The 55,712-nt window shown below is 64.9% G+C and carries 56 protein-coding genes (2 of these 56 running past the window's edge); 25 read left to right on the top strand and 31 right to left on the bottom strand.

Annotated elements, in window-relative coordinates:
* The 10 genes from rnr to radA all read right to left on the bottom strand — a co-directional run.
* On the bottom strand, nt 1–1,585 hold the 5' portion of the coding sequence (rnr, locus tag AC1VV3_RS02410; protein WP_431568602.1) for a ribonuclease R. The gene continues 668 nt to the left of window position 1, outside the view; only the first 1,585 of its 2,253 coding nucleotides appear in the window; the start codon lies at nt 1,583–1,585; its stop codon lies beyond the left edge, outside the window.
* 88 nt (nt 1,586–1,673) lie between these two features.
* Nucleotides 1,674–2,549, bottom strand: coding sequence for a sulfite exporter TauE/SafE family protein (locus tag AC1VV3_RS02405; RefSeq protein WP_431568603.1), 876 nt, complete (start codon nt 2,547–2,549; stop codon nt 1,674–1,676).
* 232 nt (nt 2,550–2,781) lie between these two features.
* Nucleotides 2,782–4,134 (bottom strand): M20/M25/M40 family metallo-hydrolase, encoded by a 1,353-nt coding sequence (locus AC1VV3_RS02400; RefSeq protein ID WP_431568604.1) that lies wholly within the window; start codon nt 4,132–4,134, stop codon nt 2,782–2,784.
* Between the two features lie 41 nt (nt 4,135–4,175).
* Complete coding sequence (locus AC1VV3_RS02395; protein WP_132262755.1) at nt 4,176–4,760, bottom strand: DUF805 domain-containing protein; 585 nt, start codon at nt 4,758–4,760, stop codon at nt 4,176–4,178.
* 18 nt (nt 4,761–4,778) lie between these two features.
* A complete protein-coding gene (proS, locus tag AC1VV3_RS02390) occupies nt 4,779–6,317 on the bottom strand; it encodes a proline--tRNA ligase (RefSeq protein WP_482961945.1) in 1,539 nt (512 codons plus the stop codon).
* Between the two features lie 101 nt (nt 6,318–6,418).
* Nucleotides 6,419–6,976, bottom strand: coding sequence for a polyhydroxyalkanoate synthesis repressor PhaR (gene phaR, locus AC1VV3_RS02385; protein WP_132264093.1), 558 nt, complete (start codon nt 6,974–6,976; stop codon nt 6,419–6,421).
* A gap of 175 nt (nt 6,977–7,151) precedes the next feature.
* On the bottom strand, nt 7,152–8,195 hold the full coding sequence (gene alr, locus AC1VV3_RS02380; protein WP_482962070.1) for an alanine racemase: 1,044 nt from the start codon (nt 8,193–8,195) through the stop codon (nt 7,152–7,154).
* Between the two features lie 157 nt (nt 8,196–8,352).
* Nucleotides 8,353–8,775: an iron-sulfur cluster assembly scaffold protein gene (locus tag AC1VV3_RS02375; RefSeq protein ID WP_431568606.1), complete on the bottom strand. Its 423-nt coding sequence runs from the start codon at nt 8,773–8,775 to the stop codon at nt 8,353–8,355.
* Nucleotides 8,775–9,296, bottom strand: a complete 522-nt coding sequence (locus tag AC1VV3_RS02370) for a CvpA family protein (RefSeq protein WP_132262749.1) — start codon at nt 9,294–9,296, stop codon at nt 8,775–8,777. Before AC1VV3_RS02370 ends, AC1VV3_RS02375 begins: the two co-directional genes overlap by 1 nt.
* Nucleotides 9,297–9,307: 11 nt before the next feature.
* Nucleotides 9,308–10,684: a DNA repair protein RadA gene (gene radA / locus AC1VV3_RS02365; RefSeq protein WP_132262747.1), complete on the bottom strand. Its 1,377-nt coding sequence runs from the start codon at nt 10,682–10,684 to the stop codon at nt 9,308–9,310.
* Nucleotides 10,685–10,754: 70 nt separating this feature from the next.
* Here radA and AC1VV3_RS02360 point away from each other — a divergent pair, with 70 nt between their 5' ends.
* Nucleotides 10,755–13,061, top strand: a complete 2,307-nt coding sequence (locus tag AC1VV3_RS02360; protein WP_431568607.1) for a patatin-like protein — start codon at nt 10,755–10,757, stop codon at nt 13,059–13,061.
* A gap of 105 nt (nt 13,062–13,166) precedes the next feature.
* On the opposite strand, the gene dnaJ is transcribed toward AC1VV3_RS02360, so the two are convergent.
* Nucleotides 13,167–14,297 carry a molecular chaperone DnaJ gene (gene dnaJ / locus AC1VV3_RS02355; RefSeq protein WP_431568608.1) on the bottom strand — a complete coding sequence of 377 codons (1,131 nt, stop codon included), beginning with the start codon at nt 14,295–14,297 and terminating at the stop codon, nt 13,167–13,169.
* An 81-nt stretch (nt 14,298–14,378) separates the two neighbouring features.
* Complete coding sequence (dnaK, locus tag AC1VV3_RS02350) at nt 14,379–16,292, bottom strand: molecular chaperone DnaK (RefSeq protein ID WP_132262741.1); 1,914 nt, start codon at nt 16,290–16,292, stop codon at nt 14,379–14,381.
* A gap of 219 nt (nt 16,293–16,511) precedes the next feature.
* Between dnaK and AC1VV3_RS02345 the strand changes: the two genes are divergently transcribed.
* Both AC1VV3_RS02345 and AC1VV3_RS02340 read left to right on the top strand, forming a co-directional pair.
* Nucleotides 16,512–17,036: a copper chaperone PCu(A)C gene (locus tag AC1VV3_RS02345; protein ID WP_243840831.1), complete on the top strand. Its 525-nt coding sequence runs from the start codon at nt 16,512–16,514 to the stop codon at nt 17,034–17,036.
* A gap of 23 nt (nt 17,037–17,059) precedes the next feature.
* Nucleotides 17,060–17,566 carry a vgr related protein gene (locus tag AC1VV3_RS02340; protein WP_431568609.1) on the top strand — a complete coding sequence of 169 codons (507 nt, stop codon included), beginning with the start codon at nt 17,060–17,062 and terminating at the stop codon, nt 17,564–17,566.
* An 81-nt stretch (nt 17,567–17,647) separates the two neighbouring features.
* Here the strand turns inward: AC1VV3_RS02340 and AC1VV3_RS02335 are convergent, their stop codons facing one another.
* The 3 genes from AC1VV3_RS02335 to hrcA form a co-directional block, all read right to left on the bottom strand.
* Nucleotides 17,648–17,896: a YgdI/YgdR family lipoprotein gene (locus tag AC1VV3_RS02335; RefSeq protein WP_243654057.1), complete on the bottom strand. Its 249-nt coding sequence runs from the start codon at nt 17,894–17,896 to the stop codon at nt 17,648–17,650.
* 179 nt (nt 17,897–18,075) lie between these two features.
* Nucleotides 18,076–18,651, bottom strand: coding sequence for a nucleotide exchange factor GrpE (grpE, locus tag AC1VV3_RS02330; protein ID WP_431568610.1), 576 nt, complete (start codon nt 18,649–18,651; stop codon nt 18,076–18,078).
* A 16-nt stretch (nt 18,652–18,667) separates the two neighbouring features.
* Nucleotides 18,668–19,711 (bottom strand): heat-inducible transcriptional repressor HrcA, encoded by a 1,044-nt coding sequence (gene hrcA, locus AC1VV3_RS02325; protein WP_132262733.1) that lies wholly within the window; start codon nt 19,709–19,711, stop codon nt 18,668–18,670.
* Between the two features lie 180 nt (nt 19,712–19,891).
* Between hrcA and rph the strand changes: the two genes are divergently transcribed.
* The 4 genes from rph to AC1VV3_RS02305 are packed head-to-tail and all read left to right on the top strand — an operon-like array spanning nt 19,892 to nt 23,324.
* Nucleotides 19,892–20,608, top strand: coding sequence for a ribonuclease PH (gene rph / locus AC1VV3_RS02320; protein WP_132262731.1), 717 nt, complete (start codon nt 19,892–19,894; stop codon nt 20,606–20,608).
* On the top strand, nt 20,605–21,252 hold the full coding sequence (gene rdgB / locus AC1VV3_RS02315; RefSeq protein WP_132262729.1) for an RdgB/HAM1 family non-canonical purine NTP pyrophosphatase: 648 nt from the start codon (nt 20,605–20,607) through the stop codon (nt 21,250–21,252). Before rph ends, rdgB begins: the two co-directional genes overlap by 4 nt.
* Nucleotides 21,253–21,261: 9 nt before the next feature.
* Nucleotides 21,262–22,413 carry a radical SAM family heme chaperone HemW gene (hemW, locus tag AC1VV3_RS02310; RefSeq protein WP_431568611.1) on the top strand — a complete coding sequence of 384 codons (1,152 nt, stop codon included), beginning with the start codon at nt 21,262–21,264 and terminating at the stop codon, nt 22,411–22,413.
* Nucleotides 22,410–23,324 carry a tyrosine recombinase XerC gene (locus AC1VV3_RS02305; RefSeq protein ID WP_431568612.1) on the top strand — a complete coding sequence of 305 codons (915 nt, stop codon included), beginning with the start codon at nt 22,410–22,412 and terminating at the stop codon, nt 23,322–23,324. The genes hemW and AC1VV3_RS02305 overlap by 4 nt, the downstream gene beginning before the upstream one ends.
* Nucleotides 23,325–23,398: 74 nt before the next feature.
* Here AC1VV3_RS02305 and aqpZ read toward each other — a convergent pair whose 3' ends face one another.
* The 5 genes from aqpZ to rsmI all read right to left on the bottom strand — a co-directional run bounded on the left by aqpZ (nt 23,399) and on the right by rsmI (nt 27,176).
* Nucleotides 23,399–24,097: an aquaporin Z gene (gene aqpZ / locus AC1VV3_RS02300; protein ID WP_132262723.1), complete on the bottom strand. Its 699-nt coding sequence runs from the start codon at nt 24,095–24,097 to the stop codon at nt 23,399–23,401.
* A 99-nt stretch (nt 24,098–24,196) separates the two neighbouring features.
* Nucleotides 24,197–24,811, bottom strand: a complete 615-nt coding sequence (locus tag AC1VV3_RS02295; protein WP_431568613.1) for a DedA family protein — start codon at nt 24,809–24,811, stop codon at nt 24,197–24,199.
* 43 nt (nt 24,812–24,854) lie between these two features.
* A complete protein-coding gene (gene gshB / locus AC1VV3_RS02290; protein WP_431568614.1) occupies nt 24,855–25,841 on the bottom strand; it encodes a glutathione synthase in 987 nt (328 codons plus the stop codon).
* 136 nt (nt 25,842–25,977) lie between these two features.
* Nucleotides 25,978–26,352 (bottom strand): YraN family protein, encoded by a 375-nt coding sequence (locus tag AC1VV3_RS02285; protein ID WP_431568615.1) that lies wholly within the window; start codon nt 26,350–26,352, stop codon nt 25,978–25,980.
* A complete protein-coding gene (gene rsmI, locus AC1VV3_RS02280) occupies nt 26,349–27,176 on the bottom strand; it encodes a 16S rRNA (cytidine(1402)-2'-O)-methyltransferase (protein WP_134092881.1) in 828 nt (275 codons plus the stop codon). Before rsmI ends, AC1VV3_RS02285 begins: the two co-directional genes overlap by 4 nt.
* A gap of 41 nt (nt 27,177–27,217) precedes the next feature.
* Here rsmI and AC1VV3_RS02275 point away from each other — a divergent pair, with 41 nt between their 5' ends.
* Both AC1VV3_RS02275 and parE read left to right on the top strand, forming a co-directional pair.
* Nucleotides 27,218–28,375, top strand: a complete 1,158-nt coding sequence (locus AC1VV3_RS02275; RefSeq protein WP_431568616.1) for a penicillin-binding protein activator — start codon at nt 27,218–27,220, stop codon at nt 28,373–28,375.
* Between the two features lie 103 nt (nt 28,376–28,478).
* Entirely contained in the window at nt 28,479–30,476 is a 1,998-nt protein-coding gene (gene parE, locus AC1VV3_RS02270) for a DNA topoisomerase IV subunit B (protein ID WP_431568617.1), read from the top strand.
* 28 nt (nt 30,477–30,504) lie between these two features.
* On the opposite strand, the gene AC1VV3_RS02265 is transcribed toward parE, so the two are convergent.
* The 3 genes from AC1VV3_RS02265 to AC1VV3_RS02255 all read right to left on the bottom strand — a co-directional run bounded on the left by AC1VV3_RS02265 (nt 30,505) and on the right by AC1VV3_RS02255 (nt 33,161).
* On the bottom strand, nt 30,505–31,041 hold the full coding sequence (locus AC1VV3_RS02265; RefSeq protein WP_465128089.1) for a hypothetical protein: 537 nt from the start codon (nt 31,039–31,041) through the stop codon (nt 30,505–30,507).
* A 203-nt stretch (nt 31,042–31,244) separates the two neighbouring features.
* Entirely contained in the window at nt 31,245–31,961 is a 717-nt protein-coding gene (locus tag AC1VV3_RS02260; RefSeq protein WP_132262707.1) for an NYN domain-containing protein, read from the bottom strand.
* A 15-nt stretch (nt 31,962–31,976) separates the two neighbouring features.
* Nucleotides 31,977–33,161, bottom strand: a complete 1,185-nt coding sequence (locus tag AC1VV3_RS02255; RefSeq protein WP_431568619.1) for a glycosyltransferase family 87 protein — start codon at nt 33,159–33,161, stop codon at nt 31,977–31,979.
* 168 nt (nt 33,162–33,329) lie between these two features.
* Between AC1VV3_RS02255 and AC1VV3_RS02250 the strand changes: the two genes are divergently transcribed.
* From AC1VV3_RS02250 to AC1VV3_RS02235, 4 genes are read left to right on the top strand one after another with little or no spacing between them, the layout of a single operon-like run.
* Nucleotides 33,330–34,175 (top strand): AAA family ATPase, encoded by an 846-nt coding sequence (locus AC1VV3_RS02250; RefSeq protein ID WP_314465214.1) that lies wholly within the window; start codon nt 33,330–33,332, stop codon nt 34,173–34,175.
* 6 nt (nt 34,176–34,181) lie between these two features.
* Entirely contained in the window at nt 34,182–34,613 is a 432-nt protein-coding gene (locus AC1VV3_RS02245) for a GFA family protein (RefSeq protein ID WP_431568620.1), read from the top strand.
* Nucleotides 34,614–34,671: 58 nt separating this feature from the next.
* A complete protein-coding gene (locus AC1VV3_RS02240) occupies nt 34,672–35,853 on the top strand; it encodes a vWA domain-containing protein (RefSeq protein WP_314465210.1) in 1,182 nt (393 codons plus the stop codon).
* 6 nt (nt 35,854–35,859) lie between these two features.
* Nucleotides 35,860–36,267, top strand: a complete 408-nt coding sequence (locus AC1VV3_RS02235; RefSeq protein WP_431568621.1) for a hypothetical protein — start codon at nt 35,860–35,862, stop codon at nt 36,265–36,267.
* On the opposite strand, the gene AC1VV3_RS02230 is transcribed toward AC1VV3_RS02235, so the two are convergent.
* Entirely contained in the window at nt 36,261–37,457 is a 1,197-nt protein-coding gene (locus tag AC1VV3_RS02230; RefSeq protein ID WP_431568622.1) for an exo-beta-N-acetylmuramidase NamZ family protein, read from the bottom strand. The two genes, AC1VV3_RS02235 and AC1VV3_RS02230, sit on opposite strands and share 7 nt — an antisense overlap.
* Entirely contained in the window at nt 37,454–37,990 is a 537-nt protein-coding gene (locus AC1VV3_RS02225; protein ID WP_132262693.1) for a DOMON-like domain-containing protein, read from the bottom strand. Before AC1VV3_RS02225 ends, AC1VV3_RS02230 begins: the two co-directional genes overlap by 4 nt.
* A 148-nt stretch (nt 37,991–38,138) precedes the next feature.
* Between AC1VV3_RS02225 and tyrS the strand changes: the two genes are divergently transcribed.
* From tyrS to AC1VV3_RS02195, 6 genes are all read left to right on the top strand, one after another.
* Nucleotides 38,139–39,368 (top strand): tyrosine--tRNA ligase, encoded by a 1,230-nt coding sequence (gene tyrS / locus AC1VV3_RS02220; protein WP_431568623.1) that lies wholly within the window; start codon nt 38,139–38,141, stop codon nt 39,366–39,368.
* Nucleotides 39,369–39,547: 179 nt separating this feature from the next.
* Nucleotides 39,548–39,886, top strand: a complete 339-nt coding sequence (locus AC1VV3_RS02215) for a PilZ domain-containing protein (protein WP_132264087.1) — start codon at nt 39,548–39,550, stop codon at nt 39,884–39,886.
* A 121-nt stretch (nt 39,887–40,007) separates the two neighbouring features.
* Nucleotides 40,008–42,122, top strand: coding sequence for a TonB-dependent receptor (locus tag AC1VV3_RS02210; RefSeq protein ID WP_431568624.1), 2,115 nt, complete (start codon nt 40,008–40,010; stop codon nt 42,120–42,122).
* Nucleotides 42,123–42,185: 63 nt separating this feature from the next.
* A complete protein-coding gene (locus AC1VV3_RS02205) occupies nt 42,186–43,493 on the top strand; it encodes an MFS transporter (RefSeq protein ID WP_132262687.1) in 1,308 nt (435 codons plus the stop codon).
* Entirely contained in the window at nt 43,490–44,407 is a 918-nt protein-coding gene (gene cysK, locus AC1VV3_RS02200; RefSeq protein ID WP_132262685.1) for a cysteine synthase A, read from the top strand. The genes AC1VV3_RS02205 and cysK overlap by 4 nt, the downstream gene beginning before the upstream one ends.
* Nucleotides 44,408–44,409: 2 nt before the next feature.
* Nucleotides 44,410–45,111, top strand: coding sequence for a dienelactone hydrolase family protein (locus AC1VV3_RS02195; RefSeq protein WP_431568625.1), 702 nt, complete (start codon nt 44,410–44,412; stop codon nt 45,109–45,111).
* A 55-nt stretch (nt 45,112–45,166) separates the two neighbouring features.
* On the opposite strand, the gene AC1VV3_RS02190 is transcribed toward AC1VV3_RS02195, so the two are convergent.
* The 3 genes from AC1VV3_RS02190 to AC1VV3_RS02180 form a co-directional block, all read right to left on the bottom strand.
* Nucleotides 45,167–45,499, bottom strand: coding sequence for a hypothetical protein (locus AC1VV3_RS02190; RefSeq protein WP_166675157.1), 333 nt, complete (start codon nt 45,497–45,499; stop codon nt 45,167–45,169).
* A gap of 457 nt (nt 45,500–45,956) precedes the next feature.
* Nucleotides 45,957–46,334 (bottom strand): phosphoribosyl-AMP cyclohydrolase, encoded by a 378-nt coding sequence (gene hisI, locus AC1VV3_RS02185; protein ID WP_132262681.1) that lies wholly within the window; start codon nt 46,332–46,334, stop codon nt 45,957–45,959.
* A 373-nt stretch (nt 46,335–46,707) separates the two neighbouring features.
* Nucleotides 46,708–47,475 carry a ComF family protein gene (locus AC1VV3_RS02180; protein WP_431567977.1) on the bottom strand — a complete coding sequence of 256 codons (768 nt, stop codon included), beginning with the start codon at nt 47,473–47,475 and terminating at the stop codon, nt 46,708–46,710.
* Nucleotides 47,476–47,597: 122 nt separating this feature from the next.
* Here AC1VV3_RS02180 and AC1VV3_RS02175 point away from each other — a divergent pair, with 122 nt between their 5' ends.
* Nucleotides 47,598–48,356 (top strand): methyltransferase domain-containing protein, encoded by a 759-nt coding sequence (locus tag AC1VV3_RS02175; protein WP_431567976.1) that lies wholly within the window; start codon nt 47,598–47,600, stop codon nt 48,354–48,356.
* A gap of 74 nt (nt 48,357–48,430) precedes the next feature.
* Here AC1VV3_RS02175 and glyS read toward each other — a convergent pair whose 3' ends face one another.
* Both glyS and AC1VV3_RS02165 read right to left on the bottom strand, forming a co-directional pair.
* Complete coding sequence (gene glyS / locus AC1VV3_RS02170) at nt 48,431–50,548, bottom strand: glycine--tRNA ligase subunit beta (RefSeq protein WP_431567975.1); 2,118 nt, start codon at nt 50,546–50,548, stop codon at nt 48,431–48,433.
* A complete protein-coding gene (locus tag AC1VV3_RS02165; RefSeq protein WP_314465183.1) occupies nt 50,545–51,450 on the bottom strand; it encodes a glycine--tRNA ligase subunit alpha in 906 nt (301 codons plus the stop codon). Before AC1VV3_RS02165 ends, glyS begins: the two co-directional genes overlap by 4 nt.
* Before the next feature lie 181 nt (nt 51,451–51,631).
* Here AC1VV3_RS02165 and AC1VV3_RS02160 point away from each other — a divergent pair, with 181 nt between their 5' ends.
* From AC1VV3_RS02160 to AC1VV3_RS02140, 5 genes are all read left to right on the top strand, one after another.
* Nucleotides 51,632–52,561, top strand: coding sequence for a TraB/GumN family protein (locus AC1VV3_RS02160; RefSeq protein WP_431567974.1), 930 nt, complete (start codon nt 51,632–51,634; stop codon nt 52,559–52,561).
* 3 nt (nt 52,562–52,564) lie between these two features.
* Nucleotides 52,565–53,416: a TraB/GumN family protein gene (locus AC1VV3_RS02155; RefSeq protein ID WP_431567973.1), complete on the top strand. Its 852-nt coding sequence runs from the start codon at nt 52,565–52,567 to the stop codon at nt 53,414–53,416.
* A 191-nt stretch (nt 53,417–53,607) separates the two neighbouring features.
* Nucleotides 53,608–54,225, top strand: coding sequence for a 50S ribosomal protein L25/general stress protein Ctc (locus AC1VV3_RS02150; RefSeq protein WP_132262667.1), 618 nt, complete (start codon nt 53,608–53,610; stop codon nt 54,223–54,225).
* Nucleotides 54,226–54,356: 131 nt separating this feature from the next.
* Nucleotides 54,357–54,926 (top strand): aminoacyl-tRNA hydrolase, encoded by a 570-nt coding sequence (gene pth / locus AC1VV3_RS02145; protein WP_132262665.1) that lies wholly within the window; start codon nt 54,357–54,359, stop codon nt 54,924–54,926.
* 160 nt (nt 54,927–55,086) lie between these two features.
* Nucleotides 55,087–55,500, top strand: coding sequence for a PEP-CTERM sorting domain-containing protein (locus AC1VV3_RS02140; protein WP_314465176.1), 414 nt, complete (start codon nt 55,087–55,089; stop codon nt 55,498–55,500).
* Nucleotides 55,501–55,598: 98 nt separating this feature from the next.
* Here the strand turns inward: AC1VV3_RS02140 and AC1VV3_RS02135 are convergent, their stop codons facing one another.
* Nucleotides 55,599–55,712 carry the 3' portion of a tetratricopeptide repeat protein gene (locus AC1VV3_RS02135; RefSeq protein WP_431566631.1) on the bottom strand. It continues 1,422 nt past the right edge of the window, so only the last 114 of its 1,536 coding nucleotides appear in the window; the start codon falls outside the window, past its right edge — the gene reads right to left on this strand; it ends in the stop codon at nt 55,599–55,601.

Below are 55,712 nucleotides of genomic sequence, written 5' to 3'. Positions count from 1 at the left end.
CCTGGGTCTGGCTGCGCAGCACGGCTTCCATGATGAGCGCCTTTTCGCTCTCGTCCACGATGTCCTTGAGCATGCGGTTGAACAGGCCCGGCGTGATTACCTGCCCCAGCGAGAGATTGCGGCCGAAGGTTGCCAGATAGTCCTTGAGCGCGGTCAGCTTTTCGCGGCTCGGGGTCTCGTGGACGCGGTACACGACCGGGGCCACCTTGGCCTCCAGCGCCTTGGCCGCGGCCACGTTGGCGGCGATCATGAAGTCTTCGACAACGCGGTGGGCATCGAGCCGCTCGCGGATGGCGATTTCGGTGATGCGGCCCTGCTCGTCCAGCTTCACCCGGCGTTCAGGCAGTTCGAGTTCCAGCGGGTCGCGCGCCTGGCGGGCTTCGGCCAACAGCTTCCAGCAGGCCCAGAGGTCCTGGAGATGGTGCTCCGCCCTGCCCTCGTCGATGCGGGCCTGGGCTTCCTCATAGGCGATGACTTCGTCGATCCGCACCAGCGCGCGGGTAAAGCGCCATTCGGTGACTTTGCCCTGCCCGTCCACCTTGAGATGGCAGGCCATGGCCGCGCGGTCCTCGCCCGAGCGCAGCGAGCAGACGTCGGCACTGAGCACTTCGGGCAGCATCGGCACGACGCGGTCGGGGAAATAGACCGAGTTGCCGCGGCGCCGTGCCTCGCGGTCGATCTCGCCGCCCGGACGGACGTAGAAGGACACGTCCGCAATGGCGACGAGCGCGTCGAAACCGCCCTCCGCGTTAGGCTTGGCCCAGATCGCATCGTCATGATCGCGCGCGTCGGATGGGTCGATGGCGACGATGGGCAGGTGCCGCAAGTCTTCGCGCTGTTCATGGCTGAGCGGCATCTTGGCCGAAGCTTCGGCCTCGGCAATCGTCTCGCTCTCGAAATGGTTCGGAATGCCGTGCTTGTGAATGGCGATCAGGCTGAAGGCCTTGGGCGCCAATGGCTCGCCAAGCACTTCGGTGATCTTGACCGAGGGACGCGCGGAACGGCCGATCGGCTCGGCCAGCACCAGCTCGCCCTTTTCCGCACCGCCCAGGTCGGAAATCGGCGAGGAGTTACGGATGCGCTTGTCGACCGGAGCCAGCCAGGGCTTGCCCGCACCATCGATCTCGACAACGCCGAGAAGCTGCTCGGAACGCAGCATCAGCTTCTTCATCGGATAAGCACGCCATCCGGTCTGCGTTTCCTCCGTGCGCGCCAGCACCCGGTCGCCCTTCTTGAGCGCCGAACGGCCCTTCTCGATCAGGCGGATGCGCGGCGGGGGCGTGGCATCGTCGGGCGCCCAGGTGTCCGGCACGGCGATGGGCTCGCCCTCGCTCACGTCCACGACGCGCAGTACGGTGACCTTGGGCAACCCGCCCATGCGGTGAAACGCGGTCCGCTTGCCGTCGATCAGGCCTTCCTCGGCCATGTCCTTCAGCAGCGCCTTGAGCTGGATCTTTTCGTTACCCTTCAGCCCGAACGTGCGTGCGATCTCTCGCTTGCCGACGGGTTCGGCCGAGTTCTGGATGAAGTCGAGGATTTGCTCGCGCGTCGGGAGGCCAGGCTCGGGCCGGTTCTTGGGAGGCATGGTTTCCGCCATGCGCCGGAATGGCCTTCATTGCAATGGCGGCGGCATGCCGATGGGGCGATGCCGCCGCCCGGTACGCGAGAATGGTTCAGGGCTGCTTGGCCGCCGCCTCACCCGCGATCGTCACGGCCGGCGCGGTGACGGGCACGGCATGAGGCTTCTCGCCGGCATTGGCCTTGAGGAACAACTGCCAGGAAGAAACGGCCAGAACGCAGGCCAGCAAGGGCTGGAGAATTCGGTCCGAGGCGTGGGAAGACAAGTAGCTGCCGATCACGACACCCGGGATCGAGCCGATCAGCAACACCCCCAGAAGCGGGAAGTCCACGTCGCCGATCATCCAGTGACCGAAGCCGGCGATGAGGGCCAGCGGCACCGCATGGGCAATGTCGGAACCGACGATGCGGGCCACGGGGAGCTTGGGATAGAGTACCAGCAGCACGGTCATGCCGATGGCGCCAGCGCCGACCGAGGAAATCGAGACTGCAATGCCGATGGCGGCGCCCAGCAGCACGGTTCCCGTCAGCACCCGCGAACGGGGCTGGATCGGATCGATGTCATGGGCCAGCCTCAGCAGCCACTTGCGGCATATGACCGCAAGCGCCGTGACGCCCAGCAGCACGGCCAGCGAAACCATGATGAGGCGCTCGGTCGAATTGCCGACCTTGCCGAACCAGGAAAGCGTCGCGAGCGTCAGGATTGCTGCGGGAACGCTGCCGCAGGCCATGCGGCGCACGATGCGCCAGTCCACCGTCTCGCGCTTGCCGTGGACGGCAGAACCCGCGATCTTGGTCATGGCGGCAAAAAGAAGGTCGGTACCGACTGCCGTCTGCGGATTTACGCCGAACAGCAGCACGAGCAGCGGCGTCATCAGCGAACCGCCGCCCACGCCCGTCAGCCCCACGAGCACGCCGACGAGCATGCCCGCAATGACGTGCAGAAAATCGAAATGCTGCGTCAGTGCCATATGTGCCCACCGTTACCCGAAATCGCCCGTTCTCCAAACTGGTGGGCTTGTGCTTTTCCCGATTGGCGACTGTCACGCCAACCCGCTGCCCGACAACAAAGATTTACTTCGCCCCGTGCCAGCAAGCCTCGCGGCGATGGCCCTTGCCCGCAGAGCGGCAGTCTTCCGGATATCTGCAAAAAGATGTCCCCCATCCCTCTATCCCACCGGTAAAATTCAACCAAGGAAGGGATCAAGGCAATTGGGCAAGCGGAGTAAACCCTCCGCCCGGTACGGCTGCCGCGATCGGGCTGACGCTGCCATCGGCCGCGATGGAGCGAACGCCGAGAATCCAGTCGTCTCCGCGCAGGCCGTCCAGCTTGACGCTCGTCTCCGTGGTACGCGCCACCAGCGGCTGCGCTTCCCAGGAGGGGGCATCGGTGCGCCGCCGCCAGACGGAGTACGCCGCGGCGCCGGCAACCGGCTTCCAGGTGACGTCGGTCCAGGTCTTCACCGCCGCATCGGCCGTGGGGGCCGGCGGCATCGGCGCGGCGGCAAGCGCTGCCAGCGCGGCAATGTTGAGGCGCGTCACTTTGGCGAGATAGGCGAAGTCCATCTCGTCGATGGTATCGCCGTAGGTCACGCCGTTCTCGGTGCGCAGGTCCTGGTGCTGGTGGTCATAGTCCTCGATGGCCACCGAGAAGCGAACGGCCGGATTGCCCTGTTCAAGGAAGGGCAACTGGTCTCCGCCGCGGCCCAGGCGATCGGCGCGCCAGACCTGCCTCACCGCGAAGTCGTCCTGCACGTGGCCCGCCAGTTCGGCGATGAAGCGCGAGATATTGCGTCCCGGGCTGTCGTTTTCGCCGCCGAAGCGCCGGGCGTCCGCGCGGGTCTTGTCCGTGGCATCGGCGCGCGGGCCTTCGGAAAACAGCCTTACGTTCTTGTCGTCGACCAGCCCATCGGAGCCATGCGTGCCGCCGACGATGTCGTTGTTGAGCACGGCCTTGACCGTCCAGCCCTGCTTCTTAGCGTAGTCCGCCAGAAGCTTGCCGCCGTAGAGCCCCTGCTCCTCGCCGGAAAGTGCTGCGTAGACGATGGTGCCGGCGAATTTGCGTTTGGAAAGGACACGGGCGGCTTCAAGGACGAGCGCCGTGCCGGAACCGTCGTCATTGGCGCCTGGAGCATCGCTCTTGGCATCCATCACATCGGTTACGCGGCTGTCGATATGGGCCTCGACGATCACCACTTCGTTCGGCCGCTCGGTGCCGCGCTGGATGGCGACCACATCGACCATCTTGACCGGCGCCGGAATGCGCGTGCCGCTGACCATCGCTTCTGGAATGACCACTTCGAGGCAGCCGCCGCAGGCTTTCGACGTCTTGCGGAATTCATCCGCAGCCCAGCGGCGCGCGGCGCCGATGCCGCGCTTGGGATCGGTGTCCGACGACAGCGTGTGACGGGTGCCGAAGGAGACCAGCTTGGCGACATCCGTGCGCATGCGGGCTTCGGAGACGGATGCCGTGAGCCCAGTTTCGTCCGAAGCGCTTGCCGGAAGACTGGAAAGGATCGTGGCGGAAAGAGCTGCGGCGACCAGAATCTTGTTCATGCAGGCGCTTGTCACGCCGGATAGCCGGCTTGGCAAGAGGGTCAGAAGCGAACCGGTGCCTCGCCGTAGCGGTTCGGGCCGGGATTGGATGGCCAGACGCCGAAGATTATCACGATCAGGATGGCGAGATATCCCAGCAGACTCGCGGTGACCATCCGCGACTGCATGGCGAAGGCCGTCTCCAGATTGTCCGCGGAAACCTTCTCCATGGTGGAGACGATTTCATCCATTCTGGACCAGACTATCGCCTTGGACGTGACCGAAAGCAGGAACGTCAGGAGCGAGATCCAGGCAGGCTTGCCGGAATCGTGCAACCTGCGGGCGAACGAGGCGATCAGCAGCAGGCCTGCCGTGAGCGACACGATGGTCGAGACCGTCATCGACGTGCGCATGTAGCCCGCCATCTGGGTCATGACGCGGGCATTCATGTCGTCGCCGGAGACGCCCTGCTGGGCGGCGATGAAGGCGCCCTTCATGATCCCGCCCATCATGGGCATGGCGATCACCATGCCCACGGCGTACTGGATCACGACGAGGAAGAGAACGTAGAACCAGAAGGTCTGCCGGGCATCCCGGCCCTTGAAGTTCATCAGGTTCGTCAGGTTGTACTTGATCGATCCCAACACGTCCTCTTCCCCTTCCGATCAGTAGGACCTTGCGACGTAGATGCGCTCAAGTGCCGGACCGCCGGTGAACACACAATTGCCGGACACCGGCGCAGCATCGAGCGGGGTGTTGCGGATGGTGAGCTTCAGCGTTTTCAGCTTCTGGACGACGGCCTCAAGCGCTTCGCCGGTCGGGCGCGACCATTCGACTTCCACCCAGCCCGGGTAGCGGTTTTCTTCCGAGAAGAAGGCGGCAAGTTCGTCAAAGCTGTCCGCGCGCGAGATGTTCGCGTCCAGCTTGGCCTTGGCTTCGGTGAAGAGCGCGGTCTGGATATCCTCGACCTCGGCAGCGGCGCGCGAAACGAACGCATCCTTGGCCATGCCCACGAAGTTTGCCTTCGCAGCCTCGTTCCAGAGCTTGTCACGGCGCAGCATCGAGACTTGTCCGCCCGCGGCATCACGGCCGCCGATCTCGAGGATCAGCGGAACGCCCTTCTTGACCCAGGCCCAGCGCTTCTGCGTGGCCTTGCCGGGACGCTTGTCGAGCAGGACGCGCAGCGGTTCGCCCAGGGCGAACTGGGTGACCAGCGATTTGCGCAAGTCTTCGCAATAAGCGAGCAGCGCCTCGTCCTCGTCGTTGTCGCGCAGCATCGGCAGGATCACGATCTGCTGCGGCGCGATCATCGGCGGAACGCGCAGGCCGTCATCGTCGCCATGCGTCATGATGACGCCGCCGACCATGCGGGTGGAAGTGCCCCAGCTGGTCGTGTGGGCGTATTGCTGCGTGCCTTCCTTGTCCTGATATTGGATGCCGGCCGCTTCTGCGAAGCCCGTGCCGAGGTAGTGCGAAGTGCCCGCCTGGAGCGCCTTGCCGTCCTGCATCATGGCTTCGATCGAATAAGTCGCCACGGCGCCGGGGAAGCGTTCGTTCTCGGGCTTTTCGCCGGCGATCACCGGCATGGCCAGCTCGGTCTCGGCAAAGTCGCGGTACATTTCGAGCGCGCGCAGCGTCTCGGTCATGGCATCGTCGCGGTCGGCGTGAGCGGTGTGGCCCTCCTGCCAGAGGAACTCGCTGGTGCGCAGGAACATGCGAGTGCGCATTTCCCAGCGCACGACATTGGCCCACTGGTTGACCATGAGCGGCAGGTCGCGCCAGGACTGCACCCAGCGTGCCATGGCCGCGCCGATCGCCGTTTCCGAAGTCGGGCGGACGATCAGCGGTTCTTCGAGCTTCGCTTCGGGATCGGGAACGAGGCCGCCCTTGCCGTCGCCGACAAGGCGATGGTGCGTGACTACCGCCATTTCCTTGGCGAAGCCTTCGACGTGCTCGGCTTCCTTGGCGAAATAGGAAAGCGGAATGAACAGCGGGAAGTAGCAGTTGGTGACGCCAGCGGCCTTGATCCGGTCATCCATGAGGCGCTGGATGCGCTCCCAGATGCCATAGCCCCACGGCTTGATGACCATGCACCCGCGAACACCCGATTCCTCGGCCATTTCGGCTTCGGAAATGACTTCCTGGTACCACTGGGCGAAGTCGTCCTCGCGCTTGGTGGAGAGGGCGTGACGAATGGCGGACACGGGTGCTTCTTCCTGAACTGAGCGATGCGACGGACCATCCGTTGCATTCTGGGCAAGTCGCGGCGCCGATGACGCGCCGCGAAAGCACCCCGCGCAGACCCTTATTTGCCCAGCGCGTCAAGCCTCTTCTGGATTTCCGCCATCTGATCGCGCAGCGCGGAAAGGTCTCCGGTGTCTTCGGCAGCGGGTGCCTTGGGCTCCGGCTTTTCGGCACCGGGCATGAAGGCCGCGGCGGCAGCCTTGAACATGGCCATGTTCTGTTCGGCCAGCTTCGCCAGCGGATTATTGCCCAGGCTGTCTTCGAACGCCTTGTGCAGCTTCGACTGATTGGCCCGGAAATTGTCCATCGACGCTTCGAGATAATGCGGAACCAGCGACTGCATCGAATTGCCGTACATGCTGATGAGTTCGCGCAGGAAGTTGACCGGGAGCATCTGCTCACCGTTCGATTCTTCTTCCATGATGATCTGCGTCAGGATCGTATGCGTGATGTCCGTGCCGCTTTTGGCATCGAGCACTTTGTAATCGACCCCTTCGCGGGTCATCTTGGCAAGATGATCGAGCGTAATGTAGCTCGACGAGCGCGTATTGTAGAGACGACGGTTAGCGTATTTTTTTATGATTACCGTGTTGTCGTCCTGAGACGCCGTTTCAGCCATTTGCCAATCCCCAGTCTGCCTAATTCCCGGCCAGTATGACAAGAGGTTACCACCCACCCTTGTCGCAACGCAACACAAATTGCTGCGCAGCAAAACCGGACCGTGCCTTGCTTATTTTGCCCCAGGTGGGCTCTGCCGCCGACGAAAGGCCAGGGCCTTGTCGCGGCAGATCCGTTCAGCGCCCAAAACGCCGGCCCAGCAGGGTCAGCAATTCATATTGCGAAAGCCCAGATGCCGCCGCGGCTTGCGGAAGCGCGTAATCTGCCGTGATCCAGTCGCCCTCGCCTACGTCCGGCGCGTGAGTCAGGTCGACGACGGTGAGGTCCATGCTGACACGGCCGAGCACCGGCAATTCATGTCCCTTGGCGCGGAACAGGCCTTTGCCCGACCAGCAGCGCAGATAGCCGTCGGCATAGCCGAGCGCGATGGCGCCGACCCGCAAGGGCGCACTTGCGGTATATGTGGCGTTGTAGCCGATCGTCTCTCCGGCAAGCACGTCGCGAACCTGGAGGATCGCCGCCTCGGGACGGACGACCTGCTGCAAATCCTGCTCCATACCGGCCCGCGGAATGCCGCCATAGAGGGCGATGCCCGGTCGCGTCAGGTCGCCATGATAGTCGCTGCCCAGCGCAATGCCGGCGCTGTTGGCCAGACTGGCGCGAATGTGGGGCACTTGCTGTCGCGCTTCCTGCCACTGGGCGCACTGCGCGGCGTTGAGATCGGTTTCTTCCTCGGCCGAGGCCAGGTGCGAAAGCAACAGGTCGATATCGAGCGCGGCTATCGCTTCGTCACCCAGTTCTTCCATGCGAATGCCGAGACGGTTCATGCCGGTATCGACCATGAGATGGCAGCGGCCGCCGCCCGCCTCGGTCCAGCGCCTGGCCTGGGCGAGCGAATTGATCACCGGCGTAATACCGCTTTCGCGCGCAAACGCGGCATCCTGCGGTGTCAAGGGACCGTGCAGCACGGAAAGTGCCGAGGGGCTCACGCAATCGAGCAGGTCCAATGCCTCCCCCCAATGCGCGACGAAGAAGTCATGGCAGCCTGCCGCGTGCAGCACCGGCACCACCTGCTTTGCGCCAAGGCCATAGCCGTTGGCCTTGACCGCGGCACCCGCTCGCGCGGATCCGGACAGGCGGTCCAGCGCCAGCCAGTTGGAGCGCAAGGCATCACGGTCGAAAGCGAGACGGAGGGCGGAGGCAGGAAACTCGGAAAACATCTTCACCACATTGCGCGGACGGCCGTTTCGGAAGGAGACGGCGTTGCTAGCGCCCTCATGTAGACGGAATTGAAGCGAAGAAAACTGCCAAAGTACCCGGTAGCCTTGCAACGATTGCATCTTCATCATGCGGGAAAGCGGGGCGCCCCGCCGCCAGTCAGCCGTCTTTCGAGAATGCCTGAATGGCGGCGCGCCAGGGAAGCACGACGGCGCCGTGCCGACCGGGATAGTCCCGTGCGGCCGCAATCTTCGCCAGGCCGGGCCATTCGGGCATGGGGCCTTCGCCGGATAGCCAGCGCGCCATCGTTTCGCCCGTCACGCAGACTTCTTCGGGACCGCGACCGATGACGGCATCGGCGAAGATAGCCGCGGCGGCCTGGCCGATGGCGCAGGCCTGGCTGCGGATGCCGATGCTCTCCACGGTTCCCTGTTCGCCGAGCGACAGGCCAAGCGCGATCGTGCTGCCGCAGCTCTGGGACCGTGCCTCGCCCTGCAGCGGCAGCGCCTCGCTCCAGGGATAATGCGCCAGCCTGATGGTCAGGCCCAGGACTTCCGGGGTATAGAGAACGGTTGCCGACATCAGGTTCCCGCCGCCTCGGCCCGCAGCGCCTCCCGGCGGCGCTCGGAAATCATCTTCACCAGTGCCTCGCTGCTGGCGTTGACGAAGGGATAAGTCCGCGCTTCCTTCATCCAGGCCGGTCGGCCGCCGATGCCCCAGACCGTGTCATAGCCCAGCACCAGGACAGAGAATCCCAGGATCACGACGATAACGCCCTTCACCGCGCCAAAGCCAAACCCGAGCACACGATCGATCGGACCCAGTACCGAGGCGCGGCTTCGCTTGCCCGCCCAGCTCGCGATCAGCCTTACGACGATGAAAGGCACCAACAGCAGCACCGCAAAAGCGATCACCGGCGTGGCCGTTCCGTCGCCGCTATAAGGAACCAGCCAGGCCGACAGCGGCGTATGCAGCGCCCGGATGGCGAACACCGCGAAGATCCACGCTCCCAAAGCGAGAATCTCCTGCACGAAACCTCTCAGAAATCCGGTGGCGGCACCCACGCCCACAAACACCAGAACAGCAATATCGAAACCGGTCATAAGGCCCCGAACTAGGCATCCGTCAGGATACGGTCAACGAGATTGGGCAACATGGCCAGGCCGGTAAAGTCGATGCCCTTTGCCGTACCTTCGGCATTGGCCCCGCCTGCCGGCCCGATCGCGCGCCCAAAGCCGAGTTTCGCCGATTCCCGCTGACGGATCGATGAATGCGAAACCGGGCGGATCTCCCCTGCGAGCGAGACTTCCCCGAACCAGACCGCATTCTTCGGAAGCGGCCTGTCTCCCAGCGCCGAAATCAGCGCGGCGGCCACGGCAAGGTCCGCTGCCGGATCTGCCAGGCGGTAGCCGCCTGCGACGTTCAGGTAGACTTCCGCGCTGGAGAAATTGAGCCCGCAGCGTGCCTCGAGAACCGCCAGCAGCATGGCCATGCGCCCCGAATCCCAACCAACCACGGCACGGCGCGGCGTTGCCCCGCTCTGGAGCCGGACGATCAGCGCCTGGATTTCCACGAGCACGGGCCGGGTCCCCTCCATGGCGGCGAACACGGCGCTTCCGGCCATTTCCTGATCGCGGCCGGACAGGAACAGCATCGAGGGATTGCCGACTTCGGCCAATCCTGCCCCTTCCATGGCGAAGACGCCGATTTCGTCCACCGGCCCGAAGCGGTTCTTCAGGCTGCGCAGGATACGGTACTGGTGGCTGCGCTCGCCTTCGAACGCCATGACCACGTCGACCATATGTTCCAATACGCGCGGACCGGCGATCGTGCCGTCCTTGGTGACGTGGCCGACGAGCACGAGAGTGACATCGTTCTCCTTGGCATAGCGGATCAGCTCGAAGGCGCAGCCGCGGACCTGGCTGACCGTGCCCGGCGCACCCTCGATCGTGTCGGAATGCATGGTCTGGATCGAATCGATGACCAGCAGGGTCGGCGCGTCCATCATGCCAAGCGTGGTCAGGATGTCCCGCACGGATGTGGCGGAGGCCAGCAGGATCGGCGCCTTCGACAGCCCCAGTCGCTCCGCGCGCAGCCGCACTTGCCCGGCGGCTTCCTCGCCGCTGACATAGACCACGCTGCCGCCGGCCAGGGCGATATGCGCCGAAGCCTGAAGCAGGAGCGTCGATTTGCCGATGCCCGGATCGCCGCCCATCAGGATCGCGGAGCCGGGGACCAGTCCTCCGCCCAGCGCACGGTCGAACTCCGCAAATCCGCTCGCGCGCCGCTTCGGCAATTCGCCTGGCGCATCGAGAGGCGTGAACAGGATCGGCCGCCCCCCGGACGAGAGATCGTGCTTGGAGGAAAACACCGTCTGCGGCGCATCTTCCGCCAGCGTGTTCCACTCCCCGCAATCGGGACATTGACCTTGCCAGCGGGAGGAGACTCCTCCGCAGGCCTGACAGACATATCGACGCTTGGGCTTTGCCATGTCGCCCGATTATCGGGAACGGAATGAGAACGCAATTGCCTTTCCCGAACGATAGCGCCAACATGGAGCAATGCGGCAAAAGGAATTGCGGATCGCGCTGGTCTGCTACGGCGGCATCAGCCTTGCCGTTTACATGCACGGGGTCACCAAGGAACTCTGGAAGGCGCTTCAGGCCAGCCAGGCGTTCTGGGCGGAGGGCGATGCGGAACCGCCGCCGGGGACGGCGCGAGTCTATCACAAGCTGCTCAAGCGACTGGAGGCCGGCAGCAACCTGCGGCTGCGCATACTGACCGACATTGTCGCCGGTGCCAGCGCGGGCGGGATAAACAGCGTATTCCTCTCGCAGGCGATCCATTCGGGACACTCGCTGGAGCCGCTGACCGAGCTTTGGCTGGAAAACGCCGACGTCGACGTCCTGCTCGATCCGGAAGCAAGAGCGCGCAGCCAGGTCACCAAGTTCTGGGCCCGGCCGCTCGTCTCCTACCTGCTGCATCGGCCCGGCAATGCCGTGACGACCAGCGTGGCGCCGGAAACTCGCGAGGAAGTGCGGCAGAAACTCTCGCGGCTGATCCGCTCGCGCTGGTTCGAACCGCCTTTCAGCGGGGTCGGTCTCTCGCGCCTGCTGGCCGGAGCCTTCACGGCGATGGCCGAGACCGAGGCCGGGCCGCCGCTCCTTCCCCATGGCCATCCGATAAATCTCTTCGTGACGGCAACGGACTTCAAGGGACACCTTGAAACCTTGCGCCTGCATTCGCCGGAACTCGTACTGGAAAGCGAGCATCGCCTCAGCATCGGCTTCGAGTCGCGGTCCGGCACCCCTTCCCTTGCCGCCATGCCGGAACTCCTGCTGGCCGCCCGCGCCACGGCGAGTTTCCCGGGTGCCTTCCCGCCGCTCCAGATCGAGGAAATCGGCGGCGTGATTGCGGAACTAGGGCTCGCCTGGCCGGAGCGCGAGGCGTTCTTCCGCCGTGTCATGCCCGAGCACAGCCAGCGCGGAGACCTCGACAATGTTGCGCTCATCGACGGCTCGGTGCTCAACAACGCGCCCTTCGCCGATGCCATGGGCGTGCTGCGCGACCGGCCGGCGACGCGCGAAGTCGATCGCCGTTTCGTCTACATCGACCCCACGCCGGATCGTATCGGCGCCTCGATGCGCCAGGAACGCCGGGCGCCGGGCTTCTTTTCGACGATATTCGGCTCACTGTCCTCGATCCCGCGCGAGCAGCCGATTCGCGACAACCTGGAGGCGCTGGAGCGCGATTCGCAGGAAGTGGCGACGCTGCGGGCCATCGTGCTGGCATTGCGGCCGGAGATCGAGGAGACGGTGGACCGCCTGTTCGGCAATACCTTCTTCCTCGACCGACCAACCCCCAAGCGCCTCTCCGCCTGGCGCGACAAGGCACAGCGCGCGGCGCTGGAACAGGCGGGTTTCGCCTATCACGGATACGTCCAGGTCAAGTTTTCCGGGATCGTCGCCAAGCTGGCCCGGCTCATCTACGAAGGCGCGCCGGAGCTGGGCCTCTCCTCCAGCGAGCCGATCGCGCTGCGGCTTCACGATCATTTCGCCAGCGTCGGGCTGGACCGGATCAAGGGCCTGAAAGGCGACGGTTCGCCGGGGATGATCGGCTTTTTCCGCACGCATGACCTGGCGTTCCGAATTCGGCGGCTTCGCCTGCTGGCACGGCGCGTCACGCAGGAGTGGCAGCAGGAAGAAAGCGTCACGGAAGTAGAGCGGGACAAGGCACGGGAGGCGATCTACGCCGCGCTTGCGCTTTATCTCGACCGCGAGCCGGTCGCTGCGATGGGGGAGACTTTCGCCGCGCTCGCCGCAGCGGTGTTCACCGATCCTGGCGCGGTGATCGATCACATCGAAAAGGTTCGCGACCTGGTGGCGATCGATGCCCGGGTCGATGCCCTCCTGGCGGAAGCCCTGGCCGAAATGCCGCAGGCGCTGCGGCGCCGGGTGCTGCTCGCCTACCTCGGCTTCCCTTTCTACGACACGGTGACCCTGCCGCTGCTGCGCGGCGAGGGCCTGACGGAGTTCGATCCGATTCGCGTCGACCGCATTTCGCCTGAGGATTGCCACATGATCCGGCAAGGTCCGGTGCTTCGCGGCACCGAGTTCTTCAACTTCGGTGCCTTCTTCAGCCGCGCCTATCGCGAGAACGACTACCTCTGGGGCCGATTGCACGGCGCCGAGCGGATGATCGACCTGATTTCCTCAACCGCCGAGGGCGAACATGCCCTGCTGGAAGGCGAACTCTGGACCTTCAAGCGGGAGGCTTTCCTGGCCGTGCTCGAAGAGGAAAAGGATCGCCTCACGGCCGATCCCACTCTGGTGCGGAACGTGCGGGAAGAAGTGCTGAGAGGCGGCTGACGTTCGGCCAAAAAACGTCGGCCAAAAACGTCGGCCCAAAAAACAACGTCGCCCCGGATCAGGTCCGGGACGACGTTTTTGTTCGGTCATTCGGCCTAATGGGGGTTATTCCGTCAGGTCGTTCCAGGCTTCCTTGATGCGGTCGAAGAAGCCTTTGGACTGCGGGCATTCGTCGCCGGTTTCGGTCGACTGCAGCTCGCGCAGGATTTCCTTCTGGCGGGCGGAAAGCTTGGTCGGCGTTTCCACGCTGATCTCGATGACGAGATCGCCGCGGCCGCGCCCCTGCAGGACAGGCATGCCCGCGCCGCGCTTGCGCAGCTGCTTGCCCGACTGGATGCCCGCCGGAATGTCGACCGAAAGGCCCTCGCCATCCATGCCGGGAATCTCGATCGAGCCGCCCAGTGCCGCCGTGGTAAAAGTGATCGGAACGCGCGTGATCAGCGTCGTGCCGTCACGTTCGAACACCCGGTGCCGTTTGACATGCAGGAAGATATAGAGATCTCCCGGAGGCGCGCCGAAGGGACCGGCCTCGCCCTTGCCGGAAAGGCGGATGCGGGTGCCGGAATCGACGCCCGGCGGGATGTCCACCTGCAAGGTCTGGGGCTTGTCGACCCGGCCCTCGCCGCCGCAGGAGCGGCATGGCTTCTCGATCACTTCGCCCCGACCGTGGCAGGTGGGGCAAGTGCGTTCCACCACGAAGAAGCCCTGCTGCGCCCGGACCTTGCCATTGCCGCCGCACATGTTGCAGCCGCGCTTGCCGGTTCCCGGCTCGGCGCCCGAACCGCCGCAAGGCTCGCAGCCCTGCGAGACTTCGATGGTGATCTCGGTCTGCTTGCCGTGGAAGGCTTCGTCCAGACTGACTTCCATGTCGTAACGCAAGTCGGCACCGCGACGCGCCTGCTGACGCCCGCCTCCACCGAAGGCGCTGCCGAAGATGGATTCGAAGATGTCCCCGATATCGCCGAACTCGGCGCCGCCGGGATGACCGCCGCCGCCCATTCCCTGCTGGAATGCGGCATGGCCGTAACGATCGTAGGCCGCCCGCTTCTGGGGGTCCTTGAGGCAGTCGTAAGCCTCGCTGATCTGCTTGAAACGCGCTTCGGAATCGCCGCAGCCCGGGTTCTTGTCCGGATGATGCCGCATGGCGAGGCGGCGGTAGGACGACTTGATGGTCTTGTCGTCGGCGCTGCGCTCTACTTCCAGCAGTTCGTAATAATCGATTTCAGTCGCTGACACGTCTTATACTTCCCCGCGTACGACCCGGTCGCCACCGGCACGTCGTGCACCGGTGGCGATCGCGGTTTTCATGAGGACTCGTCAGCCCTTGTTGTTTTCGTCGACTTCCGAGAACTCGGCGTCGACGACATCGTCATCGGCACCGGCCGGAGCGGCTTCCGGCGAAGCGCCCGAGGCCTGTTCCTTCTCGTAGATGGCCTGGCCCATCTTCATCGCGACTTCGGTCAGCGCCTGCGACTTGGCGGTGATCTCGGCGGGTTCGCCGCCTTCGATCGCCGTCTTGGTCTCGGCAATGGCCGCTTCGACTTCGGACTTCAGCCCGGCGTCGATCTTGTCGCCATGTTCGGCGATCTGCTGCTCGGTCGCGTGGACGAGGCTGTCGGCGTTGTTCTTGGCCTCTGCGGCCTCACGACGCTTCTTGTCCTCTTCGGCGAACTTCTCGGCATCCTTGACCATCTGGTCGATGTCGTTGTCCGACAGACCGCCCGAAGCCTGGATGCGGATCTGCTGCTCCTTGCCGGTGCCCTTGTCCTTGGCGGAGACGTTGACGATGCCGTTGGCGTCGATGTCGAACGTGACTTCGATCTGCGGCACGCCCCGGCGCGCGGCCGGAATGCCGACCAGGTCGAACTGGCCGAGCATCTTGTTGTCCTGCGCCATCTCGCGCTCGCCCTGGAACACGCGGATGGTCACCGCCTGCTGGTTATCCTCGGCGGTCGAGTAGACCTGGCTCTTCTTGGTCGGGATCGTCGTATTGCGGTCGATCATCTTGGTCATGATGCCGCCCAGCGTCTCGATACCCAGCGACAGCGGGGTGACGTCGAGCAGGAGCACGTCCTTGACGTCGCCCTGAAGCACGCCGGCCTGGATCGCGGCGCCCATGGCAACCACTTCGTCAGGGTTCACGCCGGTGTGCGGGTCCTTGCCGAAGAAGTCCTTCACGACTTCGCGCACCTTGGGCATGCGGGTCATGCCGCCCACGAGCACGACGTCGTCGATGTCCTTGGCCGAAAGACCGGCATCGGCGATCGCCTTGCGGCAGGGTTCCAGCGTGCGCTGGATCAGGTCCGCAACCATCTTTTCGAGGTCGGCGCGGGTGACGGTTTCGACGAGGTGCAGCGGAGTGGTGGCGCCGCCTTCCATGCGTGCGGTGATGAAGGGCAGGTTGACCTCGGTCGTCGCGGTGGACGAGAGTTCGATCTTCGCCTTCTCGGCCGCTTCCTTCAGACGCTGCAGAGCGAGCTTGTCGCTGCGCAGGTCCATGCCTTCCTTGGCCTTGAACTTGTCGGCCAGCCATTCGACCAGCTTGGTGTCGAAGTCTTCACCGCCCAGGAACGTGTCGCCGTTGGTCGACTTCACTTCGAACACGCCGTCGCCGATTTCGAGGATCGAAACGTCGAAGGTGCCGCCGCCAAGGTCGTAGACGGCGATGGTCTTGCCGTCCTGCTTGTCGAGGCCATAGGCCAGTGCGGCCGCGGTCGGCTCGTTGATGATGCGCAGCACTTCAAGACCGGCGATCTGGCCGGCGTCCTTGGTCGCCTGGCGCTGCGCGTCGTTGAAGTAGGCGGGCACGGTGATGACGGCCTGCGTCACGGTCTCGCCGAGGTACGATTCGGCGGTTTCCTTCATCTTCTGCAGAGTGAAGGCCGAGATCTGCGAGGGGCTGTACTCTTCGCCGCCGGCCTGGACCCAAGCGTCGCCGTTCTTGCCCTTGACGATGTGGTACGGAACCAGCTCGGTGTCCTTCTTGGTCACCGGGTCGTCGAAGCGGCGGCCGATCAGGCGCTTCACCGCGAAAATCGTGTTGTCGCCGTTGGTCACGGCCTGGCGCTTTGCGGGCTGCCCGATCAGGCGTTCACCATCCTTGGTGAAAGCGACGATCGAGGGCGTGGTGCGCGCGCCTTCGGAGTTCTCGATAACCTTGGGCTTGCCGCCGTCCATCACGGCGACGCAGCTGTTGGTGGTGCCGAGGTCGATACCAATTACTTTTGCCATTATCCCCATTCCTCACGTCAGTGGATGACACCATGCGGATCGCCTCCCTCCATAAGGCAAGGCGGCTTGCACAGCTCGATGACGTTCAAAGTCGTCGGAGCCGCATATAGGTGTGGTTTCGCTTGGAACAAGTCTGTCGCGATGGCATTACGCGGGGGAAATTTTCAGCGCCCCGAAACTCTTCGCGATCAGGGGCCTGCCCGAGAGGATCCATCCGCCGTGAAGCCCTTTTCCCTGCTTGCCTTTACCAGTGCCTCCGCCCTGCTCGTCTCGCTTGCCGCCTGCAAGCAGAGCGAGGCGCCGGCGCCGCAGGAAAGCGCCTCGCTTGACGCCGGGCCAACCGCGAAGCCCGGCATCAGCGCCAGCGACGGCCACCTCATTCTTCCGGTCGTGGCCGGCCGCCCCGGCGCGGTCTACTTCACCGTGCGCAATGACGGTTCGGTGCCGGTGAAGCTCGTCGGCGTCCATGTCGGCGGCGCCGGTAGCGCCCAGATGCACAAGACGGAGGGCGGCAGCATGGCCGCCGTCGATTCGCTCGATCTCGCGCCCGGCGCCCAGGTCGATTTCAAGCAGGGCGGCATGCACGTCATGGTGTTCGACATCGGCGAGACGGTAAAGGCCAGCGAGACGGCTGAATTGACCCTGACCTTCTCCGACGGCGACAAGCTCTCGATGCCGCTTCGGGTCGAAACCATGGGCGGGGATATGGGCGGCGGCAGCGACATGCCCGGAATGGACCACTGACCACCCATTTGTCTGGGGAACCCTTGCCAGAAGCAATCGCGCCCCCGCCCTGCCTGCCGGGGGCCGAGCGCCCGCTGACACCGGGTGAGATCGCGCTGGTCCAATCGGTTTTCGGCGACGCGTTGGACTGCGCGCCCGTTCGCATCCGGCGGCGCAAATGGTTTCCCTTCCAGCCTGCCAATGTCGTCATGGCGCCTTGCGGGCACCTTCATTTCCACCGCGGCTCCGCGCTTTATCAGGACGATTTCGCCGGAGCGCCGATCGGGCTCCAGGGGTTGTTCATCCATGAAATGACGCATGTCTGGCAGACCCAGCGCAAAGGCCGCTGGTATCTTCCGCTCATGCGCCATCCGCTCTGCCGCTACGATTATGCCTTGCGGCCGGGATGGACGCTCGGTCGCTACGGGATCGAGCAGCAGGCCGAAATCGTGCGCCACGCGTTCCTGCTCGATCGGGGATGGCGAGTTCCAGGTGCACCGCCGCTCGCCAGCTATGACGGCATCCTGCCGTTCGGCCGGATTTCAGACTAGGCTCCCAGCGCATTAAGAAAGGGGCGCGAGTTTCCCCGCGCCCCTTTCTTATGTGTAAGCAGACCGGTCAGGCCGGCGCGATCAGCAGTCGCGGTCCCAGTAGCGGTCGCCGCGGCGATCGTAACGATAGCAGCCATTGTGCTTCTTCTGGGTCGAGCCGACAGCCGCACCGGCAGCAGCGCCGACGGCGGCACCGGCGCCGACGTCACCCGCCAGCGCGCCAACGCCCGCGCCCAGCGCGCCGCCGGCCAGGGCGCCTTCGCCGCCGTAGTTGCTTGCACAGCCAGCCACGCCCAGGGCGCCGGCGGCCAAGATAGGAAGAATGAGCATTCGCATGGGATCTCTCCGCTGAAAATCAGTTGCCTGACTGATCAACGGCCCCGATGCGGAGGGGTTCCATAAGGCCCTGCAAACGAACGACACCGTGCCCCCGTTCGTCTCTCAAGGCCTTGACGAACCTTGAAGACCAACAGCAGGCACGGCGGGTAACAGGGATCAGGAAAGCCGGATCAGTCCGGCTTCTTTGCCACGGCCACCATGGCAGGACGCAGCAGGCGGTCCTTGATCATATAACCGGCCTGGAGTTCCTGGACGACCGTGCCGGGCTCGACATCGGCCGAGGGAACCTCGATCATCGCCTGGTGCTGGTTCGGGTCGAGCGGCATGCCCATCGCGGCGATGCGGCTGATGCCGTGGTTGGTGAACACCTTCTCGATCTCGCGGCCAGTCGCCTCGATGCCGGCGACGATGCCCTTCAGCTTCTCGTCCTCGCGCAGTTCGCTCGGGATCGACGAAAGCGCGCGGGACAGGTTGTCCGCCACCGAGAGAATGTCGCGGGCAAAGCCGGTCGCGGCATAGGCGCGGGTGTCGGCCACGTCCTTTTCAAGGCGGCGGCGCACGTTCTGGGTCTCGGCACGGGCGTAAAGCACGTCCTGCTTGGCGATTTCCAGTTCCTCGCGGAGCTTGGCGATTTCACCGCCGTCCTTATCGCTGTCGATCATGTCTTCGGGCACGCCCTTCAGTTCTTCCGCGATGGCGGGATCTACAGTCTGACCCTCTGGCGGCTGGGTCTTGTCGTCAGTCATTATTGTAAGGTTCCAACTATCCGATGAGCTTGCCCAGGCTCTGGGCAGTGAAGTCCACCATGGGGACGACGCGCGCATAATTCAACCGAGTCGGGCCGATTACCCCCACTACGCCGACGACCCTGCCCTCGCGATCCCGATAGGGCGAAGCGATGACCGAGGAGCCGGAAAGCGCGAAAAGCCGGTTTTCCGATCCGATGAATATCCTGGTCGAATCCGCCTCGCGCGCCGTCTCCAGCAACTCGGCGACGGACTGCTTGTTTTCCAGGTCGTCAAGCAGCGAGCGGACGCGTTCGAGATCAGAAAGCGCCGATTCGTCGAGGAGATTGGCCTGCCCACGCACGATCAGCACCGGCCGTGCGGTCGCATCCTCGCTCCACACGGCAAGGCCGCGCTCCACGAGGTCGCGGCTGGCCGTATCGAGCGCCGACTTGCCGGTGGCGATGTCGGACCGCATCGCCCGGGCCGCCTCGCCCAGGGTGCGGCCGGCGAGATGGGCAGTGATGTAGTTCGAGGCTTCCTCCAGCGCGCCGGGCGGCAGACTGGCGGGCAGTTCGATGATCCGGTTCTCCACCGCGCCTTCTTCGCCCACGAGCACCGCCAGCGCCCGGCCGGGGCCGAGCGGAACGATCTGCAAGTGCATCAGACGCGGCTCGCGGCGCGGCACCATGACTACGCCGGCGCCCGACGTGAGGTTCGACAGCAAGGCGCTGGTCGCCTCGAGCGCGGCCTCGATCGGCCCCGGCGCGGCAATCCGGCTCTCGATGGCGAGCCGTTCCTCGGCGGTCGGTTCCGCCACTTGCATGATGCCGTCCACGAACAGGCGCAGCCCGGCCTCGGTCGGCAGGCGTGCCGCGCTTATGTGGGGGGCGGCCAGCAGTCCCAGCGATTCGAGGTCGGCCAGGACCGAGCGGATCGATGCCGAGGACAATTTCACGCCGCCCGGCCCGGCCAGGACCTTCGAGCCGACCGGGCTTCCGGTGGCGATATAGCCCTCCACGACGAGGCGGAAAATCTCGCGCGCGCGGTCGGTCAGTTCCAGGATGGGTGGTGTCGGCATTCGTCCTCAACTTAGGGATTGCCGCCAAGGCCTCAAGTCCCATGGCGCGATGTCGGAGCGACTATCGCGCTTTTTCCCTTGGACACACTCGATTGTCGCATTTTCCACGCGCTCAGGTGTTTCCACCGGGGCGGAAAATGCTCTAGGGGGCGCAGGCAATTTTAGACCAAAGGAACCTCCATGCGACCTTCCGGCCGTACGCCCGACGAGATGCGCGCTATCGACATCCAGACCGGTTTCACCAAGCACGCCGAAGGCTCGGTGTTGATTTCCTTCGGTGATACTCGTGTGCTCGTCACCGCTTCGGTCGAGGAAAAGGTTCCGCCGTTCCTTCGCGGCAAGGGCGAAGGCTGGGTCACGGCCGAATACTCGATGCTGCCCCGCGCCACTCACACCCGTGGCAGCCGCGAAGCCGCCAAGGGCAAGCAGTCGGGCCGCACCCAGGAAATCCAGCGCCTGATCGGCCGCAGCTTGCGCGCCGTGGTCGACATGAAGAAGCTCGGCGAGCGCCAGATCGTGCTCGACTGTGACGTGCTCCAGGCCGATGGCGGCACTCGCACCGCCTCCATCTCGGGCGCCTGGGTCGCGCTGCGCCTGGCCGTCGACAAGCTGATGGCCGAAGGCAAGATCAAGGAAGATCCGATCAACGCCCGCGTTGCCGCGATCTCCTGCGGCATCTGCGAGGGTACGCCGGTGCTCGACCTCGACTATATCGAAGACAGCTCGGCCGATGCCGATGCCAACTTCGTGCTGATCGAAGGCGGCATGATCGCCGAGGCCCAGGCAACCGCCGAAGGCGCGACTTATGACGAGGAAGGCCTGCTGCGCCTCCTGCGCCTGGCCCGCATCGGCTGCGACCGGATCTTCGCCGCCCAGGCCAAGGCCGTCGGCCGGTGAGCAATCGCCGCCTCCAGGGCGAACGTCTCGTTATTGCCACGCACAATGCGGGCAAGCTTCGGGAAATCGGCGCCCTGCTCGCGCCGTTCGGGATCGAGTGCGTTTCCGCCGGCGAACTCGGCCTGCCCGAGCCGGAAGAGACGGGCACGACGTTCGTGGAGAACGCGCTGCTCAAGGCCCATGCGGCCGCCAAGGCAGCGCAGCTTCCCGCGCTGGCGGACGATAGCGGCATGTCGGTGACGGCGCTGGGCGGAAGGCCCGGCGTCTACACCGCCGACTGGGCCGAGCGGCAGTGGTTCGAGGGCGAGCCGGGCAAGGCCTGGGAAGGCCGCGACTGGTTCATGGCGATGGGCAAGGTCGAGGGTCTGCTCTGCGAGCAAGGCCAGGATGTCGACCGTTCTTGCTGGTTTTCCTGCGTGCTCGCGATCGCCTGGCCCGATGGGGCAGAGGCCGTTTACGAAGGTCGCTCCAACGGCACCTTCACCTGGCCGCCGCGCGGCAAGCTGGGCTTCGGCTACGATCCCTGCTTCGTGCCCGACGGCCTCGACCAGACTTTCGCCGAGATCGCGCCAGAAAAGAAGCACGAGATCAGCCACCGCGCCGATGCTTTCGCCAAGCTGGTCGCGGAGCAGTTCCCGGGCTAATCTGTCACGATGGCCCGCGCGCTCTATATTCACTGGCCGTTCTGCCTCGCAAAGTGCCCCTATTGCGACTTCAACAGCCATGTCCGCGAGCGGGTGGAGATCGAACGCTGGGAAGCGGGCCTGCTCGCCGACATGCGCCACGAACACGCGGTTGCGGGCGGCGAGCGGCTCGATTCCATCTTCTTCGGCGGCGGCACGCCTTCGTTGATGCCCCCTGCCCTCGTCGCGCGGCTGCTGGACGAGGCCGAGAAGCTCTGGGGCTTTTCGCAAGGGATCGAGATCACTCTGGAGGGCAACCCCTCCTCGGTGGAAGCCGGCAATTATGCGGCTCTCGCGGCGGCGGGGGTCAACCGTGTCTCGCTGGGGCTCCAGGCGCTCGATAACCAGACCTTGCGGTTTTTGGGCCGCCTGCACGATGCGCAGGAAGGGCTGAAGGCGCTTGAAGTGGCGCAGCAGAACTTCTCGCGCGTCAGCTTCGACCTGATCTACGCGCGGCCGGGCCAGAGCCTCGACCAGTGGCAGGCAGAACTCGCCCACGCCCTCTCTTACGGCACGGGCCACCTCTCGCTCTACCAGCTCACCATCGAACCCGGCACGAAGTTCGCCACGATGGTGCGCCAGCAGGAATTCGCTCCGCTGGACGAAGACGCCTGTGCCGACATGTTCGCGCTGACGCGCGAGATGACGGCCGCGGCAGGACTGCCCGCCTACGAAATCAGCAATCATGCCCGGCCCGGCGAGGAAAGCCGCCATAACCTGACTTATTGGCGCTATCAGGACTATTGCGGCATCGGCCCCGGCGCTCACGGGCGGCGCGGCGGCGTGGCCACGACGCGCCACCGCAAGCCCGAAAACTGGCTCGAAGCCATCGATCTGCACGCGCAGGGGATCAACGAAGTCCGCGATCTCGGACGCCGCGAACAGGCGAGCGAAGCCATGCTCATGGGCCTGCGCCTGCGCGAAGGCGTGGACCTCGATGCGCTTGCGGCCCGATTCGGACTGGATGCCGCGCAGCTCTGCGATCCCGGCAAGGCCGCTTTCTACGAGAAGCAGGGCCTGGTCCACCGCGCGGGCACGCACCTCCACGTCACCGAGGACGGCATGCCGCTGCTCGATGGCTTGCTGGGTGAGATTGTGCCCGTGGACCTCGTCGAGCCGTGAACCCGCCATCGGGCACGACCAAAGCGGACCTGCTCGAAGCCTGGGGCAACCACCTCGGCAATGGACGCCGCCGCAGCCCTCACACGGTTCGCGCCTATATCGCCACGGCCGCCCGGTTGATCGACGGTGCCAGGGCCTGCGACTGGACCTCGCTGGCCCGCCTTGAGGCGGCCGACTTGCGCGTTCACCTCGCCACCCGGCGTGAGGACGGAATCGGCAACAGTTCGGCCGCTCGCGAACTCTCGGCGCTCAAGAGCTTCCTGTCCTTTGCGCGCGAGCAGGCCGGCGTTGCCCATGCCGCCGCGCCGCGCCTTCGCGGACCGCGCGTCAAGAAGGGACTGCCACGCCCGGTCACGCCGGACGAAGCGGTCAACCTGGCCACCCTGGTCGAGGAAGATGCCCGCGAGCCGTGGATCGGCGCGCGCGATCGTGCCGTTCTGCTCCTTCTCTACGGCGCCGGCATGCGCATCGCGGAAGCCCTGTCTATCGCCGGAGCCGCGCTGCCGCTGGGCGAGACGCTGGTGGTTACCGGCAAGGGCGGCAAGCAGCGCATGGTTCCGCTCCTGCCCATCGTGCGCGAGGGCGTGGCCGATTATCTCGACAAATGCCCTTGGCCGATGAAGGCGGACGAGCCGATCTTTCGGGGCGCCAAAGGCGGAGCCCTGTCGCAAGGCATGGTGCAGAAGGCGGTCGCGCGCGCCCGGATCGTGCTCGGGCTGCCGGACAGCGCCACGCCGCACGCCTTGCGCCACAGCTTCGCCACGCATTTGCTGGGCGCGGGCGCCGACCTGAGGAGCCTGCAGGAACTGCTGGGCCATGTAAGCCTGGGTTCGACGCAGATATATACCAAGGTCGATGCCGCGACGCTGCTGGACGTCTATCGTAACGCCCATCCGCGCGAACAGGGCTGAAACGCTGCGGGGGACGGGGCGTGTTCAGCCCCGCCCCCCGCCGATGTCAGGAGCATGCCTGGCCGAAGCGCGTGCTAGAGCGCGCCCTCATGCGGCGCCAGCAGACCGCGCCAGATCAGGGCGCCGATCGCCGCGCCGACCAGCGGCGCCACCCAGAACACCCACAGCTGCCCGAGGGCGGCCGTTTCTGCAAAGAGCGCCACGCCGGTCGACCGCGCCGGATTGACCGATGTGTTGGTGACCGGGATCGAGATCAGGTGGATCAGCGTCAGGCACAGGCCGATCGCCAGCGGTCCGAAACCGGCAGGGGCGATCTTCGAGGTCGAGCCGAGGATGACGATGATGAAACCGGCCGTCAGGATCGTTTCGATCATCAGTGCCGAAGACAGCGCATAGCCGCCGGGCGAAAGTGCACCGTAGCCGTTGGTGGCGAAGCCTCCCGGAGTCCAGTCGGCCTTGCCCGAGGCGATGGCGTAGAGCGCCGCCGCGGCCAGGATTGCGCCCAGCACTTGGGCGATCCAGTAGGGAACGAGGTCCTTCCAGTCGAGCCGGCCGCCAACGGCCATGCCCAGCGAGACCGCCGGGTTGAAATGCCCGCCGGAAATGGAGCCGACCGCATAAGCCATGGTCAGCACCGTCAGGCCGAATGCCAGGGCTACGCCCGCGAAGCCGATCCCGAGTTCGGGAAAGGCCGCTGCCAGCACTGCCGAACCGCAGCCGCCGAAGACGAGCCAGAATGTACCGAAGAACTCCGCTGCCAATCGCTTGGACATAACCCCTGCTCCCAAATGGTTGCGAGCAGAGACTACGGTATAACACCTAGGTGCGATACTCTGGCTCTTGTACAAAACTGACTAATAGTTAGCCCTGATCTACTTGGATCGGCGCTCGGCAGAAGGCTTCCAGGAGAGGATCCGCCACAAGTACCAGACGGCGCCACCTGCGGCGAGAACCAGTGTAGCCCAACCGATCCAGGCCTCTGCCTGGGCAAAACGCTGGCCCAGCCACCGGCCCGCCAGGATCAGCAACGTGTTCCAGATCGCCACGCCGGCAGCGGTATAGAGCAGGAAGGTGCCATGCCGCATATGCGCGAGGCCCGCGGGGACCGATACCATCGTCCGGAACATCGGCATGAAGCGCAGGAGGAAGACCACCCAGTGCCCATGCTTGCGGAAGAAGGTGCCGGCGCGCTCCACTTCATGCCATTCCAGGGTCAGCCAGCGGCCCCAGCGCTCGATGAAGGGTTTCAGGCGCTCGTAGCCCAGGCGGTCGGCGCCGAGGAACAGCACGTAGTTGCCCAAGGTCGAGCCGACGGTGCCGGCCAGCAGCACGGACAGGAAATCCATGCGCCCATGTGCAATGGCGATCCCCGCGACGCCCATGATAAGCTCCGAGGGGATCGGCGGCACGATGTTCTCGAGCATCATCAGCAGGAGGATACCCCAGTACCCTCCTGCTTCGATCAGCGCGATAACCCATTCATTCATGTTCGCCTGCATTCATCATTGCGGACGACCCGCGAAATCAGGCTTACATCGCCGCGTGGCGGGCCTCGATCGCATCCCAGATCTTTGCCCCGGTGTCGGTACCGTTGAAGCGATCGATGGCGACGATTCCCGTCGGCGAGGTCACATTGATTTCGGTCAGCCATTTTCCGCCAATCACGTCGATACCCACGAAAACAAGGCCTCGTGCCTTGAGTTCCGAACCGAGCGCTGCGCAGATTTCCTCTTCCGCCGAAGTGAGGCCGGCGGCCTCCGCCGATCCGCCCACCGCGAGGTTGGAGCGAAACTCGCCGGCTCCGGGCTTGCGGTTGATGGCGCCCGCGAATTCGCCGTCGACCAGGACGATCCGCTTGTCGCCCTCCGCCACGTCGGGGAGGAAAGGCTGGACCATGAACGGCTCGACCCAGGCATTTTCGAACATCTCGATCAGCGCGCCAAGATTGCTGCCATCGGCGGGCACGCGGAACACCGCCTTGCCGCCATTGCCGTGAAGCGGCTTGATCACGAGGTCACCGCCGAAGCCCGCCTCGACATTGCGCTGCTGGAACAGGCGCACATCCTCGATGCGGCGCGCAATGAAGGTCGGCGGCATGAAGCGCGCATAGTCGAGCACGAAGACCTTCTCGGGCGCATTGCGAACCGAGAGGGGGTCGTTGACCACAAGGGTCTGCCCGGCAAGCCGTTCCAGCAGATGGGTGGCAGTGATGTAACCAAGGTCGAAAGGCGGATCCTGCCGCATCAGCACCACATCGATATCGGCGACGAGGTCGATCAGGCGATACTCGCCGCGCGTGAAATGGGCGCCTTCCACGCGCTGCACCGTGATCGGCGCGCCCCAGCAGGTCAGCCGCCCGGCGGCACCCGAGGAGGCGTCATAAGCCAGCGTGCGCACATCGTAATGGAACAGTTCGTGCCCGCGCGCCTGCGCCGAGAGCATGAGCGCGAACGAGGAATCGCCCGCGATCTTGATCGATTCCAGCGGGTCCATCTGAACGGCGATGCGTAAGGTCATGAAAAGTCTGGTCCTCGCGGATATGTACCGAGCGGTATCTTTCGGAAAGGCGGCTTAATCAAATTCGGCGGCGGGTGCGAATGGTTTCGAGCCAGTCCTGCATCTTTGCCGACGGACCGAAACCCTGCGGCGGAATTCAGGCGCCCGGCTGCCACGCATTGACGATGCGGCGCGGCCAGCAGCGCGGTGCCAGCAGCAATACGTCGATCCGCAAGCTGTCGCCCGGCTTCTGGTATCGATGCGCGACGGACTCGGCGGCGGCCGCCACGCGGCGCAGCCGGTAATGATCGATGGCAGTGTCGAGATCGGCGCGCCGCGCACGCCATTTCACTTCGACGAAACAGAGCGTCCGTCCGCGGCGGGCCACGATATCCACTTCGCCGCGCGCGGTCTTCACGCGCCTCGCCCGGATGCTCCAGCCCGTCATCCGCAAGTACCATGCGGCCAGCGCCTCTCCCCGGCGCCCTTGCCGCTCCGCCTCTGCGCGCGACTTGCCGCGGCCCTGGCTCACTTGAGTTCCATGGCCCGGGCGTAAAGCGTCTTGCGGTCGAGCCCGGTGGCTTTGGACACGCTGGCCGCCGCCTGCGACGGCTTGGCGATGGCCAGCTCCGCACGCAGCATCGCGTCCACGTCGACTTCACCGATCGGCTCGTCGCCCGGCGGCGCCACCAGAAGCACGATCTCGCCCTTCGGAGGATGGGCCGCATAATGGGCGATGAGTTCGTCGGGCGTGCCGCTGCGGCATTCCTCGAACTTCTTGGTCAGTTCGCGCGCTACCGCCACTTCGCGTCCGGGAAGCACCGCGCCGATCGCTGCCAGCGCATCGTCCAGGCGCGGCGCCGTCTCGTAGAAGATCAGCGTGGCCGGGACTTTCGCAAGGTCGGACAGCACCGTCTCGCGCGCCTTGGCCTTGTTGGGCAGGAACCCGGCGAAGAGGAAACGGTCGTTCGGCAAGCCCGAGAGCGTCATCGCCATGACCGCGGCATTGGCCCCCGGCAGGCTGGTGACGGGGATGCCCCGCTCCCGCGCGATCTTGACGAGCCGATAGCCCGGATCGGAGATCAGCGGCGTACCGGCGTCGCTGACGAGCGCGACCGGCTCGCTTTCCATCAGTGCCAGCAGACGCTCGCGGTCGCCCTCGCCTGCGTGGTCGTCGTAGCGGATCATCTTCTGCTTGATGCCCAGGTGGTGCAGCAGCTTTCCGGTGATGCGGGTATCCTCGCAGGCAACCGCGCTCACGCCCTTGAGAATCTCCACGGCGCGGAAGGTAATGTCCCCAAGGTTGCCAATCGGGGTTGCCACTATGTAGAGGCCTGAGGTGAGAATGTGTTCCATCGCAGGGACTCATGGCCCAAGCACTATGGGAGCGGCAAGCAATGTTCTATGATCGCCTGAACCGGCGCACTCTTTTCGCGGCGGCAGCGATGGCAGCTCTGGCGGGCTGTGCCGTGGTACCCAAGGCCCCTGCGCCGGCCCCCGCGCCCGCTCCGACGCCTTCCGAAAGCGAAATTCCCACCGATACCGAGCGTCACCGCGTTGCCCTGCTGGTGCCGACCACCGGCCCGAATGCCGGCGTCGGCCAGTCGCTGGCCAATGCGGCGAACATGGCGCTGCTCGACACGGGCGCCAAGAACCTGCGCATCACGACTTACGACACCGGCACCAATCCCGGCGAGGCCGCGCGCCGCGCCATAGCCGACGGCAACAAGCTGATTCTCGGCCCGCTGCTTTCCGACGACATCGCCTCGGTCGCGGCTGTCGCCAAGCCCGCCAAGGTGCCGCTGATCTCGTTCTCCAACGACGAGAAAGCCGCCACCAGGGACGTCTTCATCATCGGCAACCTGCCCGGCCAGTCGATCGCCCGCACCGTGACGTATGCCCGCGGCAAAGGCATCTCCACTTTCGCCGCGCTCGTTCCCAAGGGTGACTATGGCGAACGCGTGAGCAGTTCCCTGCTTGCATCGGTGCGCGATGGCGGCGGCTCCGTCGTCGCCATGGAGACTTACGATCGCTCGGCAGCCTCGATCAGCGCTGCGGCGGGACGGATCAAGGCTAAGGCCGGCTATGGCGCGCTGCTCATCGCCGACAGCGGCAGCCTTTCGGCCAAGGCCGCCGTGTCCTACCGCGCGGCCGGTGGCGGCGCCGGTGTGCGCCTGCTCGGCACAGAACTCTGGGGCGGCGAACGCGAACTGGCGACCAGTCCTGCTCTCAACGGAGCATGGTTCTCCACCGTGTCCGACGTCCGCTTCGCGCAGTTCGCCAAGAGCTATCGCAGCCGCTTCGGTGCCGCACCGTTCCGCATCGCGACACTGGGATACGATTCCGTGCTGCTGACCCTGCGGGTTGCGCGCGACTGGGTGCCGGGCAAGGCCTTCCCGACGACCGAAATGCTCGATCCCGGCGGCTTCCTGGGTGTGGACGGACCGTTCCGCTTCGGCCGCACCGGCCTGATCGAACGCGCACTGGAAGTGCGGGCGGTCGAAGGCGGCGCCGTCAAGGTCATCAGCGCCGCGCCCAGCGGTTTCGCCAAGTAATTCCGCCCCTTTCCGGTGGAAAGGATCAGACAGCGAACATCTCTTTGCGGATAAGCCTAAACCCGTGCTTGATCGCGGGTTTAGGCGCCCTATAGTCCCGCTCATGTCCGATGACCTGTTCGACAAGCTCCCGTCTTCGGGCGGGGAATCCTACGATGGTTCCGCGATCGAAGTGCTGGAGGGGCTGGAGCCTGTCCGGCGCCGTCCCGGCATGTACATCGGCGGCACCGATGAGCGCGCGCTTCACCATCTCGCGGCCGAAGTGCTCGACAATGCGATGGACGAAGCCGTCGCCGGACACGCCAACCGCATCGAGGTGACGCTGGACGAAGGCAACAGCCTGACCATCACCGACAACGGCCGCGGCATCCCGGTGGACGAGCATCCCAAGTTCCCCGGCAAATCGGCGCTGGAGGTCATTCTTTCCACCCTGCACTCGGGCGGCAAGTTCTCGGGCAAGGCCTATGCCACTTCGGGCGGCTTGCACGGCGTGGGCATTTCGGTGGTCAACGCCCTTTCCAGCCTCACGCGCGTCGAAGTGGCCCGTAACAAGGAGCTTTTCGCGCAGGAGTTCTCGCGCGGACAGACGCTTGGCCCGCTCCAGAAGGTCGGCGCGGCGCCCAATCGCCGCGGCACCGCCGTCAGCTTCACGCCGGACACCGAGATTTTCGGCGACCAGCAGTTCAAGCCGGCGCGCCTGTTCAAGCTGGTTCGCTCCAAGGCCTACCTCTTTGCCGGCGTGGAAATCCGCTGGAAATGCGCGCCCTCGCTGGCTTCGGACGACGTTCCTGCAGAAGCGACGTTCCAGTTCCCCGGCGGCCTGGCCGATCACCTGGCCGAGCAGATCGGCGCGCGCGAATGCGTGACCACGCAGGCCTTCTCAGGCACGCAGGATTTCCCGCGCGGCGATGACGGCTCCGAACAGGGCCGCGTCGAATGGGCGATCGCCTGGCCGCTCTATTCCGACGGTTCCTATTCCTGGTACTGCAACACCATCCCGACGCCCGATGGCGGCACGCACGAACAGGGTCTGCGCGCCGCGCTGACCAAGGGCATTCGCGCCTTCGCGGACCTGGTGGGCCAGGCCAAGAAGGCCAAGGACATCACGCCGGACGACGTGGTGACCGGCAGCGAAGTCATGCTCTCGGTCTTCATCCGCGACCCCCAGTTCCAGAGCCAGACCAAGGACCGCCTGACCAGCCCCGAGGCCGCGCGCCTCGTGGAAGCGGCGATCCGCGATCACTTCGACCATTTCCTCACCGACAATCTCGAACGCGGCAAGGCCCTGCTCGGCGCGGTGATGGAGCGTATGGACGATCGCCTGCGCCGCAAGGCGGAGCGCGAGGTCAAGCGCAAGACGGCTACCAATGCCCGTAAGCTGCGCCTGCCCGGCAAGTTGACGGACTGTTCGGGCGAAGGCCCGGGCGAAACCGAACTCTTCATCGTCGAAGGCGATTCGGCAGGCGGCTCGGCCAAGCAGGCGCGCAATCGCAAGACCCAGGCGATCCTGCCGATCCGCGGCAAGATCCTCAACGTCGCATCCGCCACGGCCGACAAGATCCGCGGCAATTCGGAAATCGCCGATCTCGGCCTCGCGCTCGGTTGCGGCACCCGCAAGGACTGCAACGCCGACAACTTGCGCTACGACCGCGTGATCATCATGACCGACGCCGACGTGGACGGCGCACATATCGCCACGCTGCTGATGACCTTCTTCTTCCAGGAGATGCCGGACATCGTGAAGCGCGGCCACCTCTACCTCGCGCAGCCGCCGCTTTACCGCCTGACTGCCGGTTCGACTTCGGCCTATGCCCGCGACGATGCCCACCGCGCCGAACTGGAAGCGACCGTTTTCAAGAACAAGAAAGTGGAAGTCGGCCGGTTCAAGGGCCTTGGCGAGATGAACCCCGGTCAGCTGCGTGAAACCACCATGGCGCCGGAAAGTCGCTCGCTGATCCGCATTACCTTGCCGCCCGAATACGAGGGCCGCGCCGCGGTGAAGGACCTGGTCGACCGCCTGATGGGCCGCAATCCCGAACACCGCTTCATGTTCATCCAGAACCGTGCGGGCGAAATCGATCCGGAACTGATCGACGCCTGAGGCGCCGATCAGTCCGATCCATCGCGACCTACTTGGCCGCTACCGGCGTCGCCGCCAACAGGGCCGGTTCGGCGGGAACCGCAACCGCAACCGGCTCGATCACCTTCGCCACGGTCGCATAAGCGACGTCTTCGTCAAGGAAGCCTTTGACCGCCGATCCCGAGGCGATGAAGGCGCTGGTCCCGGTGGTCAGGAATCCGGCGATCGGCACGAGGGCGACAGCAGCGACTACGCCCCCGGTCCCGGTAACGCCTTTATCGTCGAAAGTGCCGGACAGCCTGATGTTTCGGTCATTGAGCCGGAGCGAAAGAACCCGGGCACCGATGTATCCGGACTTGCCCCACATGCCCTTGTTGCGCACTTCGGTGATCTCGGCGACGGCGGGGGTTCCCGCCGGTATCACGACAACGCCGTTCCGCTCGATATTCGCGGCCACTTCCATCTGCACGCGCTGCCCCACGCGAAGAGCCTTTTTCTTGGTCGTCAGTTCCTCGCGCGTGATCAGCGGCACTTCCATCCCCGCACGAAGAACATTGTCCGATACCGGCGCGAGTGCGATCGCCACGTGCTGCGGCGCTGCGAGAGGCGCGGCGTCCGTGGACGGCGTGGATTGTGCATGACTTGCGCACGCGGCCCCCATCAGCAGGCAAAAGCCTGCCAAATACTTCGATTTCATCGATAGTCCCCCTGAGAGGCAAAAATGCCCTCAAGCGGAGCCTAAATTCGTGGCCGCGAGGAAGTCAATTTGAGAAAGATCCACGATCCCCCTCACCGCACGCGCTTGAGGAACAATCCGCTCTCGCGTTTTTCCGTGGCGAAGTTGGGAAGTGTCTGCACCAGTTCGGACAATCGGGAAAAACCGTAGCTGCGGGCATCGAAGCTGGAGCGATTGGCCACGCGCTGGCCGACTTCGGAGAGGCTGGCGAAGCCCTGCTCGTCTCGTTTGCTCGCCTTCCAGGCCTCACCGAGCAATTTGACCAGTTCTTCGTCTATCGCGGGCTTGGCGGTTTCGTTTGCCGTTTCCACGGCGTCGCTGTCCGGCAAGGCGTCGAGATCGATGAAGCGGGTGCAAGCCTCGCGAAAGGCTTCGGGCGTGCGGGAAGAACCAAAACCATAGACCGGCGTGCCGTTCTGGCGGATGCGGATCGAAAGCGGCATGAAATCGCTGTCGCTCGACATGATGCCGAACCCGTCCACTTGCCCGCCATAGAGCAGGTCCATGGCGTCGATCGTCATTTTCATGTCGGTGGCATTCTTGCCCTTGGTCAGGTCGAATTGTTGCTGCGGTTCCAGCGCATGGCGATGGACCAATTTCGACCAGCCCTTGAGCGCAGGCTTGCTCCAGTTGCCGTAGATCCGCCGGACATTGACGGTGCCGAGATCGCCCAGGATGGTCAGCGCCGCGTCGAGGTTGGCGGGGGAGGCGTTATCGGCGTCGATCAGCAAAGCGATATTACGGCCGATGCGGGGCTTTGGCTCTGGCAAAGGGCAGTTCCTTCCTCAGGACGTGACAGCCGCGCGCTCCTGGTAAGCGGGCGCGGCTCGGCGCCAGATTATGACGAAGAAGAATGCCAGGACCAGCGGCATGATCGGAAAATGGAGATTGAGCGCCAGCGGCCGGGCCAGTGCCGGGCCGGCGAAGGCCAGGAACAGGGCGCAGCGTTCCCAGTCGCGAAAACCGCGGCGGAGGCCCTCTCCTGCAAGCCAGAGCATGGGGAACGCCAGGATCACCATATCGTAATCGAGGACATAGGGCGTCGCGAGGGGCGCGCCCGCCAGCATCAACGCCGCCAGTCCCGCGGACCATTGCCGGCGCCAGGACGCCTGGAGCACGAGCACCGCTGCAGCCAGCGTCACGGCGCCCTGCACCGTATAGCTCAGCGCCATGGGGGCACCGAGCAGCCGCAGCGCCGCAAAGGGGCTCATCATCTTGCCATAGCCGATCTGGCCATAGGCCATGGCCGTTTGGGCCCTCTCGCTCGCACCCACCCAGTCCGCCCAGGCATGCGGGCCGAACGCGCCGGCGGACAGCAGCGCCAGCGCGATCGCCGTCGCGCCGGCCGCGGCGATGACCCGCCATTGCCCGGTCGCCAGCAGGACAAGAGGCAGCAGCAACCCGAATTGCGGCTTGATCGTCGCCAGACCGAACAGCGCACCGGCCAGCAGCGGCCGGGTCGGAACCAGCCATGCGCCAAGGCCGAGCAGTCCTGCCACGAGGAAAGCCGTCTGTCCGTGAGTGACGACGATGGGCACGGCGGGAAAGGCCGCAAACAGCAGCCAGAGCGGGAGACCCGTCCCGGCTCCGGCCCACCAGCGACGGACGGCAGAAAGGTAGAAGGCGCCGGTCGCGGCCACCCAGAGAGCCAGCGCGGGGAAATAGGCAAGCCAGCCGAGCGGCCAGCAGAACGGCAGGAACGACGGGGGATAGTAGAATGCGGTATAAGCGCCTTCCGCCGAGAAATAGGTGCGCTGCGCCGCGATATGCGCCGCGCCGTCGTAGGGATTGCCATGCGCGACCAGCATGTGCCCGGTCGTCCAGAAGCTGATGAAATCGCTGCCGAGCAAGTAGCCGTTGGCATCCACCCCGTTGTGCGAAGTGGCCACCAGCCAGACGATCATGACCAGGTTGATCACGGCAAACAGCCGCAGATAGGCGCCGACGCGCGGCGCGTTCAACCAATCCATACGTTTCAGGAATTCAGCCCCCATCGCGCCTGTCTGCAACGCCCCGGCGGCTAAGTCCATGGCGCGGTGGGGGTAGGCGCCTCGGTGCTTGCCATGTTGCGCCGCAAAACTTAGAGATTAACCGGGCGGTTAAGGAATTGCCCCGGGATTTCGCCGAAGGGACAGGACATGCAGCGTTTCGAAGGCACCAGCAGCTACGTCGCCACGGACGATCTCAAAGTCGCCGTGAACGCCGCCGTCCTGTTGCGCCGCCCGCTTCTGGTGAAGGGAGAGCCCGGCACCGGCAAGACCGTGCTGGCCGAGCAGATCGCCGCCTCGATGAATGCGCCGCTGATCACCTGGAACGTGAAGTCCACCACCAAGGCGCACCAGGGCCTTTACGAATACGACGCGGTCGGCCGCCTGCGCGACGGGCAGCTGGGCGATGCGCGGGTCCACGATATCAACAACTACATCCGCAAGGGCAAGCTCTGGGAGGCGTTCACTTCGCCTCGCCTGCCCGTGCTGCTGATCGATGAGATCGACAAGGCCGACATCGAATTTCCCAACGACCTCCTGGCCGAACTCGACCGCATGGCGTTCGACGTTTATGAAACCGGCGAGCATGTCGCCGCCGCCGAGCGGCCGGTCGTCGTCATCACCTCGAACAACGAGAAGGATCTGCCGGACGCCTTCCTGCGCCGCTGCTTCTTCCACTACATCAAGTTCCCCGATCGCGAGACGATGCAGGCCATCGTCGACGTGCATTTCCCCGGGATCCAGAAGACCCTGGTGACCAGGGCGATGGAGGTGTTCTACGAGCTGCGCGAAGTGCCCGGCCTCAAGAAGAAGCCCTCCACCAGCGAGCTGCTCGACTGGCTCAAGCTCCTCTTGAGCGAGGACATGCCGCTGGAAATATTGCAGAACCAGGACGCGACCAAGGCGATCCCACCGCTGCATGGGGCCTTGCTGAAGAACGAACAGGACGTCATGCTGTTCGAAAGGCTCGCCTTCATGGCGCGCCGCGGGAACTGACAGGCCATGAGCGCTCCCTATCTCGGCAGTTGTGCCTGCGATGCCGTCTCGCTGACGGTTTCGGGCGAGCCCATCGCCACGCGCCAGTGCTGGTGCCGCCAGTGCCAGCAGCTTGCGGCAGGCGGTCCGACCAACAACGCGATCTTCAAGGTGGAGGACGTGTCGCTGGATGGAGAACTCGGATCCTCCGTCTGGACTGCGGCAAGCGGCAATACACTCACGTTCCACTTCTGCCCGAAATGCGGCACCCAGATCTACGCGCAGAGCTCGGCGCGTCCGCATCTGATGACCATACGCCTCGGCGCGCTTGCTGCCGGTCACGGCTTGCGGCCGGAAGCGGTGATATGGACCGAAGACGCGCCGGAATGGGCCATTTTCGATGAGACTCTCGAAACCTGGTCGCGCCAACCGCCCCCGCCCCCGCCCCCCTCCACGTGAGTAAGCGCCACCGCCTGGCAGCCCCCGGGCGCGATCGGCCTCTTCGGGAGCGTTGCACATGCTGCTGAACTTCATCGAGGAACTGCGCGCGGCGGGCATTCCGGCCTCGCTCAAAGAGCACCTCGTGCTGCTGGAAGCGCTTGAAAGGGATGTCATCGAACGCACCCCGGAGGCGTTCTACTTTCTCAGCCGCGCTACTTTCGTGAAGGACGAAGGCCTGCTCGACCGCTTCGACCAGGTGTTCCAAAAGGTCTTCAAAGGTGCCCTCAGCGACTATGGCCAAGCACCTGTCGCCATCCCGGAAGATTGGCTGCGCAAAGTGGCCGAGCGCTACTTCTCCGACGAGGAGATGGAGCAGATCAAGGCGCTCGGTTCCTGGGACGAGATCATGGAGACGCTCAAGAAGCGTCTGGAGGAACAGGAAAAACGCCACTCCGGCGGCAACAAGTGGATCGGTACCAACGGCACTTCGCCATTCGGCCATTCGGGCTACAATCCCGAGGGTATCCGCATCGGCGGCGAAGCCAGGCATGGCCGGGCCATAAAGGTCTGGGAAAAGCGCGAATTCGCCAATCTCGACAACACGCGTGAACTCGGCACCCGCAACATCAAGGTCGCCCTTCGCCGTCTCCGCCGCTTCGCGCGCGAAGGCGCTGCCGAGGAACTGGACCTTGAGGAAACGATCCACGGAACCGCGAAGCAGGGTTGGCTGGACATCCGCATGCGGCCCGAGCGGCACAATGCCGTCAAGGTCCTGCTTTTCCTGGACGTCGGCGGATCGATGGATCCCTATATCGAACTGATGGAAGAGCTGTTCAGCGCCGCCAGTGCCGAATTCAAGAACATGGAGTTCTTCTATTTCCACAACTGCCTCTACGAAGGGGTGTGGAAGGACAATCGCCGCCGCTGGTCGCAGCGCACGCCGACCTGGGACCTGCTTCACAAGTTCGGCCACGACTACAAGGTGATCTTCGTCGGCGACGCCGCGATGAGCCCCTACGAGATCAGCCATCCCGGCGGTTCGGTGGAGCACATGAACGAGGAAGCGGGCGCCGTCTGGCTCGGCCGCGTCGCGCAGACTTATCCTGCAACGGTGTGGCTCAATCCGGCGCCGGAGCATCAGTGGAACTATTCGAGTTCGACCCGCATGATCCGCGACCTGATGGGCGGCGCGATGTTCCCCCTGACGCTGGACGGGCTGGACGCGGCGATGAAGCAGCTCACCCGCAAGAAGGGCTGAAAGCGCTTGCCTGTCTGCCGCGCCGGGCAGATCATCGTGTCGAAGCGGCGGACACCGCCGGTGGGCTCACGGACGAAGGACTTCGTGACTATGCACAAGCTGGTTCTGATCACGACGATCGCTGCGATGACGGTGGCCGCCAGCCCGGCCAAGGTTCCTGTAACGGCCGATGCGGCGCAGGCCGCCTGCAATAGGACGATCCAGCAAGCCAACGCCGCAGCAGGACACCGGCCGCCGCATCCTGCTGCGCCCGGAAAATCAGCCTTGATCCAGCCGGACATGATCCAGCCTGAAGTGATCCGGGCCCTCGACAAGCGAGTGGCGGGCTGCCCCGTACTCGTCAGCCTGGACGGCAGGATGACCCCGCCGCCCGCTTATTCCGACGCGCCCGCCCGCCTCGCGCCTGCTCAGTAAAGCAGGAGATCGGCGATTTCGGCCTTCCAGGCGGCTTCGTCCCGGCCGGCGATCAGGTCGAGATCGCCAGGCAGCGCGGCAGGGTCGTCAACCCATTCGCGCAGCGCCGGACCGCCGTTGATCACATCGATGGCAAGGCGCTGGAATTCGTATTCGTAGGGGAAGTCCCGCCAGATCGGATAGTCGGGATAGAGTTGGCGAATGGCCTTGAATGCCAGCGCCTGGAGGCGCCAGGGCCGGAAGGCATGATGATCGTAGAACTTGCCCTCGGCATGGATCATCAGCCCGCTGCACAGCGTTCCGGCATGCTTGTGGAACGTCGGTTCGAACCAGCATTCCCGAACCGCGCAGCCGGCCAGCCATTCCGGCGCGATCCGCTGCATCGCTGACAGGACGGCCTTGGCGTCGATATCGGGCGCTCCGAACAGTACTTCCAGCGGCCGGGTGGTGCCGCGTCCTTCCGAAAGCGTCGCGCCTTCCAGCATGACGGTGCCCGCATAGGCACGCGCCATGTTGAGGTTGGCGGCATTGGGGCTGGGATTGATCCAGATGCGGCTCTCCGGCCATCCGAACCCGGGGCCGTCCGGCTCCCATCCGCTCATCTCGATCACGCGATATTCCACATCGAGTTCGAAGCGACGCACGAACCAGAGCCCCATCTCGCCCAGGGTCAGCCCGTGCCGCATCGGCATCGGTCCCGCACCGACGAAGCTTTCCTGCCCCGGCAGCAGGGTCGTTCCTTCCACGGGGCGGCCCGCCGGGTTGGGACGGTCCAGCACCCATACGGCTTTGCCCTGCTCGGCCGCAGCTTCGAGCAGGTAGAGCAGCGTAGTCACGAACGTGTAGATGCGGCAGCCAAGGTCCTGAAGGTCGAAGAGGAAGACATCGGCGCCCGCCATCATCTCCGGGCTGGGGCGGCGCACTTCGCCGTAGAGGCTGTAGACGGGAATGCCGTAGACTGGGTCCAGCTCATTGGCCGTCTCGACCATGTTGTCCTGCTTGTCGCCCTTCAGTCCGTGCTGCGGGCCGAAAGCGCAAGCCACGTTGATACCCGCCGCGATCAGCGCATCAAGCGAATGGACGAGGTCCTCGGTGACGGAGGCGGGATGCGCGACAAGCGCGACGCGCTTGCCTTCAAGGGGCGCGCGCAGTTCTGGGTCTGCCAGGAGGCGATCGATACCGAATTTCATGAGGCGGTGGGTGCCGCAAGCTCGAGCGTGAAGCAAGCCGGATCGTGGAAGTCCGGCGCATCGGCGCTGTGGGTAAGCGACCAGTAGCTTTTCACTCCCCCCTCCTCTTCGATCACCGCCGTGAAGCCGCAGCGAAGCGGGGCTTGCGGGAGGCCCGCTGCCGGAATGGCCGCATCGAAAACCGCGATGTCCGAGCCCTTGCGCATCGCGCATTCCGGCTCGCGCGGGAGGGGGCGCTCGATCATGCCCTCGCGTCGGCCGGAGAAATCGTAGGCGTTCCAGCGCTCGGAAGGCGAAAGGTTGAACTCGGTATAGCCGCGGCTTTCCGGCTGGCGCAGGAACAGTTCGAAGCAGGTCGTCTGCCAGAGGTCGTCCGCCCTGCCTTTGCCCGCAAATGGCGGAACCACGACTTTGCCCGCGCCCAGAATGCGCCAGCGGACACGCAGCCAGCTGGCGTCGAACCCGATCACGCGGGTTTCGATGGAGCGGACGAGAAGCGAGGGATGTGCCGGGTGGCAGGTCAGTTCGGCCATGCGCGCATGCCTAGAGGGCGCGCGCGCCTGCTGGCAATGCGGATTCGGCCGGAACGCGCCGCAAGGCGACCAACCGCTTCATCTTGCGCCTCGCGCGTGCTAGGCGCGCGGGCTCCGATCCATCCAAGCCAAGAAGCACTGGGCCATCATGACCTACAATTCCTCCCTGCTCCGCACGCTCGAAGAGCGCGGCTACATCCACCAGATGACGGACGCCGAGGGTCTCGACGCCCTTGCCGCCAAGCAGGTCGTGCCTGGATATATCGGCTTCGACGCCACGGCGGCGTCGCTTCACATCGGCAGCCTGGTGCAGATCATGATGCTGCGCCGCCTGCAGCAGACCGGCCACAAGCCGATGGTGCTCATGGGCGGCGGCACCACCCGCATCGGCGATCCCACCGGCCGCGACGAGAGCCGCAAGATGCTTTCGGACGAGACGATCGCCACCAATATCGAGGGCATCTTCTCGATCTTCTCGCGCCTGCTGAAGTTCGGCGACGGGCCGACCGATGCCGTCATGGTCAACAACCACGACTGGCTGGGGCAGCTCGGCTACATCCAGCTGCTTCAGGAAGTGGGCACGCATTTCACGGTCAATCGCATGCTGTCCTTCGACTCGGTGCGCCTGCGCCTGGAGCGCGAGCAGCCGATGACCTTCCTCGAATTCAACTACATGATCCTGCAAGGCTACGACTTCCGCCATCTTTCCCGGAACGAAGGCGTTCGTCTGCAGATGGGCGGCTCCGACCAGTGGGGCAATATCGTCAACGGGATCGAGCTGTCCCGCCGCATGGACGGTCAGGAAGTCTTCGGCCTCACTACGCCCCTGCTCACCACGGCCGACGGCGCGAAGATGGGCAAGTCCGCTTCCGGCGCGGTCTGGCTGAACGAGGACATGCTGCCGTCCTACGACTTCTGGCAATACTGGCGTAACTGCGACGACCGCGATGTTGGCAAGTTCCTGCGCCTGTTCACTGACCTGCCGCTGGACGAGATCGCGCGCCTGGAAACCCTCGAAGGCGCGGCGATCAACGATGCCAAGGTCGTGCTGGCCAACGAAGTGACCCGGCTCTGCCGCGGCGAGGATGCCGCAGTGGCGGCGGAAGCGACGGCGAAGACCACTTTCGCGGGCGGCGGGCTTGGAGACGACCTGCCGACGCTGGCCGTAACCGGCGAAGGCATCCGCCTGGGCGCGGCGCTGACCGAACTCGGCTTCACGGCTTCCAATGGCGAAGCCAAGCGCAAGATCGCAGAAGGCGCCGTCAAGATCGACGATGCGCTGATGGACGATCCGGCGTTCCTGATCGAAGTCGGTCCCGGTGAAACGCGTAAGCTTAGTCTAGGCAAGAAGAAGCACGCAATTCTCAGGGGTGCATAACTACGTAATGGTTTGCTAACATGATTGAACTAAGGCGCTCCGGTTCCCGTAACCGGGGCGCTTTAACGCAAGAGCGGCACATTTTGCCGCCTATGACTGGCAAAAAGCGAACGAATTTACCGTTTCTTTGCCATTTTGATGCACTGTCCTTGCTCACGGTCACAACAGGGGCAATAGAGATGACTGCAGGAGCGCAGCTCACTGTAACCGACAAACGTCGCGCGGCGCGGCACCCCGTCGATTACCCGGTGATTGCGGAGCACCGCCAATTGGGCGACCTGCATCTGCACATCGTCAATCTCTCGGCCCAGGGTTTCATGTCCCAGGGCGACCTTCCGCTCGAGCGCGGGGAACGCCTGGTGATGCGCCTGCCGGTGATCGGCCGGATCGAGGCTCATCTGATATGGGCGCATGAAGGACGCGCGGGCTTCCAGTTCGAACGGATCATCCGCATCGACGACTTCCTGAAGCTGGTGGACACCGTTCAGCCGAACCCTCGCTTGCGCCCCCGGCGCTGAGGCGGAAGACCGACCGCCTGCTTTCGGCCGAACATTCGCTTCATCGCATTCATGGCTCGCTTCGTCGGCTGGCAACATTTCAGAATTGATATGTTATAACCTCGCAATTAGCCGGTTGGCCATGACGCTCCCAACCGCCCGAATCGCACTGCTGGTCACCGCCGGCGCCCTTTCCACGATATTGGCGGCAATGCCTGCTTCCGCGCAGGCTGTCGGGGCGCAAGCGACCGCACCTGTCGACGGCGATGGCCATCCCCAGGAAGCCGGTCCGGAAATCATCGTCACCGGCCGCCTGATCTCCGGCAATGCCGATCCCATCGCCGCGCCGGTCGTTCTCTCAGGCGAAGCGCTGACCCGCGACCTCAAGCCGCAGATCGGCGAAATGCTTGCCAGCCTGCCGGGCGTGTCCAGCAGCGGTTTCGCGCCGGGTGTGTCAAGGCCGGTCCTGCGCGGGTTCGACGGTCCGCGCGTCCAGGTCCTGCTCGACGGCATCGGTTCGCTCGATGCCTCGTCGGTCTCGGCCGACCACGCCGTCTCGCTCGATACCCTCAATGTCGAGCGCATCGAAGTGCTCCACGGCCCGCGCGTCCTGCTCTATGCCAGCGACCCTTCGGGCGGCGCGGTCAATGCCGTGGACAAGCGCATTCCGCGCAAGGTGCCGGACAAGGCCTTCACCCTGGACGCGCTGGGATCCTTCGGCACGGCCGCCAATATGGTCAACGGCGGCATCACCACCGACGTCCGGCTGGCAAGCCGCCTCGTCGCCCATTTCGATGCATCCTACTATCACAGCGACGACCTCCACGTCGGCGGCTATGTCCTGTCGCCCGAACTGCGCGCGGAGACCCTGGCGCAGGCAAGCACCCTGTCCGATGCCGGGGACCTGACCGGCGCGGCCACGCTGACCCAGCAGGCCAATCGCCGCGGCAAGATCGCCAACAGCGGCACCGAAGGCTGGACCCTCGGCGGCGGCCTCGCCTTCATCGACGACGGCGGCGACATCGGCGTTTCCGTCCAGCGCCTGGCCAACGACTATGGCATCCCGCCGCGCCCCTCCACCGATCCAAGCGCGACCAGCATCTCGCTGCGCCAGACCCGCGTCGACTTGCGCGCCGGCCTCAATCTCGAAGGCTTCCTCAAGCGGCTGGAAGTGCGCGGCGCTTATGGCGACTATGAGCATGCCGAAATCGAGGGTGGCGACATCGGCACCCAGTTCCACAACAAGGCCGTCGAAGTTCGTCTTCAGGCAGACCAGGCCAAGCGCGGGATCTGGAGCGGTTCGACCGGCGTGCAATACTCTTCGGCCCAACTCGACATCGCCGGTGACGAGAAGCTGCTGCCGAACAACAACACCGACCGCCTTGCCCTCTTCACCCTGCAGCGTCTCGAAGTGGGCCAATTCGACATCGAAGGCGCACTGCGTTACGAAAATACCCGGATCGACACGGTTCCGGCCGACCAGCATCGCAATTTCGACCAGTATTCCGGCGTGGCCGGCCTCGCCTGGCATCCCATCGATACCGTGACGCTCTCGGTGAACTATTCGCACGGCGAGCGTGCTCCGTCCGCTGAAGAGCTGTTCGTCGACGGACTGCACGATGCCACCCAGTCCTACGAGCGCGGCAATCCGAACTTCACGGTGGAGCGGAGCGACGGCATCGAGGCTGGCGTGCGCTACAACGGCGGGGATATCGCCGGTTCGGTCACGGTGTTCGGCACGAACTTCTCGAACTTCATCACCGCCGTGCCGACCGGCGAAGTGATCGAGGATTTCCCGGTCTATCAGTACCTCCAGGCCCCTGCCCGCTTCCGCGGCATCGAGGCCGAGGGCGGCGTGACATTCGCCCGCTGGGGCGGCGACAAGGCGATCAAGGCCGATGGCGGCGTGGACTATACCCATGCCCGTCTCGTCGACATGGGCCCTGTTCCGCGGATTCCGCCCCTGCGCGCCCGCGGCGGCGTGGAATTCGATTCGTCCGCCTTCACCTTGCGCGGCGAAGTGGAATGGAATGCCAGGCAGACCCGCGTGACCGAGAATGAAAACCCCACGAGCGCGTTCACGCTCGTCAACGCCAGCGCCACCTGGCGGCCCTTCGGCGAGCAGGGCCCGCTCTCGCTCATCCTCGCGGCGGACAACCTTCTGGACGTGACCGGACGCCTGGCCGCTTCGGAAACGCGCGACTTCGTACCCATCGCCGGGCGTGACGTGCGGATCACCGCGCGGTTTACTTATTGATCCCAAACATAAGCTATCGCTGCGCATGAGCGGCATGTCTTGGCAATGCTTTGACATGCTGCCATGCAGCAAGCCGTGAGTACCATCGACACTTCCAGCCCTTCCGTGCTGCCAGAGCCCACCTCCCCGCTGCGCATTGCGGATTACCGCAAGTTCTGGCTAGCCCGCTTCGCCGTGGTGTTCGCCTCCACCGGCATGGTCGTCATCATCGGCTACCAGCTCTACGACGTGGCCCGCAGCGTTTACGGCATGTCGATTGCCGAGGCTTCGTTCCAGCTCGGCCTGCTTGGCTTCGCGCAGTTCCTGCCGATCTTCCTGCTGACCCCGGTAGCCGGCGTCATCGCCGACCGGTTCGACCGGCGCAAAGTGGCGGGAATAGCCATGTCGGTGGACATCCTGGTCGCCATCGGCCTGGCCCTGATCACCGAACTCGATCTGCGCAGCCTGCCGGTGCTCTATCTGTTCGCCGCGCTCCACGGCATCGCCCGCGTCTTCGTGAGCCCGTCGATGACGGCGATCGCGCCGAACATCGTGCCCACTTCGCTGATCCCGCGCGCCATCGCTTTCAACTCGATCGCCATCGAGGCCGGAACCATCATCGGCCCGGCAGCCTTCGGCTTCCTCTTCGCGCGCCATCACGCGATGCCCTACTGGATCGCGGCCGTGCTCATGGCCGTGGCCGCCTTCAGCATCACCAGCATCCGCAACCTGCCGCCCGTCCCCAAGGACGCGCGCCGCGACCATCCGGTCCGCCAGATCGTCGACGGTTTCCATTTCATCTGGCGCGAGCGCTTCCTGCTTGGCTGCATCACGCTGGACCTCTTCGCCGTTCTGCTCGGCGGCGCGACCGCGCTCATGCCGGTATTCGCGCGCGACATCCTCCATGTCGGACCCGAGGGCCTGGGTCAGATGCGCGCCGCGACGGCGGCCGGTGCCGCTATCGTCGCCGTCTGGCTCTCGTTCCGCCCCCTCGCCAAGAACGTGGGCGTGAAGATGCTGCTCTCGGTCGCGGCCTACGGCGCCATGACCGTGGGCTTCGGCCTCTCGCGCAGTTTCGCTGTGTCGCTGGGCTTCTTGGCGCTGCTCGGTGCGGCGGACATGATCTCGGTCTTCATCCGCAGTTCCCTGGTCCAGCTTCGCACCCCGGACGACAAGCGCGGAAGGGTCTCGGCCATTTCCGGCCTCGCCATATCCGCCTCGAACGAGCTGGGCGAGATGCAGTCCGGCGTGGCCGCGGCCCTGCTGGGCGCGACCGGGGCTGTTGTTTTCGGTGGCGGCGCTGCCATAGTCATTACCGCAATCTGGGCCTGGAGCTTTCCCGAGATCCGCCGTGCCCGCACCTTCGCACCACGATGGGAGCATGAACAATGAAGGCCGACAGCATTCTCGCCACGATCGGGAATACGCCGCATATTCGCCTCTCGCGCCTGTTCCCGGACCATGAAGTCTGGGTAAAGGCAGAGCGCACGAACCCCGGCGGTTCGATCAAGGACCGCATCGCGCTCGCCATGGTCGAAGCCGCCGAAGCCGATGGCACGCTGAAGCCGGGCGGCACCATCATCGAGCCGACTTCGGGCAATACCGGGATCGGCCTGGCCATGGTCGCGGCGGTCAAGGGCTACAAGCTCGTGCTCGTCATGCCCGAATCGATGTCGATCGAGCGTCGCCGCCTGATGCTGGCCTATGGCGCCAGCTTCGACCTCACCCCGCGCGAAAAGGGCATGAAGGGCTCGATCGAGCGCGCCAAGGAGCTGCTCGACACGATCCCCGGCTCGTGGATGCCGCAGCAGTTCGAAAATCCGGCCAATGTCGCGGTCCATGTCGCGACCACCGCGAAGGAAATCCTGGCCGATTTCGCGGACAGCCCGATCGACGTGCTGATTACCGGCGTCGGCACCGGCGGCCACCTCACCGGCTGCGCGGAAACCCTCAAGCAGAGCTGGCCTTCGCTCAAGGCCTATGCCGTCGAACCCACGCTCTCCCCGGTGATTTCCGGCGGGCAGCCCGGCCCCCATCCGATCCAGGGCATCGGCGCCGGCTTCGTCCCTGCCAATCTCCATACCCAGTCCATCGACGGCGCGCTCCAGGTAGACCCGGCCGATGCCAAGGATTGGGCGCGCCGCTGCGCTACCGAGGAAGGCATGCTGGTAGGTATCAGCTCGGGCGCGACGCTGGCCGCCATCGCCCAGAAGCTGAAGGAGCTGCCCGCAGGCAGCCGCGTGCTCGGCTTCAACTACGACACCGGCGAGCGCTATCTCTCGGTGCCGGACTTCCTTCCGGAGTAATCATGCTCGAAACGATTGCCTACAGCCACGCCGGTCAGGATCTGACCGGCCATTTGGCGCGTCCCGAAGCCACGCCTCGCGCGGCCGTGATCCTGTTCCCGACGATCGCCAACTTCAACGCGGCGATGGAACGGCGCGCGAAGATGCTCGCGGACCTCGGCTACCTCACCCTGGTTTCGGACTTCTACGGGGAGCCTGTCGCCAGCTTCGAAGCGTCCTTCCCGATGGCGGAGAAGCTGCGTTCGGACAATGCACATTACCGCGGCCGTATCGACGCTGCCATCACGGCCCTGCGCAGCCTCCCCGAAACGGCGGGGCTGCCGATGCTCGGCATCGGGTACTGCATGGGCGGACAGGCCGTTCTGGAAGCGGCGCGCGGCGGACAGGACCTGGTCGCGGCCGTGAGCTTCCACGGCACCCTTGCGACCGCGGCGCCCGCAGAACCGGGCGCGGTCAAAGCGCGTATCCTGGTCTGCCACGGAGACGCCGATCCCCTCGTCCCGCGCGAGCAGGTCGTCGGTTTCTGGGATGAGATGGATCGTGCCGAAGCGAACTGGCATTTCCATGCCTATTCCGGCGTTCGCCATGGCTTCACCGATCCGGGAAGCGACGAACGGGGCATGGCCGCCATCGGCTACGATGCCAGCGCCGACCGTCAGAGCTGGGCCGCGATGCTCAGTCTTTTCGACGAAGTTCTAGGATAACTACTTTAAAGCCGTGGCCGCCCCGAAGGGCGGCCACGGTGGTCAAATCACCGGCTCAGCAGCCGTGCGACTTGCCGCCATCGTCATCGCCCCAGCCACCATGGCCATGACCGTTGTCATGTCCGTGGCCGTGACCGTTGTCGTGGCCCCAGCCCCAGCCGGGCTTGCCCCAACCCCAGTTGGGCTTGCCCCAACCGGAACCAGGCTTACCCCAACCCCAACCGGGCTTGTTCGAACCCCAGCTGGGCTTGCCCCAACGGTCGTTGCCGCGATCGTTACCGCGACCCCAGTTGTCACCCCGGCCCCAGCCGGAGTTCTTGCTGGAACTCTTGGACGAGTCCGAGGTGTGGAAGTTGCTGGAGGACGAGCTCGGCCTCTGATCTGCCATTGCGGCGGTTGGTGCTGCTACGAGCCCCACCACCATGGCAGCAATCAACGCTTTATGCTTCATTGATGCTTCCCTTCCATTCATGCGCCCCAGGCGCCTGACAAGGCCACCCATCTCCGCCCGGTTCGCCTCCGAAAGTCGGCGACCCGGAAGCCGGCAGGGCCACGACCCGGTGCATGGGGCACGGAGCACCGACCAAAGTCCCTGCCAATCAACGATTTTTCTCGTAGGACGGGCACGACCGAAGACGGTCCTTGCACCCTGTCGTCCGGGATAGTTCATTGGCGAGAGACGTCTTGCGAGCCGATTGCGATGATCCGTCCGCTCCGTCCGCTCAATGGTGACCTGTAGAACATGCTGATTCTTTGGTTAATTTTGAAATCGGCCGATAAGTGCATGTTCTTAAGGGAAGAGGTGCTTTTCCTATACTGTAATTACTCAATCGATTGCTAACTGCTTAGTCGGAAACGCGAATCAAAGAATCGCCCGACAACTTCCTATAAAAGCAGCTTCGCGCCCCCGTATGGCAGGCCGGTCCTTCAGGCCGAACCCGCAGTTCCAGCGCATCCTGGTCGCAATCCACCCGGATGTCCTCGACACGCAGGAAATGGCCCGAGGTCTCTCCCTTCAGCCACAAGGTCCCGCGCGAGCGCGAGTGGAAATGGGCGAGCCCCGTTTCGAGCGTCTTTTCGAGCGCTTCCTGGTTCATGTAGGCCACCATCAGGATGTCCCGCGTCTGCGAGTCGACGGCTATGGCGATGAGCAGACCCTGCGCATCGAATCGCGGGAGGAAAGTAGTGCCCAGTTCGCGTTCGGCCTTGCTTGCTTCGGACATGACGGAAATTTCTCCGATTTGAATTCATTGGACGCGGTTGTTGCACGATAACCACAGCCGTTGACCAAAATCCTCGTAGCTTCGCCGTGCCTCTTTTCAACCCCGGGATTTCGTAGGAATGTCTGTCTGCAGCTGGGGGCTGCTGCTGACCCACAGGTCGCTGATACAAGCGCCACGGTTCAGGGAACAAGGCCGGAAAACTTTCGGGTGGTCTGGTTTCAGGTAATGAGGGATCGGGCCAGGCGGCCGACAGGGGGACCGCCGAACTGCTTTGCAGGGCTCAACAGTTTCGTCACGAGGACGCCCGGAGCCCAAAGTTCCGGGCGTTTTCGTTTGTGGCGACCCGGTAATTGCCGCCCTCTCCGGCGAAATCTCAAACCTCGGGCGGATTCGGTGATCGGCGCACAGGCTCCAACGCTTCGTCCAGCACCCGTGCAAAGCAGGCGATTACGACTTTTGCCGCTCCGGCCCGCTTGAGGCTGGATACGCAGGCCTCGCTCGTCGCGCCGCTCGTCAGCACGTCGTCGACCAGAATTACTTTCGCTCCCTTCAACATGGCTCTCCGGGACGGCCGCGCCGCTATGGCGCCGGACAGGACCTTGCGCCGCGCAGCCTTGCCCAGTCCGCCCAACGAAGGCGTCGCCTTGCGGCGATCCAGCAGATCGACGGCAAGGACGCCCCCGGTGATCCTTGCGATCTCGCGGGCCAGCTCGGCGGCCTGGTTATAGCCACGCCGCCAGATCCGCCAGCGATGGAGCGGTACGGGCACGATCAGCCATGTCTCGTCCACGAAAGCCAGCTTGGCGCTGACCAGCCTCGCCATCAGCCGGGCGTGCGAAATCCGATTGCCGTGCTTCAGAGCGAGCACGAGTTTGCGCGAGGCATCGTTGTAGAGCGTCCCCGCGGCGATGCCGTCGTGCCGCGGGGGCTCGCCCAGGCAAGGCGCACAAAGCGCGCCTTCGGGTATGCCGGCGCCGAACGGCCGGGAGCAGGCGATGCATGAGGGTTCTCCGGGTATTGCCAGTTCGCCCCAGCATGAAGCGCAAAGCCCCCCATGCGCGCTCAGCCCTGCTCCGCACAGCGGACATCGCGGCGGAAAGATCAGGTCGACAAGCGGATCGAAGGCACGAAAGAGAGACATCGGCGGCGAAGCTAGCCGCCGCATTTCGCTCTGCAAGCTACAAGGCGTTAACCCGCCATCTCGAACTGTAATTGCACGAAGTGCGATTGCACCGGACGGCGCAAAGCGGCAGGGGAGCGACCATGGCCAGCAAAGCTCCCCCCCGCATCTTCTCGTCCGCCCGCCGCCTCGCCGCCCGCCGCCGCGCGCTCACGCTCCAAAAGCAGCACGACGCACCGCAGTACCTTCACGACGACATGGTGGAAGACGTCCTCGAGCGCCTTTCCTTCCTACGCTTCGAGCCCGCCCGTGCGCTGGTCATCGGCGATTGGACCGGCGCACTGGCCGAGGCCCTGAACGCGCAGGGCGTCGCCGTGACGCAAGTGGAACCGGCGGAAGGCTTCGACGAGGAAGCCCCTTACCCATTCGAAGGTTTCGACCTCATCGCCAGTCTCGGCACGCTGGACACGGTCAACGACCTGCCGGGCGCCCTGGTCCACATCCGCAAGGCCCTGGCGCCGGGCGGGATGATGATCTCCAGCTTCCTTTCAGCGGGCAGCCTGCCGACCTTGCGCGATGTCATGCTGGCCGCCGACGGCGAACGTCCGGCCGCTCGGGTCCATCCCATGGTCGACGTGCGCGCGGGCGGACAACTGCTCCAGCGCACGCTTTTCGCGGACCCGGTGATTGACCAGCGCTCCTTGCAGGTCGGTTTCCGCAGCCTGGAGCGGCTCGTTGGCGACATCCGTGCCCAGGGTATCGGCGGCGTCCTGGCCGATGCGCCGCCACCCTTGGGAAAGGAAGCGCTGGCGCGCGCCCGTGAGGCCTTCGCTGCCGCCGGAGACGATGGCAGGACCGTGGAGCGGTTTGAAATTCTCACTCTATCTGGCTGGAAAAAGTAAGAAAAAGGCCGGGGAATACCCCGGCCTTTTCGTTTTCAGGGGCGAATGACGCTCCCCGCAGATTGATCCGGCGATCAGCCCTCGATGCGAGAGAAATCCGCGACCTTGTGAACCGCGGCGCGGAAGCGGTCCAGCAGGGCCAGGCGGGCCTGGCGCTTCAGCGGGTCGGCATCGTTGACGGTGACGTGCTCGAAGAACGCATCGATCGGTGCGCGAAGCGACGCCAGCGCGGTCATGGCCGCAGCGAAGTCCTCGGAGGAAACCGCACGCGAGACTTCCGTTTCCGCCGCGGCAACGGCATCGATCAGGGTCTGCTCGGCAGGCTCGGCCGCATAGGCCGGGGCCTGCTCGCTGGCGTGACGGTGCGCCATCTTGGCGGCAATCACTTCGGCCAGATCGGGATCCTCGACGCCGGCCAGCGGATCTTCCTCGCCCGTGCGCGCGATCTCGCCCTCGACGCCGTGCCAGTCTTCCTTCTTGAGGATGTTGGCAGCGCGCTTGTAGCCCGCCAGCAGGTTCGCACCGTCATCGGTCGAGACGAAGCCCTGCAGGGCATGCACCCGGGCGAGCAGGCGAACGAGGTCGTCCTCGCCGCCAAGAGCGAAGACCGCGTCGATCAGGTCGTGACGAACGCCGGCTTCCTTCTGCTGGACCTTGAGGCGGTCTGCGAAGAAGTCGAGCAGGTCACCCTCGGCAACCCCGAAGCGCAGGGCATTGTCAGTGATGAGACGGATGATGCCCAGAGCGGCACGGCGCAGCGCGAACGGATCCTTCGACCCGGTCGGCTTTTCGTCGATCGCAAAGAAGCTGCGAAGCGTATCGAGTTTGTCCGCCAGCGCCACGGCCACGGTGACGGGCGCCGTCGGCACTTCATCCCCTTGCCCGACGGGCTTGTAGTGATCGCGGATGGCATCCGCGACCGCATCGGGCAGACCTTCGGCGCGGGCATAATATCCGCCCATAAGCCCTTGAAGTTCTGGAAATTCTCCGACCATCTCGGTGACGAGATCCGCCTTGGACAATTCCGCAGCCTGACGCGCGAGCGCCGGATCGCAGTTCGGCACGATGCCTTCGCTTGCCAGCCATTCGGCCAGCCTGGCGACGCGATCGACCTTGTCGGCAACGGAGCCCAGCTTTTCGTGGAAGGTGATGCGGGCAAGCTTTGCAGCCTGGGCCGATAGCGAGGTCTTGCGATCCTGCTGCCAGAAGAAGCGCGCATCCGAGAGACGCGCTGCCAGCACCTTGCGATTGCCGTCGACGATAGCCGCCCCGCCATCGTTGGCGACAATATTTGCCGTACAAATGAAGGCGTTGGCAAGCGAACCTGCAGTGTCTTCGCAGACGAAGTACTTCTGGTTGACGCGGGCCGTCAGCTGGATCGTCTCGGGCGGAACTTCAAGGAAGTCCTCTTCGAACCGGCCGAGCAGCGGCACCGGCCATTCCGTGAGACCCGCATTCTCGATCACCAGCCCCTCGTCCTCGACCAGCACAAGCCCGGCCGCGGTGGCGGCCTCACGCGCCTTGGTGCGAACGATATCCTGCCGTTCCTCGTGGTTCACGAGCACATGGGCAAGGTGCAGCTTGTCGGCATAGTCGTGCGCGCCGCCGATGGTGATTTCTCCGGGGGCATGGAAGCGGTGACCCAGCGTCACATATCCCGAAGCGATGCCGCCCACTTCGCAGGCGACAAGATCCTCGCCCAGGATCGCGACGATGCCGGAGAGCGGCCGCACCCAGCGGAGCGATTCCGTGGAGATCGAGGCGGCGCCCCAGCGCTGCGACTTGGGCCAGGGGAAGCTGCGGATGATGGCCGGGACGACCTCCGCAAGCACCTCGGCCACGGCGCGGCCCGGCTTTTCGACGACGGCGAAGTAGGTGTCCTTGCCCTTGAGGTCGCGCACCTCGAGCTGGTCCCTGGTCAGGCCGGTCTTGCGCAGGAAGCCTTCGAGCGCCTGGTCCGGGGCGCTGGTTGCAGGGCCCTTGGTTTCCTCGTGAACGGCCTCGGTCGCCAGCGGAAGGCCGCGTGCGATCAGGGCGAGCCGGCGCGGCGTGGACCAGACGGTGACTTCGCCCACGGCAACGCCGGCAGCGGCCATTTCCTTGCGGAACAGCTTTTCCAGATCGGCGCGCGCGCCGGCCTGCATGCGGGCAGGAATTTCCTGCGAACGCAGTTCGAGAAGGAAGTCGGTCATACGGTCCATCCCGGGAACTTGGCTTCCCATTCGCTCTTGTTCTTGTCGATCCAGGCCTCGCACGATCCCTTGGCGAGATCGCGCACACGGCCGATGTAGCTGGCCCGCTCCTGGACGGAGATCACCCCGCGCGCCTGAAGCAGGTTGAAGAGATGGCTGGCCTCGATCGCCTGGTCGTAGGCGGCAAGCGGAATTTCCGCCTCGATGCAGCGCATGCATTCGGCTTCGGCGGCCTTGAAGCCGGCGAAAAGCGCCTCGGTATCGGCGATCTCGAAGTTGTACTTCGACATCTGCTGCTCATTGGCGAGGAACACGTCGCCATAGCTGACGCCCTCGTTATTGAAGCGCAGGTCGTAGACGCGGTCGACGCCCTGGATATACATCGCCAGACGCTCCAGACCGTAAGTCAGCTCGCCCGCGACCGGCTTGCAGTCGAACCCGCCGACCTGCTGGAAGTACGTGAACTGCGTCACTTCCATGCCGTCACACCAGACTTCCCAGCCCAGGCCCCAGGCGCCCAGGGTCGGGCTTTCCCAGTCGTCCTCGACGAAGCGGATATCGTGCGCGAGCGGATCGACGCCGATGGCGGCGAGGCTGGCGAGATAGAGTTCCTGCAGGTTGTCCGGGTTCGGCTTCAGGATCACCTGATACTGATAGTAATGCTGGAGCCGGTTAGGGTTTTCGCCATAGCGGCCATCGGTCGGACGGCGCGAAGGCTGGACATAGGCCGCCTTCCAGGGTTCCGGGCCGAGCGCGCGAAGCGTCGTGGCCGGATGGAAGGTACCTGCCCCCATGCGCATGTCATAGGGCTGGAGGATGAGGCAGCCCTGCGCGCTCCAGAAGTTGTGGAGCGTCAGGATCATGTCCTGGAAGCTGAGCGGCTGTCTGTCAGCGGTCGACATCGAAATCCCGTCAAATCTCTTGGTTGCGCGGCCTTTGGCGGATCGAACCGGCCAAATCAACCGCACAAGCCGCGCGTGAACAACAGTTATGGCTACCGCGCCCGGCGCCGCGAGGCTATCCCCCGCGCTACGGAACCTCCGTCAAGCGCCCGTTTCTTTCGTACTCCCTCGGAAAACTGTCATGATACCGTCCCGCAAGATCCGCCTGCTCGCGGCGGCTTCCGCCTTGTTGATGTTCCTGGCCGCGCCGCCGGTCACGGCGCGGGAGGCGCAGTCGGAGAGGGCAAGGGCTTCGGGGGCCCCTGCTGCCGAGGCCAGACCTGCGCTTTGGAAGATCTCCGACCGGGACACGACGATCTACCTGTTCGGCACGATCCACATTCTCCCCGAAGAACTGGGCTGGTTCCGTGGGCCGGTGAAGCGCGCTTTCCAGTCGGCCGATCAGGTCGTCACCGAAACGATGACCGATTCGCCAGAGACCCTGCAGGCGATCTTCGCGGAGAAGGGGATCCGCCGGGACGGCCGGACATTGCGCGAAAGCCTGGACGAGACGCAGCGCGGCAGGCTGGAGAAAAGTCTTTCCGATCTTGGTCTTGCCGTCAATTCATTTGATCAGTTCGAGCCTTGGTACGCCGGGCTGCTGCTCTCTCTGATCCCGCTGAAAGCCGCCGGGTACGATCAGGCCAAGGGCGTCGAGAACCAGATCGATGCGATGGCCAAGGCCAGCGGCGTGGCGCGGCATCCGCTGGAAACTGCCGAATACCAGATCGGTCTCTTCGCCGCCTTGCCGGAAGCGAGCCAGCGGGCCTACCTTTCCGAAGTGCTGGAGCAGCTGCCTACCCTCAAGGAAGACGTGGCCAAGCTGGTCAAGGCCTGGAGACGGGGCCGGGCCGAGGAACTCGCCGAACTGCTCAATGACGACGAATCGGACGAGACCATGCGCAAGGTGCTCATCACCGACCGCAACCAAGCCTGGGCGAAATGGCTTGAAGGTCGGCTCGCTCAGCCGGGCGTGGTCTTCGTGGCCGTCGGCGCGGGGCATCTGGCCGGGGCGGGCAGTGTTCAGGAGCAGCTGTCACGCGACGGCATTCGCACAGTGCGGGTGCAGTAGCCGATGCGCAAGACCATCGTCCTGCTGGCGGCCCTGGCGCTCTTTGCTTGCGGACCGAAACCCCAGCCCGCCGATCCCGCACTCTGGCGTGTCGAGGGACCGAACGGCCAGACCGCCTGGCTCTTCGGAACCATTCATAGTGCCAAGTCTCCGCTGCAATGGCAGACCGCGAAAGTTCGGACCGCTCTGGAAGGTTCGGACTCGGTGATGGTCGAAGTCGCCAATCTCGCCGACGAGAAGGAAGTCGCCGCCACGTTCGCCCGCCTCGCCAGGAACGAGGGACAGCCGCCGTTGTCCCAACGGATCGATCCACGCAGGCGCCCTGCCCTTTCGGCCTTGCTGGCGAAAGGCGGCTATGCCGACGGCGATTTCGCGGCGATGGACACTTGGGCCGCGGCCCTCACGCTGGCCCAGGCCGGGGCCAGGGAGGACGAGGCGCGCAACGGCGTGGACCGGGCCGTCATCGCGGCGGCAGGAAACAAGCCCGTCGTCGAACTGGAGGGTGCGGCAAAGCAACTCGGCCTGTTCGACAGCCTGCCGGAGCGCGAGCAGCGCGATCTCCTGGGCGCGGTCGTGACCGAGGCCGCCGCCACGGATGGCGATCTTGCCGAGCGCTGGCGTCAGGGAGACATGGCCGCGATCGAACGCGAAACGCGCAAGGGCCTGCTGGCCGACCCGGAACTGCGCGCGGTGCTCTTCGTGGGGCGCAACCGGGACTGGGCCGGAAGGATCGACTCTGCCATGCGAGAGGGCAAACGTCCGTTCGTTGCCGTCGGAGCGGCACACATGGCCGGGCCGGAGGGCATTCCGGCGATGCTGGCAGCGAAGGGCTACCGCGTCATCCGGGTCGAATAGCTGGAACGCGGTCGATCCGGGTTGATCGGGATTGGACCACTGGCGGTCCCGACAGTGCTTGCAAATCTGCGATAATCGCATTAAGGGCGCCCGCTTCCCGTCATGGTCATCCCTGGAGGCGTGGCGGGACGGAGCGGGCCGATACGCGGCCTGTATCCGACATATATCCAGTTTTCGAAAGGCAAGTCCTCATGAGCGATACGCTTAACCTGCCGGCCGAGACGCGTGATCGGGCTGGCAAGGGAGCCTCCCGTGCTCTGCGTCGCGATGGCCGCGTCCCCGCCGTTATCTATGGTGGTAACGAAGAACCCCTCGCAATCCACGTCGAGGAAAAGGAGCTGGCCCGCCAGCTTGGAACCGGTCACTTCTTCAACTCGATCATCGAAGTTGAAGTCGGCGGCAAGAAGTTCCGGACGCAGCCCAAGGACGTTGCCTTCCACCCCGTTTCGGATCGTCCGCTTCACGCCGACTTCCTGCGCGTCGTCAAGGGCGCGACCGTGCACGTCAACGTGCCGGTCGTCTTCGCCAACGAAGAAGCTTCGCCGGGCCTGAAGCGCGGCGGCGTGCTGAACGTCGTTCGCCACGACCTGGAACTGGTCTGCGACGCCGAGAAGATCCCGCATGAGATCGTCATCGACGTGACCGGCTTCGACGTGGGCGAATCGATCCACTCCAGCCACGTCAAGCTCCCCAAGGGCGTCGAGAACGCGATCACCGACCGCGATTTCACCATCGCGACGATCGCTGCCCCTTCGGCTCTCAAGAGCTCCGAAGGCGACACGGCCAAGGAAGAAGCTGAAGGCGAGTAATCGCAGCCGAGTAAATTCGGTTCCGGGTCCTTTCGGGCCCGGCCATCTTCGGATAGGGAACGGCCCCTCCAGCCCCGGTTCGTCCGGCGCGCGGAGGGGCCGTTTCGCGTTTCAGTACAGGATTTCTCGTCATGCAGCTCTGGGTCGGCCTCGGTAACCCCGGTCCCCAATATTCGCTGAACCGGCACAACGTCGGCTTCATGGCGATCGATGCGATTGCCGAAGTCCACAACTTCGGTCCGAGCCAGAAGAAATTCCAGGGCTGGCTCCAGGAAGGGCGGATCGGCTCCGAGAAAGTGCTGCTGCTGAAGCCGGCGACCTTCATGAACGAGAGCGGCCGCGCCGTGGGCGAAGCCATGCGCTTCTACAAGCTGGCGCTGGCGGACCTCACCGTATTTCACGACGAGCTGGATCTGGCGCCTTTCAAGGTCAAGGTGAAACAAGGCGGCGGTCATGCCGGCCACAACGGCCTGCGCTCCATCGACCAGCACCTCGGCGCGGAATTCCGCCGCGTGCGGTTGGGTATCGGCCATCCCGGCCACAAGGACCGCGTGACCGGCTATGTCCTGGGCAATTACGCCAAGGCCGACATGGATCCGCTGGCCGACATGCTGGGCGCCGTTGCAGGGGAAGCCGATCGCCTTTCGGCCGGCGACGATACCAGGTTCATGAACGACGTCGCTCTCCGCCAGCAGGATTGACCCTGGAGTTAGCCGTCTTTCGCCGTAATTAGCGTCGGGTTAGCTTACACAAGCAACGCTTCAAGGCATGCGTTAACCAACGTTGTCCGCAGAAACCCTCATCTGGCACGACGCTTGCTTTTCCTCTTGGCAACCCATTCGGGCAACAAGGGGAATACGAATGATCCGCAAGACCATGCTCGCCCTGGCGCTCACCGCCGGCAGCACCATCGCATTCACGTCGCCTGCGCAGGCGACCTGGGGCTGGGGCGGCAGCGGCGGCCACAAGCACACTTGCAACTGCGGCCATTCGGCCGGCAAGAAGCAGTGCGGGTCCAGCAGCTCCTCTGGCGGCACCACGACCACTTCGGGCGGCACCACCTCGACTTCGGGCGGGACGACGTCCACTTCCGGCGGCACGACCACCTCGGGCGGCACCACGACCACTTCGGGCGGCACCACGACTTCCGGTGGCACCTCCGGCGGTTCGAGCAGCGGCGGCAGCACCGACGTGCCGGAACCGGGCATGCTCGGCATGATGGGACTCGGCCTGCTCGGCCTGGCCTATGCCCGCCGCCGCAAGAAGCGCGACTGACAGTAGCTTCCAAGGCGCCACCTCCCGCGCCCATCGCGGGAGGTGGCGCCTCTCGGCCGGGTTGCTTCCGTTTCCGGCCGGGCAGGCCGCCGCTGGCTCTAGCTGGCGGCGGCCTTCGCTTTTCCAAGATCGCGCGCGATGTCGGGATCGCGCGGATCGGCGATGGCCGCAGCCTCAAGCAGGCGCCGGGCACCGGACAGGTCGCGACCGAG

This window comes from Novosphingobium sp. BL-S-34 (assembly GCF_056857015.1).
This window is presented reverse-complemented; position numbering and strand designations above follow the sequence as displayed.

Bases quoted from the DNA above. Each gene is read 5' to 3' on its own strand.
- grpE (WP_431568610.1), bottom strand. From the start codon at position 18,651: ATGACTGACGACAAGACCCAGCCGCCAGAGGGTCAGACTGTAGATCCC.
- AC1VV3_RS02405 (WP_431568603.1), bottom strand. From the start codon at position 2,549: ATGGCACTGACGCAGCATTTCGATTTTCTGCACGTCATTGCGGGCATG.
- AC1VV3_RS02360 (WP_431568607.1), top strand. From the start codon at position 10,755: ATGCGGCAAAAGGAATTGCGGATCGCGCTGGTCTGCTACGGCGGCATC.
- AC1VV3_RS02165 (WP_314465183.1), bottom strand. From the start codon at position 51,450: ATGTCGACCGCTGACAGACAGCCGCTCAGCTTCCAGGACATGATCCTG.
- AC1VV3_RS02275 (WP_431568616.1), top strand. From the start codon at position 27,218: ATGTTCTATGATCGCCTGAACCGGCGCACTCTTTTCGCGGCGGCAGCG.
- AC1VV3_RS02230 (WP_431568622.1), bottom strand. From the start codon at position 37,457: ATGAAATTCGGTATCGATCGCCTCCTGGCAGACCCAGAACTGCGCGCG.
- dnaK (WP_132262741.1), bottom strand. From the start codon at position 16,292: ATGGCAAAAGTAATTGGTATCGACCTCGGCACCACCAACAGCTGCGTC.
- AC1VV3_RS02180 (WP_431567977.1), bottom strand. From the start codon at position 47,475: ATGTCTCTCTTTCGTGCCTTCGATCCGCTTGTCGACCTGATCTTTCCG.
- hisI (WP_132262681.1), bottom strand. From the start codon at position 46,334: ATGTCCGAAGCAAGCAAGGCCGAACGCGAACTGGGCACTACTTTCCTC.
- AC1VV3_RS02400 (WP_431568604.1), bottom strand. From the start codon at position 4,134: ATGAACAAGATTCTGGTCGCCGCAGCTCTTTCCGCCACGATCCTTTCC.
- AC1VV3_RS02245 (WP_431568620.1), top strand. From the start codon at position 34,182: ATGAGCGCTCCCTATCTCGGCAGTTGTGCCTGCGATGCCGTCTCGCTG.
- AC1VV3_RS02255 (WP_431568619.1), bottom strand. From the start codon at position 33,161: ATGGATTGGTTGAACGCGCCGCGCGTCGGCGCCTATCTGCGGCTGTTT.
- AC1VV3_RS02150 (WP_132262667.1), top strand. From the start codon at position 53,608: ATGAGCGATACGCTTAACCTGCCGGCCGAGACGCGTGATCGGGCTGGC.
- AC1VV3_RS02335 (WP_243654057.1), bottom strand. From the start codon at position 17,896: ATGCTCATTCTTCCTATCTTGGCCGCCGGCGCCCTGGGCGTGGCTGGC.
- hrcA (WP_132262733.1), bottom strand. From the start codon at position 19,711: ATGCCGACACCACCCATCCTGGAACTGACCGACCGCGCGCGCGAGATT.
- rph (WP_132262731.1), top strand. From the start codon at position 19,892: ATGCGACCTTCCGGCCGTACGCCCGACGAGATGCGCGCTATCGACATC.
- AC1VV3_RS02195 (WP_431568625.1), top strand. From the start codon at position 44,410: ATGCTCGAAACGATTGCCTACAGCCACGCCGGTCAGGATCTGACCGGC.
- AC1VV3_RS02240 (WP_314465210.1), top strand. From the start codon at position 34,672: ATGCTGCTGAACTTCATCGAGGAACTGCGCGCGGCGGGCATTCCGGCC.
- tyrS (WP_431568623.1), top strand. From the start codon at position 38,139: ATGACCTACAATTCCTCCCTGCTCCGCACGCTCGAAGAGCGCGGCTAC.
- AC1VV3_RS02370 (WP_132262749.1), bottom strand. From the start codon at position 9,296: ATGACCGGTTTCGATATTGCTGTTCTGGTGTTTGTGGGCGTGGGTGCC.
- AC1VV3_RS02375 (WP_431568606.1), bottom strand. From the start codon at position 8,775: ATGTCGGCAACCGTTCTCTATACCCCGGAAGTCCTGGGCCTGACCATC.
- gshB (WP_431568614.1), bottom strand. From the start codon at position 25,841: ATGACCTTACGCATCGCCGTTCAGATGGACCCGCTGGAATCGATCAAG.
- AC1VV3_RS02140 (WP_314465176.1), top strand. From the start codon at position 55,087: ATGATCCGCAAGACCATGCTCGCCCTGGCGCTCACCGCCGGCAGCACC.
- AC1VV3_RS02205 (WP_132262687.1), top strand. From the start codon at position 42,186: ATGCAGCAAGCCGTGAGTACCATCGACACTTCCAGCCCTTCCGTGCTG.
- AC1VV3_RS02225 (WP_132262693.1), bottom strand. From the start codon at position 37,990: ATGGCCGAACTGACCTGCCACCCGGCACATCCCTCGCTTCTCGTCCGC.
- cysK (WP_132262685.1), top strand. From the start codon at position 43,490: ATGAAGGCCGACAGCATTCTCGCCACGATCGGGAATACGCCGCATATT.
- phaR (WP_132264093.1), bottom strand. From the start codon at position 6,976: ATGGCTGAAACGGCGTCTCAGGACGACAACACGGTAATCATAAAAAAA.
- AC1VV3_RS02160 (WP_431567974.1), top strand. From the start codon at position 51,632: ATGATACCGTCCCGCAAGATCCGCCTGCTCGCGGCGGCTTCCGCCTTG.
- radA (WP_132262747.1), bottom strand. From the start codon at position 10,684: ATGGCAAAGCCCAAGCGTCGATATGTCTGTCAGGCCTGCGGAGGAGTC.
- AC1VV3_RS02155 (WP_431567973.1), top strand. From the start codon at position 52,565: ATGCGCAAGACCATCGTCCTGCTGGCGGCCCTGGCGCTCTTTGCTTGC.
- glyS (WP_431567975.1), bottom strand. From the start codon at position 50,548: ATGACCGACTTCCTTCTCGAACTGCGTTCGCAGGAAATTCCTGCCCGC.
- parE (WP_431568617.1), top strand. From the start codon at position 28,479: ATGTCCGATGACCTGTTCGACAAGCTCCCGTCTTCGGGCGGGGAATCC.
- AC1VV3_RS02215 (WP_132264087.1), top strand. From the start codon at position 39,548: ATGACTGCAGGAGCGCAGCTCACTGTAACCGACAAACGTCGCGCGGCG.
- pth (WP_132262665.1), top strand. From the start codon at position 54,357: ATGCAGCTCTGGGTCGGCCTCGGTAACCCCGGTCCCCAATATTCGCTG.
- AC1VV3_RS02210 (WP_431568624.1), top strand. From the start codon at position 40,008: ATGACGCTCCCAACCGCCCGAATCGCACTGCTGGTCACCGCCGGCGCC.
- alr (WP_482962070.1), bottom strand. From the start codon at position 8,195: ATGTTTTCCGAGTTTCCTGCCTCCGCCCTCCGTCTCGCTTTCGACCGT.
- aqpZ (WP_132262723.1), bottom strand. From the start codon at position 24,097: ATGTCCAAGCGATTGGCAGCGGAGTTCTTCGGTACATTCTGGCTCGTC.
- hemW (WP_431568611.1), top strand. From the start codon at position 21,262: ATGGCCCGCGCGCTCTATATTCACTGGCCGTTCTGCCTCGCAAAGTGC.
- AC1VV3_RS02175 (WP_431567976.1), top strand. From the start codon at position 47,598: ATGGCCAGCAAAGCTCCCCCCCGCATCTTCTCGTCCGCCCGCCGCCTC.
- AC1VV3_RS02250 (WP_314465214.1), top strand. From the start codon at position 33,330: ATGCAGCGTTTCGAAGGCACCAGCAGCTACGTCGCCACGGACGATCTC.
- rsmI (WP_134092881.1), bottom strand. From the start codon at position 27,176: ATGGAACACATTCTCACCTCAGGCCTCTACATAGTGGCAACCCCGATT.
- AC1VV3_RS02295 (WP_431568613.1), bottom strand. From the start codon at position 24,811: ATGAATGAATGGGTTATCGCGCTGATCGAAGCAGGAGGGTACTGGGGT.
- AC1VV3_RS02190 (WP_166675157.1), bottom strand. From the start codon at position 45,499: ATGGCAGATCAGAGGCCGAGCTCGTCCTCCAGCAACTTCCACACCTCG.